Source organism: Agrobacterium larrymoorei (assembly GCF_013322225.1).
GTDB lineage: Bacteria > Pseudomonadota > Alphaproteobacteria > Rhizobiales > Rhizobiaceae > Agrobacterium > Agrobacterium larrymoorei_A.
The window spans coordinates 57,672-113,852 of record NZ_JAAMFB010000023.1 but is presented as its reverse complement, the minus strand read 5'-3'; the positions used below and the strand labels follow the sequence as shown (position 1 = coordinate 113,852).

Sequence of the window (56,181 nt, the reverse complement as noted above, 5' to 3'; positions counted from 1 at the left end):
TTCAGCCAGCTGTCCAGTACCTTTGGATTTTCCTTCAGCCATGTACCGGCGGCAGCCTTTGCGTCCTCACCACCGAGAATCGCGCCCATCAACTGATTTTCCATGCTGATGTTGAACTTGATGTTTTTGAACAGCGTTGCGGCATTCGGGCATTGCGCTGGCCAGCCGGTGCGGGCAAGCGTGTAGACTTCTGCACCACCGAAGTTCGGCCCGAAATAAGCGTCACCACCGGCAAGATACTCGATCTTGAATTTCTCGTTCATCGGATGCGGCGCCCAGGCAAGGAAGACGATGGCCTGCTTGTTCTTTTCAGCGCGCTCTACCTGAGACAGCATTGCCTGCTCGCCCGACTCGACAACCTGCCAGTCTTTGAGGCCGAAATCGTTGGCAGTGATCATTTTCTGGATGTTTTGATTGGCAGGTGCGCCGGGTTCGATGCCGTAAATCTTGCTGTCGAACTCCTCGGCATGCTTTTGCAAGTCGGCGAAATTCTTGATGCCCTTTTCGGCCACATAGGTCGGCACGGCCAGCGTGAACTTTGCGCCTTCAAGGTTCTTGCCTAAGACTTCCACAGCCTTGGCAGAGTTCAGATCATCGATGAAGGCTTTCTGTGCGGGCATCCAGTTACCGAGAAAGACGTCGATCTCGCCGTTTTTCATGGCCTGATAGCCGATCGGCACCGATAGCGTCTTGACGTTGGGCGTGTAGCCCAGCGCTTCCAGAATGTAGGAAGCGGTGCCATTTGTTGCGGTGATGTCGGTCCAGCCAGGGTCGCTGAGGCGGATGGTCTTGCACGCGGCATCATCATTTGCATGCGCCGTGTTGGCAAAACATGCCACAGACAGGAGAAACCCTGCAGAGAGATGAAGCAGTCGGGAAATTGATTTCATGGTCGTCCTCCTGTTCGCGCGCTTTCATTTGAAAACGAAACGCTTAATCTAGTATTTTAATAAACTACACATATCTTCCCGGCGTGAAGGCCGTATTTTTGATGGTAGATCAAAGGATTTTTTATGGCTGAGCGGCCTGTCGACCTGGGATGGATGCGCGTATTGCTGGAAAGCGGGCGAAGAGGCAGTCTGTCAGCCGCAGCGCAGGAACTTGGGCTAACCCAGCCAGCGGTCAGCTATCAAATCCGGCGGCTTGAGGAGCAACTCGGCGTCGCTGTGCTTCATCGCCAGCATCGAGGTGTGGAACTGACACCCGAAGGACAAAAGCTTTACCGGATGGTGACGCAGCAGGTCGCGGAACTTGATCAGTTGGTAGGCGAGTTCCGTCAATCCAGACAGAAAGCTGTCATCCGGCTTCACACGGATTATGCCTTTTCGAGCCTGTGGCTTATCCCGCGCATGCAACGTTTTCGAGAACGTCACCCTGACATCAATATCCAGATTGTCGCCAATCAAAACCCGGCAGGGCATTCGCCGGGAAAGGACGACGTGCTGGTTGCCTTCGGTGAAAGGCCGGATGTCGAGGCCAATCCGGTGCTGTTGCTTTCGGAAAAGGTAGTTCCCGTTTGTGCGCCGGGCTTCCTGCACTCTCCCTCGCTGGATTGTGCTGCAGAACCAATCGGCCAATCGAAGCTTATCCACCTCGACAGTATGCTTTCATCACAGTGGTTCGATTGGTCGGGCTATCTTAAAAGAATCGGTGTTTCTCGTGGTCCAGCCAGCGGGCATGGCGACATCAGCTTTAATACCTATACGATGGTGATCGAAGCGGCGCTGAAGAGCCAGGGGATCGCGCTCGGCTGGAGCGGCCTGGTCGACAGCCTGGTTGCGGACGGCTCGCTGGTGCAAATCGGTGAAATGCTGGAGGAGCCGACCCGCGGCTACTGGCTATCAGGTGGCGCGGACAAGGGCAGTGCCGCGTCCAAACTCACGCGTTGGCTCATGGAAGAAGCGGGCCGGAGGTAATGGTAAAGTCGGGCTCCTCCATCGCTGGAGAAACCCTCGACATGCTAGGCATTCCGGGCAGACGGCATCGGCTTCAGCGTGCTCATCAGTGCACCGTAGGGCAGCAACATGAATAGGCCGACGAGAATCTTCACCGAGAGATCACCAAGCGCCCATGAAATCCAGCGCGGTGCTTCCAGTGACAGGACACCCAAAATAGGCGCTGCCTCAATTGCGAACGAATCGTTCGGGCCGATGAAGGCGAAGCTTGCGGCAAAGGCTATCGAGAAGAAGAGCACTGTATCCAGCAATGACCCCAGCATTGTTCCAGCCAGCGGCGCCTGCCACCAGCTCTGACGGCGAAGGCGGTTGAATACCGAGATATCCAGCAACTGACCGATGAGATAGGCCGTGCCGGAGGCAACCGCAATGCGCGGGATTGATGTCCAGAACGACAGGGTCACGCCAACCACAAAACCGGCTAGAACGACCTTGCGGGCGATCGACGGGCCAAACTGCCGGTTTGTCAGATCGGTGATGAGGAAGGCGATGGGGTAGGTGAAAGCCCCCCAGGTCAGAAGGTCGCCAAGGTTGATGCCGAACAGAGTGCCGGAAAGCGGATACTGTACGAGAATGTTCGATGCGACGACAACAAGCGTCATCAGCACGACGTAGACGAATATAGAGCGCAGGTAAGGCATTTTTTTATCCTGGGTGATGCCACCAGTTGGAGCCGAAGGAAGCAGGGAACGAACCCCGTGAGGTTTAAAATGTTCCGATGCGCGAGTAAGACGGACGTGACGAAAACGAATGTTTCTTTATCGCCCAAACAGAGAAAAGGCTTGAGCGGCAGAGCCAGTCAAGCCTTTTGCAGATTTTCGAAGTGCTGGAATCCGCTATTAAGCAGCTTCAGCGGTCTTCTTTGCGATCTGGCGGCGCAGCAGACGAGCGCGCATCGACAGGTCGTTTTCGGCAGACTTCAGAAGGAAAGCATCGAGGCCGCCACGATGTTCGACAGAGCGCAGAGCGGCTGCGGAAACACGCAGGCGGAAACGCTGGCCGAGAGAATCGGAAATCAGAGTAACCTGGCAAAGGTTCGGGAGGAACCGGCGCTTGGTTCTGTTGTTGGCGTGGCTGACGTTATTGCCCGTCTGGACGCCCTTGCCGGTCAATTCGCATACACGGGACATGGGTACACCTATTCGTTGTCACTGTATGGCTGCTATCCTGCTTCCCGGCAAAACCCGGTTTGCAATCCAACAGCCGATGATTGGAAAGTTGCGGTTCTATAGTCAGAGCCGTTCGCCCAGTCAAGCCGCCCGCACCTTTTTGTGCGTGATTTCACCTGTTTCCCGCGGCATCCTGCTTTTTTATTGCCACAAGTAGCGGTATATGATCGCCTCAAAGGGTGGCTTTTGCTCATCCGCCGAGGTTTTTATCCGATGATCGCCACCGCACAAAGACTGTTTATGGCCGCTGCCTTCACTTTGGCAGGCATTTTACCCTCGTTTGCCGAAGAATCACGGCACGACAGCGAGTATTCCATCGCGCTCGGTGTGCTGCCCATCGCCCGCGCCAGCTTTTCGACCAAGATCGAAGGTACGTCCTATTCCATATCCGGTTCGTTCAGCTCTGCTGGGATAGCCAGTGTTCTCAAGGATATCTCCGGTCGCACCACGGTTTCCGGCGCAAAGCGCGGGAATCGGATGCAGGCCAGCGAGTATTCGCTGGTCTATAAGGACGGAAAGCGGAGCCGCACTTACGATGTTCGGTACCGCAACGGAAACGTTACGTCGACAACCGTAAAGCCGGAGCCCAGATCAAAGCCAGACAATTGGGTAGACGTCAAAGATCGCGATCTTCGCGCGGTTCTCGATCCTATTTCCGGTCTGCTTTTTCCCGTCGGTGGACGTATCTGCCCCAGCCGTCTGCCCATCTACGATGGTGAGTCGCGGTTGGACCTTGTCCTCAGTTCTGGTGGGACAAAGCCCTTTAAAACCGATGGCTTCAGCGGTGATGCCATTGTCTGCAACGTGCGCTATGTGCCCAAATCCGGCTTCCGGAAGGGACGCAAGGATATCGAATATCTGAAATCCATCTCTATGGAGATATGGTTCGCCAAGGCGAATAATATGGACGTTTACGCACCAGTTTACGCGCGTATCCCAACGAAGGTGGGGCAAGTGTACATCACCGCCACGAAGTATGGCGGCTGACTGAATTGCGGACGTGGTAGTGAATGCTTCGCAAAACTGTGCAGCAGTTTGCGATAAGGACGTGCGAAAATAAAGAGCTAACGCAAATCGCGTGAACTCGTTCTTGCGGGGATATCGATTTAGCGCGGCTGCCAACCGGGCTCTGCCATCACAAAACTCTCGAATACGAACCCGGGCGAAACCGTGCAGCCCACAAGCGAAAATTCGCCAAGGCTCTCTGCCGCCTGCCAACAATTGGCCGGGACGATGGCTTGGGGAAGTTCACCTTCCAGCACGGCCGGTCCGAGGCGGACAGTGGTTACGGTTTTGCCGTCTTCAGAAAGGTGGAGCGAAAGCGGGGCACCTGCGTAATGGTGCCAAACCTCCACCGCGTCCGTAACCTTGTGCCAATGAGAGCGCTGGCCCTTTTGCAGCAAGTAATAGATCGCAGTGGAATGGCCGCGCTCACCGCCGTCTTCATCGCGAAAGGTCTGGCGGTAGAAGCCTCCTTCGGGGTGCGCCTCAAGGTTAAGTGCGCGGATGATTGCTTCTGCCGAATTGTCTCTTTCCATCAGAATTTGTCCTTGCGGGTTCTGATTTCGGCAAAAACTTCCGCGTCTGTGGCGCCTTTCAGGCCCAGATGGTCGCGGATGCCGGGTTCTGCAACGCGCATGTAAGGGTTCGTCTGCTTCTCCATGCCGATAGTCGTGGGGATGGTGAAGCGGTTTTCATTGCGCAGCGCCTCTACTTCGCTGAGGCGACGCGAAAGGACCGCGTTTTCAGGATCGACGGTGACGGCGAATCGGGCGTTTGAAAGCGTATACTCGTGGCCGAAGTACACCTGCGTTTCATCCGGCAGCGCCATCAACTTCTGGAAGGAATGCCACATATCGGCAGCGGGGCGCTCGAATAGACGTCCGCAGCCCATGGCAAACAAGGTATCTGCCGCAAAAAGCAATCCATCGTCTGGGAGGTAGTAGCAGATATGGCCTGCGGTATGCCCAGGCGTCGCGATGCTCTGCACACGTCGTCCCGCCCATTCGAACTCATCGCCATCGGCTGCGGATATATCGAGACCGGGGATTGCCACCGCCTCATCGTGAGGACCGCGGATTTCGCAAGCGAACTTTTCCTTGAGCGCCAGATTGGCGTCCACGTGATCCTGATGGTGGTGAGTGGTGAATATGTGGGTGAGCTTCCAGCCTCTACGATCAAGTGCATTCAGGATGGGCGCTTCCTCTGGTGCATCGATGGAAACGGTCGCTCCGCTTTCGCTATCATGCAGCAGAACCCCGAAATTGTCGCTGCGGCAAAGAAAGACCTCGATTTCCAGCGGCTTCATGTTTCCCTCCATCATCTGCATCGAAAAGCTGTAAGTCTTATGTAGGCCACTACCGCTTGAAGTCCAACCGGGTACTGCTACATTCCAGTCCATGAATACCGATATTGTCGATCTGCGCGAATTCTATCATTCCCCACTTGGCCGTTCCGCTGAGCAGGCCATCACCATGGCGCTATCGACGCTCTGGCCACCGCTACCGGATGAACGGCTGGTGGGGTTGGGATATGCCGTCCCGTTTCTCGACCGCTTTCGCCACGATACCGAACGCACCTTTGCTTTCATGCCAGCAGGGCAGGGCGCGGTGAACTGGCCGGCAGGCGAGCTCTCCTCTACCGCACTTGTGTTCGACGAGGAATTGCCGCTGCCCGATTCGTCCATAGACAGGGTGCTAATGGTGCATTCTCTCGAGTTCGTTGAAAATCCTCGGGAAGCGCTGAAAGAGCTGTGGCGTGTCCTCGCTCCCGGCGGGCGGCTCGTCATCGTAGTGCCAAACCGTCGCGGTGTCTGGGCGCGGATGGAGCATACACCCTTCGGCTCTGGCCGACCCTACTCACGCAGCCAGCTGACGGCGCTACTGCGGGAGACCAACTTTACGCCCGGCGCGACCGCGGAAGCATTGTTTTTCCCACCATCGAAAGTGCGCTCCGTGCTGAAATTCCGACGTTATCTCGAAATCATGGGTCGCAGGCTCTGGCCGGTTTTTTCCGGGATTATCATCGTGGAAGCGCAGAAGCGGCTTTATCAGGGCTTGCCGGTGACGCAGCGCGCCTCGCGACGCGTTTTCGTTCCGGTTCTCGCACCGCAGGGCGTGCCGAGTACACGTACGAAACTGGACAATCAAAAGAAGCGCTGATACTCGACAAAGACCTTCTTCCAGTCTAATGCCTTCGGCATTGTCAGGCCGGGTTTTCCGGCGCTTTTCCGAAGGTCAATAAAAATGAGTGCAGAGCTTAACCAACCTGTTCCGCGTCCAGGCATTCTGGATATCGCCGCTTATGTTCCGGGCAAAGAACATGTGGACGGCGTTGCGAAGGTTTATAAGCTCTCGTCCAACGAGACGCCGCTCGGCGCAAGCCCCAAGGCCATAGAAGCTTTCAAGGCCGCCGCCTCCAATCTGGAAATCTATCCGGACGGACAGGCCGTTGCGTTGCGCCAAGCCATTGCCGATGTGCATGGCCTGAATATTGCCAACATCATTTGCGGCAACGGTTCGGATGAACTGCTGGGCCTGCTCTGCCACGTCTATCTGGGTGCGGGCGATGAAGCGATCATCACCGAGCACGGCTTCCTCGTCTACAAGATCCAGATCATGGGTGCAGGTGCTACACCTGTTACCGTGAAGGAAACGGATTGCACGGTGGATGTGGATGCCATCCTCGCTGCCGTCACGGAAAAGACGAAGATGGTGTTCATCGCCAACCCCGGCAACCCGACGGGCACATATGTTCCGGTTGCGGAAATTCGCCGCCTTCAGGCCGGTTTGCCGAAAAATGTCATTATCGTTCTGGATGCAGCCTATGCGGAATATGTTCGCAAGAACGACTATGAGGCTGGGCTGGAACTGGTTTCCGGCAACGCCAATGTCGTGATGACGCGTACCTTCTCCAAGGTCTATGGTCTGGCCGCACTTCGCGTCGGCTGGATGTATGGTCCGGCTGCCATCATCGATGCGCTGAACCGCGTGCGGGGACCGTTCAACATGAACGCACCCGCAATCGCCGCCGGTGCCGCCGCCATCCGCGATCAGGCATTTATGCAGCAGTCCGTTGCACATAATCTTTTATGGCTCGATAAGCTAACCGCAGCCTTTACTGAAATCAGCCTGACGGTGACGCCGTCGGTGACGAATTTCGTCCTGATCCACTTCCCGGATGTGGATGGCAAACGGGCAGCCGATGCCGATGAGTTCTTGAGTCGCCGTGGTTACATCCTACGTGCAGTTCGCGGCTATGGCTTTGCCAACGCGCTTCGTATGACAGTGGGTTCTGAAGAGGCCAATCTCGGCGTCATCGCTTCTCTCAAAGAGTTCATGGGGAAGGCGTGATGGCGGATTTCATGTTTGAACGGATAACGCTGATCGGCATCGGCCTGATCGGCTCGTCTATCGCGCGGGATATCAAGGAGCTAGGCCTTGCCCGCGAGGTGGTCATCTCTACCCGCAGCGAAGAAACGCTGAGGCGCGCCGAAGAGTTGGCGCTCGGCACCTCCTACACCGCCTCTGTTGCCGATTCGGTCAAGGACGCTGATCTCGTCATCGTTTCGGTTCCCGTCGGCGCATCAGAAGCTGTGGCACAGCAGATTGCACCGCATTTGAAAGCGGGTGCCATCGTCACCGACGTCGGCTCCACCAAGGCATCCGTCATCGCGCAAATGGCGCCCCACATGCCGCAGAATGTGCACTTCATTCCCGGCCACCCGCTGGCGGGAACAGAAAAATCAGGTCCCGATTCCGGGTTCGCGGGGCTGTTCAGAGATCGCTGGTGCATCTTTACACCGCTGCCGGGAACGGATGCGGATGCGCTGGAGCGCCTGAAAGGCTTCTGGATCGCGCTCGGCTCTCGCGTGGATGAGATGGATGCGGAGCATCACGACAAGGTGCTGGCCATCGTGTCTCACCTACCGCACATCATCGCTTACAACATCGTCGGCACGGCGGATGACCTGGAAACGGTGACGGAATCGGAAGTTATCAAATATTCGGCTTCCGGCTTCCGCGATTTTACCCGTCTTGCCGCATCCGATCCCACCATGTGGCGGGATGTGTGCCTGCACAACAAAGATGCGATCCTTGAAATGCTGGCGCGTTTTTCGGAAGATCTGGCCTCGTTGCAGCGCGCCATACGCTGGGGTGAAGGTGACAAGCTGTTCGAGCTTTTCTCCCGCACCCGCGCCATCCGTCGCTCCATCGTGCAGGCAGGCCAAGATGTGGACGCGCCGGACTTCGGGCGACACTCGCTGGACCAGAAAAAGTAGCAGCTATGGACCACGCCCGTTGCATGGGGCGTGGCGCTGACGAAGTGGCGACGTTTCAACGTCACTCATGTCTATTAACGCGGCAAGGTACGCGTCAGCTTCTCCCATTAATAAGTAATGAACATAAGACAGGGCCTGAGCGTCGCGCAGCCCCGGCTTGGCCCTTAAGTTGTTCGACGGGTCTGGCTGGTACGCGTGCCTCGGTCTGGCTGTGGCCTTGGCAGAAGGCCGCTGGTGATTTCCTGCATCGGAACGGCATTTGCCGTTGCAATGCCCAATGCAACTAGAGGAAGCTTTCTCGCAATCGAGGGTTCCTCCCCGGAGACAAAATGACAATACTGGTTCTTGGTCCTTCGAATGCCGGCAAATCGACCTTTATGGAGCTATTGAAGCCGCATGGTCTGCCATCGACATTCGGTTCGCAGATAAAGTCTCCATCGGATGTGCCTACGGAAGGTTTGCTCCACTACAATTTGCTGCACAAGTGTCTGGAACTGAAAAATCAGGGTCTTCCATGCCGCGAATGGAACCTGCTGGACGAGAAAATCCTCTCCGACATCATGGCTTCCGGAAAGATACAGCAGGCAGTTGTCATCGTCACTTCCATTGGTGAACTCGCGCATCGTGCCAGCTCCCGTAGTCACGTGGAGCAATCTCTCGGGACATCTGGCTACAATCCCTCCGTCTGGCTCGACATCATGAAGGATGTCGACTTCTTCACGCTTTACGAAAAGACTTTCGATCTGCTCGAAAGCAAGGGCATCTCTTATGACGTGCTCTATTCTTCCAATCAGTTCGGAGCAATCAACGGGCAATTGTTCGTGCCGACCGACAGAACCTTCGTGCATCATAACCTGCGCGGTCGCTACATTTCCACGCCGAGCCCGGCGGAAATCGATGCGGTGATGAACCTGCCCGGACGCGACTACCAACGCGTTCTGCTACCACGCAACATCACCACTGACAGCAAGGACTTCGATCATGTGGCCGGTGGCCGGTCGCAGACCTTCCACAATTTTCGCGACCGCAGCTTTGTAGGTCGAAGTGTTCTCGATATCGGTTGCGCGTTGGGCGACTTCCTGTTCCGCGCCGAGCGTTATGGCGCAACGACGCTGACTGGCATCGAACTGCACCCGCCGCGTTGGGAAGCAGCTGTTGCGGTCGCAGCGGTTACGCATTCCAAGGCGGTGATCCACCGGGCAAACTTCATGAACGTCGATCTGCACAATCAGTTCGATGACGTTCTGGCACTCAATGTTTTGCACCACGTACCAGATTTCAAGGGCTTTCTGGAAAAGGCCGTCAAGCTTACGAAGCAGCGCCTCATTATCGAATATCCGACACTCAAAGATCCCAAGTTCCAGGCGCTTGGACAGTTCTCTGGCTCTTTCGAGGATTTGCCGGTGATCGGCGTGAGCAGCAAGGCAGCCGACCAGACATTCGTTTACACGCAGGCCGCGCTGACAAGGCTTGTCGCGGACTATGGTGATTTCCGTGCGACAAGCTATCCGTCGCCCATCGAAGCCCGTAAGATCGTTGTTTTCGAGCGGGTGAAGTAAGCTCCGCCAGAATATCTATCAAACTTGAAACAGCGCGCTCCGGAAAGCCTCAAAACGCTTCGGAGCGCGCTTTTTGTTCGCTTGAGAGACGTTTCGAGGCCGAAGGCTGGAGGCGATAGCTCAAGAAAGACTTGCCTAAGGGTGAGGAGAGCGTTTCGCCCTCCTGTCAGATCGGGGGTATTCTTCCTAACGGAATAAAGCCGCTGATCGTGGCACGACCTCGATCGACCACGAGATCGACCGACGCACGGTCTCCGCCGCCAGCCAGTGCGCCAAGCAATTTGCGGCCTGTGTCGATGGTTGATTGCAGTTGCGGGAAGGCCTGCTTGGCGTTGCTCGCCCAGTCGCCCAATTTTTCGATTTCCAGCTTGAACTGACCGGATAGATAGCCCTGATCATCAAATGAGAACGGTCCGGTGATCCGAATGGTGCGACCTTCGCCGGTATTCAGCATCAGGCGGCGCAGTTCGCCGCTCGTTCCATAAAGGCCCGTGCGGTCGCTGCCGTCGATCATGCCAGCCTTGCCCGCAAGTGTTACATCTGCAATCGCGTTGCCACGCGGCAAGAGTTGCGGAAAGTCGGTTATGACGGTCGCTGCGTCTTCCAGAGTGATTGCTCCATCAAGATCGGCGCCGTTCTGGCGAAGGTGAATCTCGGTTTTGGCAGCGTCAAAATTGACGGTCTGCGAGGTCACCGAGGACTGGGCCGTGGCCTTCAGTCCCTCGATAACCAGCGAGGTGCGGTCGATGCCCCGCAGTTTCGTGACGAGGCTCGATTGCAGGTCGGCCCATTCTGCGGAAACATTCAGACCGTGTGCGGTGGTGATTTTGGCAGGCGAATCCAGCTCCCAGACGATATGGCCGGGAGCATAAATCTGAGCTGCCGAACGAAGAGCACCGAAGGAGGCGTTGACGCCGTTGGTTGCGTCCTCGATATCCACCTTCGAGCAGAAGAGGCCTATACGGAACGGGTAACCACGGAAGGCCATGTCTTCGCACTGTCCGGTGACGTTGCTCGTACCGCCGGGTGCGATGGCCTTGATAACGGTTTCCTGTAGCTTTTGAGCTGCGTAAAACCAGCCTGCCGTGTAGATCACGATGACGAGAACGATGCCTAGTCCGAGAAACAGGAATTTTCTGCTCGTTCGGGATTGGCTTGACGCTGCCATGATGATCTCCAATGGTGGGACAAGGAATGATTTTTGATTTGGCTTGCGATATGGACGATTTTTGGGTCTTTGGCTACGGTTCGTTGATGTGGAATCCGGGTTTCCCCTTTGAGGAGCGGCAGCGGGCACGGCTGCATGGATATCGCAGGGCGCTCTGCATCAGTTCCAACCATTATCGGGGGACCGATGAAAATCCGGGATTGGTGCTCGGGTTGGAACGGGGCGGTTCATGCCATGGTGTGGCGTTTCGCGTAGCCGCCGAAAACCACAATCAGGTCATGAGTTATTTACGTGAGCGTGAACTCATATCCAATGTCTACAAGGAACGCATCGTAACCGTCAGCCTTCTGGATGGCAGGCGGGCGAATGCCGTTACCTATGTGGCCGACCCCATGCATGTTCAATATGCCAGCGGCCTGACGGTGGACGAATCAGCGCGAATTATTTGCAGCGCCGTCGGTTCCGCGGGCAGAAATGTAGATTATGTCTTCAACACCGTTCAGCATTTGCAGGATATGGGCATTAGTGATGCCCTTCTGGAGAAAGTTGCGACCTGTGTGAGGGGGACGCTGGAAAGCCAGTCGGCGGTATAAGTGGTAAGCTGATGAAACAGGCTGCAAGAGCCGGACCTTCTGTTGTGTCCGGCCCGCATAAAACAAACGCGCCGTGAGGCGCATTTGGGTTTCAGGACGTGTGGATTACGCGACCTGCCTGCGTTCTTCAGTTTCAGTCGCCTTGATGTAATCTACCAAGTCCTTGATCGTTACAAGCAACAGGCCATGACCCTCTGCGAAGATTTCCAGATCGGGGAGCCGCGCCATGGTGCCATCGTCGTTCGCCACTTCGCAAATGGTGCCCGAGGGGGATTTACCTGCCAGGCGGCAGAGATCTACGGCGGCCTCTGTGTGGCCTGTGCGGCCCAAGACGCCATTCGGGTTGGCACGTAGTGGGAAGATGTGGCCCGGGCGGGCGAAATCATCCGGTTTCGTGCCCTTCGTCACCAAGGCCTGCACTGTTTTTGCGCGGTCATGAGCGGAAATGCCGGTTGTTGTGCCAGGAATATAGTCCACGGAAACCGTGAACGCGGTCTTGTGAAATTCGGTATTGCGAGGGACCATGAGAGGTAGTTCCAGCTCATCCAGCCGCTCGCCTTCCATGGCAACACAGATAAGGCCTCGGGCATGGTTCATCATGAAGGCTATCTGGCCGGGGGTGATGGTTTCGGAGGCGGCGATGATATCGCCTTCATTCTCGCGATCTTCGTCATCCACCACGATGACCATTTCACCGCGGGAGATAGCTGCAATCGCATCTTCAATTTTCGAAATCGTCATGTCTTGCCTTTCAAGGGTTATGCCGTTTCCAGCACTTTTGCGTTTTTAGAAAACGCAGAACTTCCCTTGGGCGAACAACGCAGCATTTCCGCTGGGTGCGGATTTTACCACCTTGCTCTCTTCCATCCGGACTATACCGTCGGCTCCGGCATCTCACCGGATCTGCTGACCTTCCGGTTTAGCCAGAAGCGCTCGCGGGCTCCGGGATAAATCCTGATACCGCCGGTGGGGAATTGCACCCCGCCCTGAGAACAAGAGCTACAATAAGTCACGAACGGCGCATGAATCAAGGTAAAATATTGCAACGCGATAACGTCAAAAAACCAGAATAACCATAAACTTGGCGCGAATAGAACAATGGTTTATCGACGGCGCAATCCGTAAAGAAAAACGCCGCAAAACATGTTCGCGGCGTTCATTATTTTCCTGATGATATTTTAGTTGGACGGCGCTGGAGGCGGTGTTTCCGGCGTCGTCGGCGTCTCGTCATGGTGCGCTTCTGGCCGCTTCGTACGCATCAGTTTCAGCACGAACACGAAGAATGCCGGAACGAAGAAGATAGCGAGAATCGTTGCCGAGATCATGCCGCCAAGAACGCCGGTACCAAGCGCGTTCTGGCTTGCTGCGCTAGGCCCGGTCGCAATCGCCAGCGGCACAACGCCGAGCGTGAAGGCGAGCGATGTCATGATGATCGGGCGGAAGCGCACGCGGGCGGCTTCTACGGCGGAATCCAGCAAGGATCTGCCTTCGGCATAGTAATCCTTCGCAAATTCCACGATCAGGATCGCGTTCTTGGCGGAAAGGCCGATGATGGCGATCAATCCCACCTTGAAGTAGATATCGTTCGGCATGTCCCGCAGGATGACCGCCAGTACAGAACCGATGATGCCGAGCGGAACGACGAGCATCACCGCAATCGGGATCGACCAGCTTTCGTACAGACCGGCAAGAAGCAGGAAGACGAAAAGGATACTGAGGCCGAACAGGAATGGTGCCTGTGAGCCGGACTTGATTTCTTCAAGTGCCTGTCCTGTCCACTCATAACCGATGCCATTGGGAAGTTCGGAAGCGATCCGCTCGATCTCGGCAATGGCGACGCCCGTGGAATTGCCAGGTGTTGGAGAACCCGCGATACGGACGGTCGGATAACCGTTGTAACCCACGACCTGCGGCGAGCCCTTCTGCCACTGGGCAATCGCAAATGAGCTCAACGGCACCATGCCGCCATTGGCGTTTCGGACGTTCAGCTTGAGAATATCTTCGACTTGGAGACGATCCCGATCCTGCGCCTGAACGACCACACGCTGCATACGGCCCGAGTTGGGGAAGTCATTGATGTAAGACGAACCAAGGTTAGCGGTAATGGTATTGTTGATGTCGCCGAAAGTCACACCGAAGGTATTCGCCTTTTCACGATCGATGACCAGCAGAACTTGTGCGGCATCCGGCAGGCCTTCAATACGCATGCCTGCGAGAAGCGGGCTCTGGCTTGCCTTCTGCATCAATTCGGCAGCGGCGGCGGACAACGCTGCCTGCCCGATGCCATTACGATCCTGAAGACGGAACGAGAAGCCGCCAGACGTGCCGAAGCCTTCGATAGGTGGTGGCGACAGAGCGAAGGTCGACGCATCCTTCAGGCCAAACATCTGCATATTGGCGCGGTTTGCGACGTCCTGCGCCGAACTGCCCTCTCCACGCTCGCTCCAGTCTTTCAGGATGACGAAGGCAAGTCCTGCGTTCGCACCGTTGCCGGAGAAGCTGAAGCCCTGGATCGCAAAGACGTCCTTGACTGCGGAATCCGATTTGAAGATTCGCTCGATCTGTTTGATCGATTCCAGGGTGCGATTGGCGCTTGCCTCTGGTGGTCCCTGAATATCAACGATCAGGTAGCCTTGGTCTTCATCGGGAACGAACGCGCTCGGAAGGCTGACGAAAAGATATCCAAGACCGGCAATGAGTGCCAGATAGACGACCATCATTCGGCCTGCGCGGCGCGCAGCTCCCGTCGTCGTTTTCGTATAGCCGTGGGTCAGGCTGTCGAATTTGCGGTTAAACCAGCCGCCGATGCCTTTCTTTTCGTGATGCCCCTTCTTGATGGGCTTCAGGAACGTCGCGCAGAGCGCAGGCGTCAGAGAAAGGGCGAGGAAGGCCGAAAACAGGATGGAAACAACCATGGTCAAACTGAACTGACGATAGATGATGCCTGTCGAGCCGGGGAAGAACGCCATGGGAATGAACACGCTGGCGAGAACCAGAGTGATGCCCAGAATGGCGCCTGTAATCTGCCCCATTGCTTTTTGTGTTGCCGCTTTTGGCGAAAGACCTTCTTCCGCCATGATGCGTTCGACGTTTTCGACCACCACGATGGCGTCATCCACCAGAATACCGATGGCGAGCACCATGGCGAACATGGTCAAAACGTTGATCGAGAAGCCGGTGGCATACATCACGGCACACGTGCCCAGCAATGCGACGGGAACAACGAGTGTCGGAATGACTGTGTAGCGGAAGTTCTGGAGGAAGACGAACATAACCACGAAAACGAGGATGACGGCTTCGATCAGCGTCATGACCACTTTTTCGATCGAGGCCGACACGAACGGACTTGTATCGTATGGTATGGCGTATTCGACCCCTTCAGGGAAGTAACGCGAAAGCTCTTCCATCTTGAGCTGGATGGCCTTCGAGGTCGCAACAGCATTACCCGTCGAAGACAACTGGATGCCGACGCCGGCTGTCGGCTGGCCGTTCAGGCGAGTGGAGACGTTATAGGTTTCCGCGCCGAGTTCGAGACGGGCAACATCCTTCAGTCGAACGCTACTACCATCTGCGTTGGCGCGCAGCACGATGTTGCCAAACTCTGCAGGGTCCGTCAGTTGGCCCTTGACCAGAACTGTTGCTGTTAGATCCTGGGAGACGGGGTTAGGTGCTGCACCAATCTGGCCGGCGGCAACCTGCGCATTCTGAGCGGTGATCGCGCTGTTGATATCCGCTGCGGTAAGGTTGAGGCCGACCAGCTTGTCCGGATCGATCCAGACGCGCATGGCACGCGCGGCGGCAAACATCTGCGCACGGCCCACGCCTTCGACGCGACGAAGCTCGCCGAGAACGTTGCGGTTCAGATAGTCACCCAACGCGACGTCGTCCATGCGTCCATCGGTAGACGACAACGCAACAAACAATAGGAAGCCGGAAGAGGCTTCCTCAACGGTTACGCCCTGTGCCGCGACGGCAGAGGGAAGGCGGGCTTCCACACGGCGGATGGCATTCTGCACATCCACGGAGGCCTGGTTGATATTGATGCCGGGTGTGAAAGTGGCGTTGATCGAGACTTGGCCGGAGGTATCCGACGTCGACTCGAAATACATTAGTCCTTCGACGCCGTTCAACTCATCTTCTATGAGACGGGTAACGCCCTGATAAATGTCCTGAGGCGATGCGCCGGGGTATGTGGTGGAAATCGTCAGCTGCGGCGGCGCGACCTTGGGGTACTGCGCAATCGGCAGGAACGGGATTGCCAGAACGCCTGCAATGCAGATGAACAGCGCGAAAACCCAGGCGAGGATGGGCCGCTTGATGAATAATTGTGCCATGGGATAACCTTACTGCTTTGGCGTTTCTGCGGCCGCCGGAGCCGTGGCTTCTGGCTTCCACGGCTCAGGAGCGACCTTGCCACCGGGCTTAGCCTTCTGCACGCCGTCCACGATGACTTTTTCCCCAGCCGCAAGGCCGGTCTCGACGACCCACTCACTGTCGAGAGCCTGCCCGAGTACGACGGGGCGTGCTTCGGCAGTGCTATCGTCCTTAACGACATAGACCTGCGGCTTGCCATCGGCAGTACGAATGATCGAACGCTGGGGAACGGTAATGGCATTCTCACGCACGGCCTGCTCCACCCGCACGCGGACATACATGCCGGGTAGCAAATCGCGGTCGGCGTTAGGAAACTCTGCGCGCAGGGTTACCTGCCCGGTGGTGGAATCCACGCTGGCGCTGGCAAACAGCAGGCGGCCAGCTTCAGCGTAAACGGTGCCGTCATCGAACACCAGGCGGACGCTTGCCTGGTCCGGCGCAGGGCTTGCCAGCTTGCCATCGGCAACCGCGCGGCGCAGCGACATCATTTCCTGTGCAGACTGGGTGAAATCGGCATAGATCGGATCGATCTGCTGTATCAGCGCCAGATTCTGCGTGCCGTCCGCCGTCACGAGCGCACCTTCTGTCACAAGCGCTGCGCCAATGATGCCGGTAATGGGCGCTCGGACTTCGGTATATTCAAGATTGATGCGAGCTTCTTCGACCGCTGCTTCCTGCAAGGCGACATCGGCGTCCGCCTGCGCGAGGTTGACGGAAGCGGTGTCGAAATCGATACCGCTGGCGACATTGCGTTCACGCAAGTTTTTCTGTCGCTCGAATTGCTGGCGTGCATTCTGCTGCGTCGCCTGCGCGCGCTGCAAAGAGGCCTCAGCACTTTCAACGCGGACTTTGAACAGTCGCGGGTCAATGCGATATAGAACGTCATCCTTTTTTACCAGCGTCCCCTGTTCGAACACACGCTCCTGCAAGATGCCGGAAACGCGGGGGCGTACCTCCGAAATGCGCGTGGCCGCGATACGGCCGGGCAGCTCATTGACCACCGGGACGGCATGGGCCTGCAGTTCGACGACGCCTACGGCTGGTGGTGGCATCTGCGCGCCCTGTTGCGCAACGGCTGTATTCGTGCCTGCCATCAGGACGCCAGCGGCCAGCAGCTTCGTCAAAAGGGGCAGAGATTTTCTGCTGTGCATTATCAAATCCTCATAAAATCGCAACGCGATCATCATTTTTCATCCGGGAGAGAAGTATAGATTTCACGAATTCCATCGAGAATTTCCAAGCGTTGCTTGGGTTCCCACTCGTGAAAATTAAATAGCTCAGTACAGTAGAAGCCAGTAAGGGCGAGGTAAGCAAGTAAAGCGGCCTTCGGTCTTGCTCCGCTATTCATGTCCTTCACATCATCACTGGTCCATTGGCGCATCCTGTCGTGGATTTTTTCTTCAGAGGACATTGCCGCACTGATCGCCAGGCATACGGCTTTATCGGTATCGTCAGGCGCTTTTTCAGCCACTGCGATGCGTCCGAAAAGCTCCGGATGCGGTGCGTCGGAGTTTTGTCCGACAGAAACGCGGATTCGCTCTGCATCTACATTCAGGCGCCGTTCGATCAATGCTTCCAAGAGAGCGCTCTTCGATTTGTGATCGTACACGACGCGCGATTTGCTGACGCCGGCTTCTTGCGCAACGGCATCGATGGAAAAACCGGCAGCGCCTAGCTTCAGCACAACACGCTCCGCCGCGTCGAGTATGTCATCCGGGCTGATTTTTCTTGTTCTCGCCATGCGCTCCATCCAAACTTCCGCGATTTAAATACGAACGTTCGTTTTTAAAATCAAGCATCATGTCTCTGTACGGATGTAAAATTTTCGATTGAAGGATATGTGACGTTGATCTCCATCGATTGGGTCTAATGTATCAAGTATGAAAATTGTCGTGACCAAACTTTTAGTGACGGCTAAAAAATATTTAAAAACATATACAGCGGACACAAACTAGAGATTCTTTAAATGCGGGCTAAAGTAATAAATTCGAATATATTACTTAATTTATAAGTAATGGTAAAGCAATTGATAATTTTCCATTGTAAAATCAGAAAATATCTACATCATTTGGTTGAAGAGTTGTGGGTTTGGGCTGCGTCAGTGCTGTCGGAAAACCGACTGTAATCGCGGGATTGGAAATGCGGAGATGCGTGAATGAACCGTATCGATAACAATGATTGCTTCAACCGTATCGGGTCGGAAGACTTGGACTTCTCAAAGTCTCTTTCGGACATCAAGAAAAATTTCGAAAAGCTGATAGAGCTTTTTTCTGGCAACGATGTCCCACGCCGCGAGTCGCCTTTTGAGAATGGTCCGTCTCAGATCAAGAAGTTCGATCCTGAGCAGGAAGGTCCATCCCCGAACCTTTCCCGTCTCCCCGAAACGAGAGCTGGAGATGCAAACACAACACCTGATCTTTCCGGGCGTGGTTCGATCAATGTGGTGAACAAGTCGATCATAGTCGATGGCGGCGTGTTCGACGGTAAAGGTGCAACATTTACCGCTTCTTCGGCATTGGGAGACGGAGGGCAATCAGAATCGCAGCAGCCGATTTTCATTCTGAAAAACGGAGCGACGCTCAAGAACGTCGATCTCGGTGAGAATGGCGCTGACGGTATTCATGTCTACAATGGCGCGACCCTGCAGAACGTCAACTGGCAGGATGTTGGCGAAGACGCGCTGACGGTGAAATCTCCTGGTGACGTGTTCATTGAGGGCGGCTCGGCGCGCGGCGCCTCCGACAAGGTCTTCCAGCTGAATGCCGACACGAAATTTCATGTTTCAAACTTCACGGCGGATGGTTTCCAAACGCTCATCCGCACGAATGGCGGCAAGGAAATCGATGCCGATGTGAGCATTGATGGCGGAAGCTTCGCAAACGGAAACGTTCTCTTCAGGACAGACAGTTCAATTGCTAACGTGCAACTGTCTTCAAACATTTCCAGTGTCAATGTGAAGAACAGCGTTCGGAATGGCGATGACGTTACTCCGCTGTGACCAACTTTTGTCAGGCTGTAATCACGCTCAGATGAAACTTCGTAACCTGTTCTGCTGTCTGGTCTTGTTATTGACGATTCTATCAGGTGCCAGCAGTGCGGCGGCGCGAATGATATCCTATGAGGTGAAAAGCCAGCCGTTGAGTGATGTGCTCGATATCCTGTCAGATCTTTCGGGCATCGCGGTAGCGAAGGTAGGTGTTATTCCCGGTCGGCTCGAAAACTGGAAGGTAAGGGAGGAGGGCATCGGTGTTTTCGAAAAGCTTGCCAAAGATGCCAGCCTATTCATGGCCTATGACGGTTCCAAGGTCATCGTCGCTTCACGCGCGGATGTGCGCACGACTGTAGTGCCGGGTCAGGACTGGGAAACATTTCGAAGCCTGTCTCAATCGCTTTATCCAGTCATGCCTGACGATGCCCTCAGCTACGACGCCAAGACAATGGTCATACTGGTGCGTGGACCACCGTCCTTCACAGGCGCGCTTACTGGCCTTGCGCCGCGCCCGGCGTCCGGGTTGGTGCGCGTCATAAAGGGTGGCAGCATTGAGGACGTGAATACGCAGCCCACTCGCTGAAAAGGTTTCGACCTGCGGTCTATGGTTCAGGGAAGAGTGTATGGATAAGGCAAAAGTAGATTTAGGGATATTGCTGAAAATCCGACAATTGCGGGAGAGCAAGGCTGCACGCAGCCTTTCCACTGCCGATGTGGCGATGAAGAAAGCGCTGCAAGAAGAATTGTCTGCCAAGAATGATGTGACGGCGGCGACGCGGAACCTAAGCGAGGCTCGGCAACGTCACACGCCTGCGGAAGACGTTTACATAACGGGCGTGACGCTGAAAGCGGCAGCAGAAAATCTAGGGTCTTACAAGGCTGCTTTGGTCGATAAGCGGGCGCATCACGAAGATGCGCGGATCGCGGCATCTGAAGCGAAAAAAGCTTACACGGAACGCCTCGAGGAGTTCCGAAAGTGCCAAGTCGCCGTGATAAAAACAGAAGCGACGGCAGAAGCGCTAACGAGGTTTGTCTCGTAGTGTATATTTTTAAGTACATGTAGATTTCTAGATTTATAAAATATTATTTTCGTTTTTATAATTTAACAAATTCGAAAAAATTTATTTTTAGATCATTATTAATTAGTTTTATTTTGAAAATAACGTAATTAACTATTCTTAAACTATGAAGTTGATCTTACTGATTTTTTTAATACATTAAATCTCGTGGTTGAATTCCGTAATCAAAAGGAGAGTTACCATGGCAGTAAGCCCTAGCACCGGTGGCACCGGCTCTTCCGGCGGCATTGATGGCGCAATTGCGTCCTTCAAGGCTGCGCAGGACGAGGCGACAGCCAAGAGCTTGAAGGTGGCGACCGATATCACCAAGATCAACGGTGAAGCGAACGCCATCAAGAAGATCAGCCCAGGCTGATTTTTTGAAAGAGGAAACGGCCTTTGTCGGGCCGTTTCCTACCCTTCTTTATTTCAAGGTACTATGGCGCCGCGATGGGTTTGAATCTCAGAATTTCCGACTATTTCTTCAGGTCAGCCCTTGGAAGCAGGTCGCGTTCTTCAAAGTCAGCCACGCGCCATGCCGTATTGGCCATGTCGAGGGCAGGCAATGTCACTCGCATTGCATTGCAAGATGGGCGGCAAATAATAGGGGGCGGGGCGCAGTGCGATATCGTGGCACTGGGCATGTCGTCCGAGCCCGCGTTCGCTGTCGAAATTTTTCAGAAATCCTCCAGGCGGGCGGCGCGGCTGAATGTTTTGCGCGAGGATGTCTTCCTGCAAAAGATGCCCCTGCCTCATGGACATATAACGTCGCTTTGTTCCGAGCAGATCGTGTCGGTGGATAATATTGAGTTCTGGGTGGAGGGGGTCGACAAACCGTCACCTAAAATCAACCGTCGTAAATCTGCCGCCGCCTGTCTTCTCGCCGTATCGCTGCTGTTGTTGCTGGCGGGGTTGAGCGGAGGTGCCGGAGACGGAGACATGGCGTCCACCCAAAATGGGCAGCGCCTTTTCCGTTCCAGCGATGCGACATCACCTGCCGTTCTCATCGATGAATTGAGAGCGGCGCTACGGATGTCGGGTCTCGCAGTTGGCGTTTCGTGGAACGATCTGGATGGCGCGATCGATATCGGCCAGCCGGGGCAGGGCCTTGCCGTTGGCGCTAAAAGCCAGTTGAGCAATCTCATCGAAGCCTTTTCGCGCCGAAGCGAAGCACCATTGCGGGACAGAACCAGGCTTACATCCGGTGTAGAGCATCTTGTTGCTTCTGTTGCGCTGGAGCCCGTGAAATTCATCGTTGGCACTGATGGGAAACGGTACAGGGAAGGCGATGCAATCGGTGGCGACTGGAAAGTCGAAAGCATCTCCACTGACGTTATTTCCGTCGCACGCGCGGGGCAGCGAGATGATTTCAGCTTGTTCCCTTCTTCGGAGACCAGTTCCATGAGGCTTGCTTCCAACGGGGGCGGGGCTCAGCAATGAGGGCGCTCGGGACGATTGTCGATCTTTTGGCGAAAAGAACGGATCTGCTGTTTGCGGTTTTCTTCCTCGTCGTTGTCTCGATGATGATACTGCCTCTGCCGACCGTGTTGATCGATATGCTCATCGGCTTCAACCTGGCATTTTCTCTCATCATTATTGTAACAGCGATCTATCTGCGGTCATCGCTTGAGCTATCGACTTTTCCGGCCATCATTCTGGTGGGAACGGTATTCAGGCTGGCTTTGACCATCTCGACGACACGTTTGGTACTGGCGGAGGGGGATGCGGGCGCAATCATCAGCGCCTTTGGTTCTTTCGTCGTCGCCGGGAACGTCGTCGTCGGCCTGGTCGTCTTTCTCATCGTCGCTCTGGTTCAGTTTCTCGTGGTGACAAAAGGGGCGGAGCGCGTTGCAGAAGTTGGCGCGCGCTTCACGCTGGATGCGATGCCAGGCAAGCAACTTGCCATCGACAGCGACCTGCGAAACGGTCACATCACAGCCGAGCAGGCGTTGAAGCGGCGTTCGACACTTGAAAAGGAAAGCCAGTTCTTTGGCGCAATGGATGGCGCGATGCGCTTCGTAAAGGGGGATGCCATTGCCGCCCTCGTCGTGGTCGCCGTCAATCTCATCGGCGGTCTTGCGATTGGTATTTTCCAGCGCGGACTAAGTTTTTCCGAAGCGATCCATATCTATTCCCTGCTCTCCATTGGTGATGGGTTGGTCTCGCAAATCCCTTCGATGTTGATGGCAATTGCTGCGGGAACGGTCGTGACGCGCGTTTCCTCGGAGGATTCGCAAAGCCTCGGCGCGGATATAGGTCGGCAGCTTTCGCGTGACCCGCGCGCGCTCGGCATCGCAGGCGCGATGACGGTTGCAATGGGTTTCGTTCCGGGTTTTCCGGGTGGCGTGCTATGGCCACTGGGTATCGGGCTTGGACTTACGGCTTTCATGTTGGCCCGTCCGTTTCTACAAGAAGGTTCTGCTGCCTCACGCGATGCGCAACGCGCAACCCCAGAAGTCGTTTCTTTAGGCACTGCGCTGGATCGTGCGAAGTTTGGCGATCCGATTGTCGCCACCGTGTCCGAAACGACACTTGCCTCCCTTGAACGGGGCGGCTTTGCCTCAATCCTCGAAGGGCAGATCAGATCACTGGCGCGGGTTGTCGGTGTGGCCGTTACCGTTCCCACCTTCAACGCAGATGCCCGGATGGCCGATAATTTGATGCACGTACAGATCGAAAACGTACCTGCGGGAATGATACCGATCCGCGAAGGAGAAGGATTGGAGATGGTCGCGGGAATGCTTCGTCGGCTTGTTCGGCGTCATGTCGGGCCCACTTTCAGCGTCGAGGATGTCACGCAATGGCTGTCCGGGCTTGAAACGAGGTTGGGTGGACTGGCGCGAGATGTTGCCGAAGGCGTTCCTCGCATGTTGATGGTCAATGTAACGAGACGTCTTCTCGATGAAGGTGTGACGCTGTCACAACCACGTGGATTTCTGGAAGTCATGCTGGATTACCAGAAATTTGGCGGTGATGTAGACCTGCTTGCGCAGGAAGCGCGAAAAGCCCTTGGCTCTCAAGTCGCCTACGGTCTTCTCGACCAGCGCGGCGTTGTCTCCAGCATCCCCTTGGGTAGCAACTGGGAAACGGCGGTCGAGGCATTCTTGGACCCCGCTTCCAACACTCAGCGCAAGGATGCCGAAAAACAGATCGCGATGATGGCCAGATCGTTCAATGCGCGTCTGCTCGAGGCAAACGAGCGGGATTATGACCCCGTCGGGCTGGTTGATCCTGATCTTCGGCAACAGTCGCAGCTATTGCTGATCAAACATGGCTGTCGATTGCCTCTTTTGGCACATGACGAGATTCCGCCTGACATTACCTGTCAGATTCTCCAGCAAACCGCTCCTGTCGTTTCAGCGCGAAAGGAGATGGAAACGACGTGAGGATGATCAAGAGGAGGGCCGGTTTCAGGGCGCTGGCGGATTGATCACGCCTTCCGGCTACGGGGTCGGCGTCGGATTATATTTAAACTGACCAATTATGTTTCACAAAGAAGGGCAAGGCATATGGAAAGAGTTGGAGCAGGCAATTTCATCGGTTCTGCGGCAGGAAACCTGTCGCTGGATGATACGAACGGAGCCGGTAGCAAAACGACAGGCAGTATAACAAGCCTCCGGGGGCGTCAGGAATCTCCTTTTGACGGTGGTCCGAAAAGCTTTCTTTCCTCTACTCATCTACGTTCGGTAGACAACACCGGCGAAACCAAGGGGAGCGATAAGGCGCTGCTCGGTGAGGTTCTGGATCTTTTGAAGCAGGTTGTCTCTCTGGTCGAGCAGCTGTTCGCCAACAGGGCGGAAGGCAGTTCCTCCGGTAGTGCAAAACCGGAGGAAGCTGCCGCTGCGCCAACCGAGACGGCTGCAAAACCCGAAGCGTCCAGCACTGCGCCTTCGGGAAGCAATTCCTCAGAAATGCTCGGTGAGGTGCTTGATCTGCTGCAGGCGCTGATCGAGCTACTGGAGAAGAAGTTTGGCGCTGGCAATGATGCCAAGCCGAGCGAAAGCACCAGCAGAGCCGAAGACAGCACCGATCCTTCTTCGTCCAGTGAGGGGGATGTGGTGTCGCAAGTGCTGGAGCTGGTCTCACAGCTCATCGAACTTCTTCAGCAGCGGCTTGGGCCCGGTGATGCTGACCAAGGTTCGGCGGCAGCAACCCAAGAAGACACCGCCGCACAAGCTATTGCCGACATCAAGGACAAGCTCGACGCAATTTCCCAGCAGACCGGAAAGGATAATCAAGTATCCGAAGCGACGTCATCTCAGTCATCTCAGACTGTAGAACCAACAGACGACGCTCCCAAGTCAGGCTCTGTGGACAGCGAAATAATGGCTGAAATCATCAGCATTCTCAGTCGGCTGGTAAGTCTTTTACAGCAGGTCTCCGGCGTACAGACCGAGGCCGCTGAATAAGGCAGAGCATCAGTGAATTTATTCACATAATGGGCCCTGTCACTTGATGCCGTTTCAAACAGCATTGTCCTTGGCGATTACAAGTGATGCCCTGGAACAGATATCTTCTTGAAACATGACGAGGAGCGTGGTGGCACGCTCCTCTATTCTCATAGGGTATAATGCGCTCCAGCTCTTTCTCTCCATTCGAGGAGAAGATTTTCAGAGCCTCGTTCTGAAGCGCAACGGAGTTTAATTGTTGCTTTAACGCATTTCGAAATGCGAACCACTTGGCGATTTCGCTGGAAATCCTTAGTTTGCCGGGCAATTTGTTCCGTTTGCGTTGGTGTTCGCAGTGCCCTGGGTTCCGCCAGGAGGGCAATTGGTGTTGTTTGTATCGCCATTCGGCTGAGCGGGATCGGCACCGTTGGTACCTTGTGTTGTTCCACTTGCGCCTGGCGTTGCCGTGCCGGATCCGCCAGTCCCAGTCCCAGTCCCAGTCCCAGTCCCAGTCCCAGTCCCAGTCCCAGCCCCAGTCTCAGAACTCGCGCCTGCTCCAGAACCACTCGTGCCGCCGCTACCGGAGCCTGATCCACCACTGGAACCCTGCGCTACCGCAAGCGACACAAAGCTCAATGCGAACACTGTACCGAGAAGATACTTTTTCATCTGCTTTCCTCCAAAAGATATTGTTGTTACGAAGCCCGAACAACGGAGGGGCAGGACTGTTCCAATACAGGTTTTAATGAAGGCGAAACGATAGGCATTACCGCCGACACAAGCCTTGGCAGTAGTATGTCACGTATCGTCCGAACATGGAGAATATTGGCTATTTCAGTGTGAGAAGCGAGGTCAGCTCTTTTTGCTTGAATACAACGCCAATGCGCTAACCTCTCCGTTCAGAGCATATTTAAACCGGCGCTTCTAAAGAAAAGGCGCAGCGGGTGCTGCGCCTTTCCCGATGTTCGATAGAACACTGATCAAGCAAGATCGAAGCGATCGGCGTTCATCACCTTGTTCCAGGCGGCCACGAAGTCCTTCAGGAATTTCGCCTTGGCGTCTGAAGCGGCATAGACCTCAGCGAAAGCGCGCAGCTGCGAATGCGAGCCGAAGATCAGATCGACGCGTGTGCCGGTCCACTTCGGTTCGTTCGTCTTGCGGTCGCTGCCCTGATAAACGCCTTGCTGGCCAGCCACCGGCGCCCATACTGTGCCCATGTCGAGCAGGTTGACGAAGAAATCGTTCGTCAGCACCTCCGGGCGCGTGGTGAAGACACCGTGTTCCGGATTACCCACGTTGAGAACACGAAGACCGCCGATAAGGACGGTCATTTCGGGACCGGTAAGCGTCAACAGTTGGGCGCGGTCAACCAAAGCTTCTTCGGCTTTCATGAATTGATGGCGCTTAGTGTTCACGTAGTTGCGGAAACCGTCGGCACGAGGTTCCAGCGGGCCGAAGGAGGCAACGTCCGTCTGCTCCTGGGACGCATCCGCACGGCCAGGCGTGAATGGCACCTTGATATCGTGTCCACCATCCTTTGCGGCTTTCTCGATGCCTGCGGCACCGGCCAGAACGATGAGGTCTGCAAGCGAAATCTTCTTGCCTCCAGTCTGGGCTGTGTTGAACCTCCTCTGTATGTCCTCAAGAGCACTGAGAACTTTCGCAAGCTGTTCCGGCTGGTTTGCTTCCCAGTTTTTCTGTGGCTCGAGGCGGATACGTGCACCGTTGGCACCGCCGCGCTTGTCGGACCCACGGAAGCTTGAGGCAGAAGCCCATGCGGTGGAAACCAGTTCCTGGACGCTCAGACCACTTGCGAGCACTTTCGATTTCAGTTCGGCAATATCCTGATCGTCGATCAAAGGATGATCGACAGCCGGAATGACATCCTGCCAGATCAGGTTTTCAGCGGGAACCTCGGCGCCAAGATAACGGGCTTTCGGACCCATGTCACGGTGCGTCAGCTTGAACCAGGCGCGCGCGAACGCATCCGCGAACTGGTCGGGGTTTTCAAGGAAGCGGCGGGAAATCTTCTCATATTCCGGGTCGAAGCGCAGCGACAGGTCAGTTGTCAGCATGGTCGGCAGCTTCTTTTTTGAAGGGTCGAACGCGTCCGGGATGGAGGCCTCTGCGTTCTTCGCCACCCACTGCTTCGCGCCCGCCGGGCTCGTCGTCAGCTCCCATTCGAAGTTGAAGAGGTTTTCGAAGAAGAAGTTACTCCACTGGGTTGGGGTCTGCGTCCAGGTGACTTCAGGTCCGCCGGTCGTTGCATCCTTGCCGATGCCGGTGCCAAACTTGTTACGCCAACCGAGACCCTGATCCTCCAGTTCGCTTGCTTCCGGGTCGACACCGACCATGGAGGGGTCGCCCGCGCCATGGGTCTTGCCGAAGGTATGGCCACCGGCGATCAGCGCGACCGTCTCTTCGTCGTTCATCGCCATGCGGGCAAAGGTTTCGCGAATATCGCGGGCGGCGGCAACAGGATCGGGATTGCCGTTCGGGCCTTCAGGGTTGACGTAGATGAGACCCATCTGAACCGCGCCCAGCGGCTCGGCAAGCTGGCGTTCGCCGCTGTAGCGTTCATCACCCAGCCAAGTGCCTTCCGGTCCCCAGAACAGTTCTTCTGGCTCCCACACATCGGCTCTACCACCAGCAAAGCCGAAGGTCTTGAACCCCATGGATTCCAGAGCGACATTGCCTGTAAGGATCATCAGATCCGCCCAGGAAATCTTGTTGCCGTATTTCTGCTTGATGGGCCACAACAGGCGGCGTGCCTTGTCCAGATTGGCGTTATCCGGCCAGCTGTTTAGCGGAGCGAAACGCTGCTGGCCCGCACCTGCGCCACCACGACCATCGGTCACGCGATAGGTACCGGCGCTATGCCATGCCATGCGGATGAAGAGGCCGCCGTAATGGCCGAAGTCTGCAGGCCACCATTCCTGACTGTCCGTCATCAGTGCGTGAAGATCGTTCTTGATCGCCTGCAGATCGAGAGTCTTGAATTCTTCAGCGTAATCGAATTCCTTGCCCAGCGGGTCGGAAAGGCCGGAATGCTGGTGAAGCATCTGGATATCCAGCTGGTTTGGCCACCAGTCGCGGTTGGATCGCCCACGGGGCGACGTATGGGCGACAGGACACTTGCTCTCGCTAACATTTGGATTATCCATAACTTTCTCCTCTATACTTCTTGCCTGAAAATTCGCAGGAAACCTGTCAGTCGGAAACGTATTCCAGCATGCTACCACGCGCACATCCTGGCGAAAGGCCAGGAAATCGTGGAGCGCCTGTCTCCTTCCGCACGAGTCATAGCGGAAGCATGTGATAGTTTTAAGTTCGATTTATCGATTGCGCCGATAGGAAAAAGCTATTGATTAGACTTTGAAATCCAACACAGAAAATGAGCAAAATATTCTTTTCAAACGCATCTTTTTGTAAGTTTCTGCCGTTTAAATCGTCAGACTTTATGAGAAGAGAAGTCATCAGAAATACGGAAAGGAAATTCAATGAGCTGGCTCAAGATAATCGCAACCGCCACAGCGCTGCATGCCGTCATGATCGCTCCATCTTTCGCAGGCGAAAACCTTGACCAGATCAAGTCCGCGGGCGTGATAAAAATCGGCACCGAAGGCACGTATGCGCCGTTTACCTTCCACGATGCCGCCAACAAGTTGGTTGGCTTCGATGTGGAAATCGGTGAGGCGGTTGCTGCGAAGCTCGGTGTCAAAGCCGAATTCATCGAAGGCAAGTGGGATGGGCTGATTGCCGGTCTAGACTCCAAGCGATACGATGCGGTTATCAACCAGGTTGGCATTACAGAAGCCCGCAAGCAGAAATACGACTTCTCGGAACCCTATATTGCTTCTAAAGCCGTTCTGATCGTCAGCGAAAAGAACGCTGATATTAAAGGGTTTGAAGACCTCAAAGGCAAAAAGTCGGCACAGTCTCTGACGAGCAATTTTGGCAAGCTGGCGACGGAAGCGCGTGCGGAACTCGTGGGCACGGATGGCTTCGATCAGTCCATCCAGCTCGTCCTGACTGGCCGCGCCGATGCAACGATCAACGACAGCCTGTCCTTCCTTGACTTCAAGAAGAAGCAGCCACAGGCGCCGGTGAAGATCGTCGCTGAAAAACCTGACGCAGATTACTCCGGCATCATCGTGCGCAAGGGCGATGCCGAGCTGGTCGAAGCGATCAACAAGGCTCTGGCCGATATCAAGGTCGATGGAACCTACAAGACGATTTCCGACAAGTATTTCGGCCAGGACGTCTCCAAGTAAGCCATCTTGGCTGTCTATTATCTTTTTGGGAAGTAGGCCATTATAGAACCAGATCGAAAGTCCGGCGGCGACGCCGGGCTTGCTTTTTTATTGAGGGACCGCCGTGCCGCACTGGCTTCAATTGATGATCGACTCGCTACCTACTTTGCTTTGGGCAGGTGTGAAGTTCACCATTCCGCTTACTTTGATGTCCTTCGCATTCGGGTTGATCCTTGGACTGGCAACAGCGGTGGCGAGGCTTTTCGGTCCCACGCCGCTTTCGCTCATTGCGCGCTTCTACGTCTGGGTCATTCGTGGCACGCCATTGCTGGTACAGCTGTTCGTCATCTTCTACGGTCTTCCGAGCATCGGCGTCCTTCTCGATGCTTTTCCGGCAGCTTTGATCGGCTTCACGCTTAATGTGGGAGCCTACACTTCTGAAATCATCCGCGCTGCTATCTCGTCCGTTCCCAAAGGCCAGTGGGAAGCAGCGTTTTCGACCGGCATGAGCTGGAATCAGGCCATGCGACGTACAATCTTGCCTCAGGCGGGAAGAGTGGCTGTGCCGCCGCTCTCCAATACGTTCATCTCGCTGGTGAAGGATACGTCGCTTGCAGCGGCGATTACGGTGCCGGAGTTGTTTCAGTCCGCGCAGCGCATCGTTGCAACCACTTACGAGCCGCTCATACTCTATATCCTCGCAGCGCTCGTCTACCTCGTACTGAGTTCTGTTCTGTCAGCGCTTCAGTCCCGGCTTGAAGTTCGTTTCGCAAGATATGGTGGCATGCTGGAGAACAGCCGATGATCGAATTGTCCAACATCGAAAAGCGTTTCGGCGATGCCGTCATTCTCAAAGACATTTCGCTCACGTTTTCCGAAGGTAGTGTTACCGCGCTGGTCGGCCCTTCTGGCGGCGGGAAAAGTACCCTTCTTCGCTGCATCAACCTTTTGGAGTTGCCCACTGAAGGGACCGTTCGTATTGGAAGCGATGCATTGACCTTCAGGGCCGGGCAAAAGGTATCATGGCAGTCGATTCAAAAAATACGGCGTCAGACGGGCATGGTGTTTCAGAACTTTCAGCTGTTTCCTCACCGCACTGCAATTGAGAACGTGATGGAAGGCCTGTTGGTGGTGCAAAAGTGGTCACGCGAGAAAGCCCGCGAGAGGGCGATGGAACTCTTGACCAAGGTCGGCATGGAGCACAAGGCGGACGCATGGCCTGCGAATCTTTCCGGAGGACAGCAGCAACGTGTCGCAATTGCCCGGGCGCTGGCGCCGTCGCCTAAAGTTCTTTTATGCGACGAGCCAACCTCGGCACTTGACCCGGAACTGTCGGCAGAAGTGGTGGAGGTGTTGGGGCAATTGGCGCGGGAAGGCACCACAATGGTCATGGCAACCCACGATTTGAGGCTTGCATCGCGAATTGCCAATCTGGTTGTTTTTCTGGAAGCTGGAAAACTCGTTGAAACGGGCAGTGCGGAAAACATCTTCCGCGCCCCAGCAAATGAGCGGACCCGCCGCTTCGTATCTTCAATCAACGCGGCACAAACACTTTGATGCATGGAGCCTGAGATAGGTGTCATGCGACGTGCCTCAAACCTTGGCTTTGGTTTGAGGCACGAGAAGCCAGTTAGCTGTTCAGAACTTTTTCGCGGAGATAAACTCCGTAGGCGCTTTTACCGTACTCTTCACCAAGACGGCGCAGCTCGTCGGCATCTATGAACGCCATGCGATATGCGACCTCTTCCGGGCAGGCGATCTTGAAGCCCTGACGCCGCTCGAGCGTGGCAACGAATTCGGATGCTTCGAGGAGGCTGTCCGGCATTCCGGTGTCCAGCCATGCATAGCCGCGACCCATCATCTCTACGCTCAGTTTCCCGCGCTCAAGATAGATGCTGTTGACATCTGTGATCTCAAGCTCACCCCTGGCGGAGGGCTTGAGATTGGCAGCGATATCGACGACGTCCTTGTCGTAGAAATAAAGACCGGTAACCGCCCAGTTCGAGCGCGGCTTTTGAGGTTTCTCTTCGATGGAGATCGCTTTTTGCGTCTTGTCGAACTCCACCACGCCGTAACGCTCGGGGTCGTTGACATGATACGCGAAAACCGTTGCTCCATTCGGGCGCTCTATCGCGCTCTTGAACAGGTCGGTGATGCCGTGGCCGTAGAAGATATTGTCACCCAGGATGAGGCAGGACGAGTCACCCGCCACAAAATCCGCACCGATGATGTACGCCTGTGCCAGGCCATCTGGAGAAGGCTGTTCGGCGTAGGAAAGAGATATTCCCCATTTTGAACCATCACCGAGCAATGCCTGAAAACTTGGAAGATCGCGCGGCGTAGAGATGATCAGGATGTCGCGAATTCCGGCCAGCATCAGCGTTGACAGCGGATAATAGATCATCGGCTTGTCGTATATAGGAAGAAGCTGTTTCGATGTTACCAGTGTCAGGGGGTGCAGACGTGTTCCGCTTCCGCCAGCAAGTATGATGCCCTTCATGACCGTTAATCCTGTGCAAAATGTTTGTCTGAAAGCTCTGCGACCACAGCTGCGGTAGACGTTTTCCAGTCTGGTAGCGCGACGTTATGAATGGTTTTGAGCAGTCCGCAGTCGAGCCTCGAGTTTTCCGGACGCTTTGCTGGTGTAGGATAGGCGCTCAATGGAATTTTTTCCACGGTTGCGTTCGGTCCGCCAAGCCTCTTTGAAACCGAAAAGATTTCCGATGCGAAATCCGCCCAGCTTGCCTCTCCCGTTCCAGTCATGTGGAACGTACCGCGAAGCTTGGGATCGGCGCTATCAACAAGATTGGCAGCAACGGTAAGAATTCCGTCTGCAATATCGTCGGCAGAGGTCGGGTTGCCGAATTGATCGGCTACAACATTGATCGTTTCCCGCGTCCCGGCGAGTCTGATCATCGTCTTGAGGAAATTCTTGCCAACAGAACTGTAGACCCATGCCGTCCGCAATATCACATGGTTCGGGTTGTTTTCAGCGACTGTGCGCTCGCCGGCTAGCTTCGAGCGGCCATACGCGCCCAGCGGGGAAACGGTGTCGGCTTCAACATAGGGTGAAGTCTTGCTGCCATCGAACACATAGTCGGTGGAAATATGGATGACGGGTATTCCCAATGACTGCGCAGTCTTGGCAATGATGCCCGCCGCAGTCCCGTTCACCAACGTTGCCTCTGTTTCGTCGGTTTCAGCCTGATCGACGGCAGTGTAGGCCGCTGCCGAAACGATGATATCCGGCTGAGCAGCAGCGATAGCCGACGCTATGGTCTCAGGTCGGGACAGGTCGAGTTCGGGTCGACCAAGCGCGCTGACGGAAAAGCGGTCATTCGATCCAGCCCGCTTGATCAAGGACGAGACGACCTGTCCATGCCTGCCGGTCACGACCATCCGTAATTTCGTGGTGGATGAGGGGTTGCTGCTCATTTGCCGCCAGTTTTCGCGTCGATAAGGCCCAGACGGTTGCCAGCATAGCCCGCTCGAAGTGGCGCCCACCACCACTCATTGTCCAGATACCAGCGCACGGTCTTTTCTATGCCGCTTTCGAAATTCTCGCTTGCACGCCAGCCGAGTTCACTCTCCAGCTTGCTGGCGTCGATCGCATATCGAGCGTCATGACCTGGGCGATCCGCAACATGGGTAATGAGATTGGAGTAAGGAACATCGCGCGGTTTGAAACCGTCCATCAGCTCACAGATCCTCAAGACCACATCGATGTTTCGGCGCTCGTTACGACCGCCGACATTGTAGGTTTCGCCGATGCGTCCGCGCTCTGCAATGATGTCGAGCGCGCAAGCGTGATCCTCGACATAGAGCCAGTCACGTATGTTCGCGCCATTTCCATAAACCGGCAGTGGCTTGCCTTCCAGGGCGCTGAGGATCATCAGCGGTATCAGCTTCTCGGGAAAGTGATATGGACCGTAATTGTTGGAGCAGTTTGAGACGATGACCGGCAGGCCATAGGTGCGCATCCACGCCTTGGCCAAGTGGTCCGATGCCGCCTTCGAGGCAGAGTAGGGGGAGCTTGGATCGTACGGCGTTTCCTCGGAAAACAGGCCCTCATCGCCAAGCGATCCGTACACCTCATCGGTTGAAACATGGAGAAAGCGGAAAGCGTCTTTCTCGGACGCTGGAAGATCAGCCCAGTAACTCCGCGCCGCTTCCAGCATCGTAAACGTGCCGATGATGTTGGTGTCGATAAAATCCTGCGCGCCTGTGATCGAGCGATCTACATGGCTTTCAGCGGCCAGATGCATGATCCGATCCGGACGGAATGAGGTGATCGCCTCGGTCACTGCAGCGCGGTCGCAAATATCTGCCCGGAGGAAGCGATATCCTGAATGAGCTTCCACAGCCTTCAGCGAGGTTTCAGTGGCGGCATAGGTCAGCTTATCGATGTTGAGAACTTCGTAGCCCTTGACCGATATGAGGTGACGCACGACTGCGGAACCTATGAACCCGGCTCCGCCGGTTACGAGTATGCGCATTCCAGTCAGCTCCGAAGCAATGGCTTGGCGTTGTCGTTCACAGCATCGGGAGATGACTTCTTCCCGGCCGAAACGACTCAACGTTCATCATTTACGATATGTGAAGGAGTCGGGCATCGCGTCAAGGGCAGGTTGTTTCCTGTCCTTGTCCGACAGGATCGCCGAAGCGCTATCCACCGGCCACTTTATGCCGAGCACCGGGTCGTCCCATTTCAGCCCGCGATCTTCCGCAGCGCTGTAATATTCCGTAACCTTGTAGTTGATGACGGTGTTTGGGCTAAGGGTGCAGAAGCCATGGGCAAAGCCCGGTGGAATCCATAGCTGGTGATTGTTCTCTTCAGTCAGTTCGACAGCAACGTGATGGCCAAAGGTCGGCGATCCTTTTCTGATGTCCACCGCCACATCCAGCAGCGCGCCTGCCACGCATCGAACCAGTTTACCCTGCGCTTTCGGCTCCAACTGAAAGTGGAGGCCGCGAATGGTGCCTTTTTCGGCAGAAAAGGATTGATTGTCCTGAATGAAAGAATGTGGACCGACTGCAGCTTCGAAATAATCCTGCCGGAAAGTCTCCATGAAGTAGCCACGGGCATCGCCATGCCTCTTAGGCACGACAAGAAAGACGTCCAGAATTGCTGTTTCTTCGAAGCGCATATTTTCTCTTGTTTACTAAAACTGACGTTAATCTTCCTTACGGCGAAGGTGCCAGTATTACAAGGCGTTGCGCGGGACGATTGCGCTGTCCTGAATGCCGGATGAGCATTTCCAGGCAACGCTTGAAGTTACCCTAGTCTCAGCGAACAGCTCTGATCCAGCCTGCCACTGGCCGTCAAAGTATTCTGCCTCAGGCGTTTGTCAGGCTGCTTTGTTCCGTTCCGACGGTCATGACGTTACCGCGCCATGAAACGGAAGCGCCGACGAAGCTTTTGATCCAGATCGCTGGCAGCATGAGGTCCCTGATCATCATGGCGGGCAGGCTGCGCCAAGAGAGGCTCCATCCCATGAAAGCGGCGAGCAGGATTTCCGGGACGTACATCATGAAAAGGACGCCAAGAGCAGCGGCAAGAGCGCTCGCAGCACCAAGTTCGCTCACCACGATGGCGACTGTTGCCAGCAGGAGTGGCGGCATCGCCCCCACGAAAATTTCAGGAAGGAAATAGCTGGGAAAAGTGACGCGCCGCAGCCGCGCCCAGCGTGTCTGGCGCGACCAGATTTCGTTGAGGCGACGAGAGCCGAGAGGCTGTTCGAAAGGCGTGGAGACGAGATGAACGTGAAGACCGCTTGCGCGCACCAATTTGGTCGCGGCAGCATCCTCGGCAATCTCCGCGCCGAGAGCTTCTATGCCGCCTCTCTGGTCAAGAAAGGGCTTGTTCCAGAGCATGGTCTTGCCCTGGGCAAAGCCGCTTCCCAATGCTTCGGCAACATATTGATAGCGCGCCTGAAAGCTGTTGAGGAATGCGCACTCCACCGCAGACCACATATCCACGGCGCGCGAGCCGATTGGCGGAGAACAGACCAGCCCTGAATCATCCCGCCAAGCACCCATCAGGCTCACTATATAATCACCCGGCATGAGGACATTGGAATCCGCCAAAATGACCCAGTCATGGGTGGCGGAACGCCAGCCTTTAACGCAATTGTTGAGCTTAGGATTGGCGCTGACGCAATCATCCCCTACCAGAATTCTCGCTGAAATATCTGGGTTGGCTGCCATCTGTGCCTTGGCCTGATCGATCACTGGATCTGCACTGTCAGCAACGCAAAAGATGATTTCGTAGCTCGGCCATTCCAGCTGAAACGCACGAGACAATGTCAAGGACGTGAAATTCTCGACACCGCGAAGCGGTACGACAATCGAAACCGGAGGCTTTTCCCGCTGGAGAGCGTTGTCACGTGTCGGTCGCTTCAGCCTGTTTGCTGCAAGCAGAATACTACACCAATGAACGACGATAAGGAGAAGCGCAGAAAGGACGAGGACAGTTTCCATGCAATACCAACTCCGCGCTGGTGGTCAGCGATTCGCTGGCCCGGCTGCTGTTGGTCAAGCAACTATAGCCCGTTTATGACAGGCGAGTGTCATTTACGACAGTCCGTTGTAGTTGGGCTTCAACCGGCAAGGAAAGCGATGGTCAACGTAATCGATCACCGCGTTTCATCATGCCGATTATCAGCCGCTACTTGATCAAGGGCAGCAAACCGTCAATCGACTTCTTTGCGTCACCGTAGAACATCCGCGTATTGTCCTTGTAGAATAGCGGATTTTCGATGCCAGAATAGCCTGTGCCCTGACCGCGCTTGGATACGAAAACCTGGCGGGCCTTCCACACTTCCAGAACCGGCATGCCTGCGATGGGTGAGTTGGGGTCTTCCTGCGCCGCGGGGTTAACGATATCGTTGGAGCCGATGACGATGACGACATCGGTTTCCGGAAAGTCGTCATTGATTTCGTCCATTTCGAGAACGATGTCGTAAGGCACTTTGGCCTCGGCCAGAAGCACGTTCATATGACCGGGCAGGCGGCCCGCAACGGGGTGGATGGCGAAGCGAACAGTCTTGCCCGCTGCCCGCAGCTTGCGCGTCAGTTCTGAAACGGATTGCTGGGCTTGCGCCACCGCCATGCCGTAGCCGGGAACGATGACGACACTATCCGCATCGTTGAGCGCTGAGGCCACGCCATCGGCATCGATGGCAATCTGCTCACCGGAAATCTCCATCGCAGGGCCCGTCGTGCCGCCAAAGCCGCCGAGAATAACCGAGATGAAGGAGCGGTTCATCGCCTTGCACATGATGTAGGACAGGATCGCACCGGACGAGCCGACCAGTGCGCCGGTGACGATGAGGAGATCGTTACCGAGCGTAAAGCCGATGGCTGCTGCGGCCCAGCCGGAATAGCTGTTGAGCATCGACACCACCACCGGCATATCCGCGCCGCCAATGCCCATGATCAGATGGTATCCGATGAAGAGCGCCAGCAGCGTCATCAGCAGAAGCGTCCAGACACCAGCGCCATTGACGTACATCAGAAGCAGGGTAAGTGAGAGAATTGCCGCTCCGGCATTGAGGAAGTGTCCGCCCGGAAGCTTTGTCGCCTTGCCATCCAGCTTTCCGGCAACTTTGCCAAAGGCGACGACGGAGCCCGTGAAAGTCACCGCACCAATAAAGACGCCGAGGAAAACTTCGACCTTCATAATAGCGAGTTCAACCGGCGTCTTGTGGGCGAGGATTGCTGCAAAGCCGGAAAGAGCAGCCTTTGCCGTCTCGTCCATGGTTGCCACGTCCGCCGCTTCGATATGTGCATTGAAGCCGATGAAGACGGCGGCAAGGCCGACGAAGGAGTGCAGGGCTGCCACGAGCTGCGGCATTTCCGTCATCTGCACGCGGTTTGCAACATAATAGCCAAGGACGGATCCACCCGCGATCATCAAGAAGACGATGAAGCCGACGCCGACGCCTGGACCGAACACAGTTGCGATGACGGCGAGTGCCATGCCGACGATGCCGTACCACACGGCGCGCTTTGCGCTTTCCTGACCCGAAAGGCCACCGAGCGAGAGGATGAAAAGAACAGCGGCAGAGATGTAGGCTGCCGAAACGATACCAATTGTCATAGTGAACATCCCACCCGATCAGGACTTCTGGAACATGGCGAGCATGCGACGTGTGACAAGAAAGCCGCCGACGATGTTGATCGTAGCGAGCAGAACCGACAGCGCGGCTAACACGACGACGAGCCAGTTACCTGAGCCGATCTGAAGTAGCGCGCCAAGAATAACGATGCCTGAAATGGCGTTCGTCACGGCCATGAGCGGGGTGTGCAGTGAGTGAGAAACATTCCAGATGACCTGGAAACCGATGAAGCACGCCAGCACGAAGACCACAAAGTGGCTCATGAAGCTAGCCGGCGCCCACGCGCCGATGAGCAGCAGAAGTGCCGTGCCTACGGCAAGCAATATGCCCTGGTTCTTGGTTTGGGCTTTGAATGCTGCGATCTCCTGAGCACGCCTTTCCTCCGCGGTCAATTCCTTGATCTTTTCCTTTGGCTTTGCAGCGGCAATGGCCTGTATCTTCGGCGCTGGAGGTGGATAAGTGATTTCGCCTTGATAGGAAACTGTCGCGCCACGAATGACATCGTCTTCCATGTTATGGGCGATCACACCGTCCTTGGCGGGTGTCAGGTCACTGACCATGTGGCGTATGTTGGTGGCATAAAGGGTCGACGCCTGCGCGGCCATCCGACTGGGGAAATCCGTGTAGCCGATGACGACGACGCCGTTATCTGAAACGACGCGCTGATCTGCGACCGTCAGATCGCAGTTGCCGCCACGCTCTGCGGCGAGATCGATGATCACCGAGCCTGGCTTCATCATCTCAACCATATCGGCAAGCCAAAGCTTGGGAGCATCGCGACCCGGGATAAGTGCCGTTGTAATGACGATGTCGATCTCAGGTGCAAGCTCGCGGAACTTCGCCAATTGCTTTTCACGGAACTCCGGCGATGACGGTGCGGCGTAACCACCCGTTGCGGCTCCGTCTTGGCTCTGATCGGCAAAATCGAGGAATACGAATTCCGCACCCATGGACTCGATCTGCTCGGCCACTTCCGGGCGGACGTCGAAAGCATAGGTGATGGCACCAAGCGAGGTTGCCGTGCCGATCGCGGCAAGACCGGCCACACCTGCACCAATGACCAACACTTTGGCGGGCGGCACCTTGCCCGCAGCCGTGACCTGTCCGGTAAAGAAACGGCCGAAGTTGTTGCCAGCCTCGATGACTGCGCGATACCCGGCAATATTGGCCATGGACGACAAGGCATCCATCTTCTGCGCGCGCGAAATACGCGGCACCATATCCATGGCGATGACATTGGTTCCGAGCGCTTTTGCCTGCTCCAGCAGAGCCGCGTTCTGAGCAGGATAGAAAAAGGAAATCAGCGTCTTGGTAGTCGGCAACTGTGCAAGTTCCGATGGTTCGGGCGGACGCACTTTCGCGACGACGTCTGCCTCGGCGTAAAGCTGAGCGGCGTTCTCCACCACAGAAACACCTGCCGCACGATATGCATCGTCGGAGAATCCGGCTGCACGACCTGCCCCTGTTTCGATAAGACAAGCGTGACCAAGTTTTTGCAGTTGTGACGCGCTGTCCGGCGTCAGAGCGACACGTGCCTCTCCCGCGTAAATTTCTTTCGGCGATCCAATCTTCATCATTGAGCCTTATAATGATCGCGCATTCGCCGCTCCTCCGACCTGCGATGCGCTAGTGTCCCTCGAAGCAATCAAACAGCAGAACAACACGCCGCAATTGCCTTCGCCAAGAACTAACGTGCGATCTATTTCAGAATCAAGTGCAGAAGATCTTCAAAAAGAAGCAATGTCGCTCCGCGACCGGCAGGCAAATCCCGCGAACTCGAATTGTGTTTCGGTTTCCGAACTTGGGCTCAGCTTCTCCCAAGCTTGCCTAGCCTACCGACCGATGACATTTCCTGTTTGAAATGGGAGATTTTCGGTCCTCGAATGGTGCGGTAGCGGGCAGCGATGAGGTTATAGGCACCAAACGCTGCGAGGCCTATCGCGACGATGGTGTAGAGTGCCGAGCCGAAGGGAAGCTGGTGCAGCCATTCGAGTGCATCTGCCATGCTGCCAGCCTGCTGCGGGTCGACACGATAACCTGCATAGGTAAAAAGCACGCCGGTAATACCAAATACGACGCCGCGCGCGACGAGACCATACATGCAAAGGTAAGTCAGAAAACTATTACCCTGGGGAACCGTCACATACTTTTCGAATTTTCTTTTTACCCCTTTCATTGCGGTGACGCCGCCGCCCACGATGAAGCCAAGCCCCACCATGATCGCCAGATAGGAGCCAAACGGCTGAGACATGATCCAGCCAGCCAGTCCTTTTTCGCCCGAACCGCTTTCACCGCCGCTCTGGTGGAAGGCTAGTCCCAATGCATAACTAGCGAGACCGACATAGGTTATCGCGCTGCCCAAAAGGGCGCTGCGGATAAGTATTGCTTTTCCGTCACGGCCATGTCCATCGGCATCCGCGAGCGATTGTGCGATGCGCCAGGCGACAAACCCGAGAAGGCCGAAACCGATCAGCCCCACCCATACGCGTCCGAGTGGCTGATCAAGGAGGTAGGAAACGGCAGATTTTGTCTCCGGCGTGCTACCTGATACCCCGGAAAACAAGGCCAACCCTGCTATCAGCACGAACACTACGCCTCTCGCAGCATAGCCCGCCTTGGCCAACAATTCGAACCTGAATCTCGTAGGCATCGTGCCCCCTCTCATACGCAAAAAACTGTCTTGATTAACGGCTCAGACCCCAAAGATATCCAACAAGGGCAGCAAGACCGACTGCAGGCAGCGGGTGTTTCCTGACACGATAAGCGAGATTATGCCGTACCGATCGAATTTCCGTTCGGGCAATTTGCCCGGATGCGGACGCCAACTCCTGAGCGGAGGTAAGCAGCGACTTGACTTCGGCGCGCATGGCCTTGATCTCATCTATCGAATATTCTTTCTCGTCCGTCGCGTGCCTGGCTCTTACCGCTTCCAGAGCCTCATCAACCTTCGGCATTGGCGCATCTTCGCTCTGCACGTCGTGATTAGTAGTAGTTGTTGCGGTTGTGGTAGACGCCTGCGAAACTGGGTCAGACGCCGGGAAGGTGTCCTTCAAGGCTTCTTCGAGAGGAGCGTCATCGGTTCGCTGGCGCGCCTGCTCATGATGCAGCGAGGAGACAGCAGGCGAGGGGGATTGCGATGCAGACATGTTCGTAACTCCGTCTTGTTCGTTCGTCCGGTAAACAAGCCAACGTGGTCGGAGTTCCGGACCCCTACCGATAACCGAAACTATCTTTGATAGATCAGATCTGTGTTGATTTTATCGTATCGGGCGGAATGGAGCCGGAGATCACTCCCCGTCGCAAACCTGTACGACCATGCTCTACTTCCACAACTGTGTAGGCTTTCTCATCCCGAAACATGCTGGCGAACGTCGTGGAGACGTCCTCGGCGGGCAGTGCATCAACGTCAGTAAAGTCCACCTCGGCGCCTGCTGCCACTATCCGCGCGTCACCTGTCGTCCGCGCCGCGACAATGACTTCTTGCCACAAAGGCGATTTATCCCGGCGCGGATCATCTTCTCGAGCGACGGGGATCAAGCGATAGATGTTGAGTATCTCTCCAGGCTCCGTTGCGGTTGCGATGGCGTCCGCATCTTCCCGCTGTGCCCGGCTTTCCACCGAGTTATTTCCCGTGACGAGACCGAGATCCGTTCTCACAGGCATATTGTCGGCAATAGTCTTGTCGTTCTGCATGATGTTTCCAACCTCTCTAAAGAAAGAGGAACCGCTGGTCTCAACAAGCGGTTCCATCGGCTAACGAGATCAGATCATCAATTCGCCGCCAGTGACGGGAACGACTGCCCCGGTCATGTAGCTGCCAAGATCCGACGCCAGCAGAACGTAGGCACCTGCGAGCTCTGCCGGTTGACCTGCTCGTCCTATCAATGTCTGCTTGCCGAAATTCTTCGTCTTTTCGGCAGGCATGGTCGAAGGGATGAGGGGCGTCCATATCGGCCCCGGCGCGACCGCGTTGACCCTGATGCCCTTGTCCGCCAACATTTCCGCAAGACCGGCCGTAAAGTTCAAGATCGCGCCCTTGGTGGAAGCATACGCCAACAATTGCGGTGAAGGCTTTCGAGACTGGATGGACGCTGTGTTGATGATAGAGCTGCCGGCGCTCATATGCGGCACCGCAGCTTTCGAAATGAAAAACGGCGCATAGATATTTGTTTTGAAAGTCTCGTTCCATTCTTGCGAAGAAATGTCTCCGATGTCGGCATAGGTCCGCTGGAAAGCAGCATTATTCACTAGCACATCGATCCGCCCGAAAGCCTGTACCGTTTGCTCCACCAGTGCCTTACAGTGATCTTCTGATGTGATGTCTCCGGAAACCGCGATCGCCTTGCGCCCGGCATCCTCCACCCATTTGACCGTATCCTTGGCGTCCTCGTCTTCGTTGAGGTAAGAAATAACGACATCCGCACCTTCGCGCGCAAAGGCAATTGCGACAGCTTTGCCAATTCCAGAATCGGCACCGGTAATAAGCGCAACCTTTCCCTCAAGTCTGCCCGCTCCCTTATAGGAGCCCTCACCATGGTCGGGCCTTGGCTGCATCTGTGCAGTGGTGCCCGGTGGCGGAAACTTTTCGTCTGAGTAAGGCGGCGCGGGGCGGCGAACGTCATCGGTCATCTTCAGCTCCTGTTGTGGTTGTTAGACGTCCAACAGCGCTGACTGACGAGAGTTCCTCATTTTATTGCAAAAGGGGTCGATCCGGCATATGGCAAGATCGACCCTATATCCGTCTTATCGCGATTTTTTGTACAGCTTTTCAGCAATCTCGAACATCTCTTCCGGTGAGTAGTCCGGCGTGAAAGCGGAAGGCACACCGACGAGCTGATGAATTTTTCCGCCCTCCGGCATTCCCTCTACCACTTCGAGATTACCCGGAGGATCACCCGGCAGAGCGACTTCGTCGTTGCTCCAGATGCCTGCCATTTCCTTGTAGTCCTTCGGGCTCCAGGTTTAGAGGCGGCGGTGGGAGCCTTCATCGAGATATTGCTGACACTCCGGAATATTCGCGAGTGGAATGTTGGGGCAGGGCAGAAACTTCTCGATTTCTACGCCTGTGATTTTCTTTAGGGCCAGGGCATATGCATGTGCATGGACGGAGCCCCGGACGAGTAAATAACCGCAAACGGCACGTCCGGTCGGATCTGTCCGTTTCATAGACACGAAGCTTGTGCAGGCGCGCGCCACATTCCAGGTGGAAATTGTGCAGGAGATCGAGCACAACATTTCCCGTCGTGGTGATGAAATCATCGTTCGAGGATGCGCCATTGCTGTTGACTGGCATCGCGCCACCAGCACCTGACAGGAAGCTTGCTGCAAGTCGAATGTCTTTCATGTCCTCAAAAGGACCACCGGAGATATCGCCGCCATCTCCAACGTCGCCGTCTGGCTGATCGGGTCCGTTTGCGAGCATGGCGACGCCGTTACTTACGAGTTCGACATGGCCAAGCTCTTCCGCCGTTATGCTGGCAACCAAGGCTGTAGAAAGGGCGAAGTTTGGATTTGGAGCGAAAATTGAAGCTTTGAAACATGTAATTTCCAAGCGTGGACATTTCACCGTACTTCCCGCCGAGCAATTCTTGCAGCGCTGCCGCGGCGTTGGGGTCGGCGGCTTTCGGCGGGGGAAGTTCGGCCTGCAGCTGATCGATACGCATGAACATGAGACGCTCCTGTTTGTTGGGGAGCAAGTCCGAACAAGCGATGTGCGGCTAAGTTCCGCATCTGCTGCAATGGTGTGAGGATCGGGCCTAAATCTGGCCGCTCATGATCCGCTGATATTCCGCTTCGGGGCGTCCATATGCATCACGGGCGAAGTTGATAAGCGCCGCTCGATCCCGAACCACCACCTTGCCTCTTAGTGACCTGATCAGCCCCTCTCCTTCGAGAACATGGAGCGCTGTCGTGACGCTCGGGCGCCGGACGCCGAGCAGGACGGCCATCAACTCGTGAGTCATGGCCATTTCTTCCGTTCTGGAGCGATCCTGGCACATGAGTAGCCAGCGAGCCAGACGAACGCTGATATCGTGCAGCGCATTCGACACGGCCGTGTGCGCCAGTTGAACCGAAAAGCATTCCATGGACCTGTTCATGATGACGCTGAAGGGCTTGCTCTGGTCCAGCAAAGTCCGAAATGCGTCAAAGCTGATTTGGTAGCCCTCTGCGTCAAGCTGTACCGCGACATCATGGGAACTAATGCGCGATCCTGTGATTGCAGATGTTGGGATATAGCCGTCAAAACCGAAAATACCCGCTTCAGCACGTCGGCCCTGAGGCGTCGTTATGACCACCGAGCCAATGCCCGATGTGAGAAAATATACCGCATCGATAGGTTGGTCCCGGTTGGCGAGCACCGTGCCTTTCGGCAGCACGACATATTCCAGATGGGGCGCGATCAAGGCAAAATCGGAGCCTGAAAGCATCCGAAGCAGATTGTTTGCAGGAGGTGAATTAAGTTTGCCATGCATAGATGTTTCTCCATCGCAATCTGGTAGCTGCATCGTCGTGGTCTTGCGCCAATTAGGCTTTTGCTGTGACATTTCAATACGTGGAAGAGCGGAAATTCGTTCCATTCGGCCGTGTCATAATGCTGAATGGTTCACTGGAATCTGTTCGAGAGGATGTCTTTTCAACTCACCAAATCGTCCTGTGGCGAAGAGTACTGTTATCAATTTAACATACAGCGAAACAGGTAAGCGCTGAACCGACGATCCTCACAATCTGGTACGGAATGTCGGTCTGTCTTCTGTGATTGGCTCGCGAGTTCCTGCGACGAAGCGCTAGGGGCAAGCAGATCCACAATCGCGCGCGATTGTTCCGAAAAGGTTGAAGCGGGATGTGTCGAAGAGTTCGCGCTTATAACGAAGTGTTATCCCTTCAAACGAAAGTTCGAACTCGCGGCCTTCCGCTAGTGTTGCGTCCATCTGGCGGATCGGTGTCTGCTCACCCACAAGCATGTAAACGAGGTTGGCGGCGCGTTTTCCAAGAACTTGTCGGGATAATAGTGATCCGAAATTCAGTTTTAATCTGAAGTTTTTCCATTGCCCTGGTTCGAAGCCACGTATCTGGATAAAAAGCGACGGTGCATGTCCCGTTTCAGGATATTCGAGCAAATAGGTGCACTCCCACTCGCCATTGTCCTTGGAGCTGAAACTTGGAAGGCTTTTTGACGAGAGGTCGGCTATTGCTCGGCAACGCGTGGCGTCGAATTTGTGCGCATTCGAAAGCGTGGAAGTTGTAGGCCCGTTGGCACTAGGCTGCGCATTGCCGCTCGTCGGCGCGACGATGATCGTTCCCATAAGCGTCAGAATAAAAAGATAAACAACGGACATGATGGCGGCAGCTACCTGATTTCAAGGCGACATTACCGACACTGAATTCAATCGCAAGATTATTCGTCCGGGCGGAAGCGCTTTGCAAGTGTAGGGCCAATTTACAGACATGATGAGATAGGTCATCCTGCATGGCATCAAGGCTTGGTGAGGCTTTGCCTTGATCGCCGCCATGGGAGGTCTCGATGTCGTTTTTTGACGAAGAGAAAAGCGTGCAAACCTATCCATCACGCATGCGCATATTGCATTGGCTTATTGCATTACTGGTTCTTGCAACATGGCCCCTTGGTCTGATGATTGGTTTTGCAAAAGACGACGTGAAACTGGATTTTTATCTTGTGCACGAAAGTCTCGGCTTTCTGGTTCTGTGGCTGATGCTGCTTCGCGTCGGAGTGCGCCTGACGGCTTCCGTGCCGATTATCGATGGCTCGCCTGCTGAGCGTCTTGCTGCGGGGATCGTTCACGGCCTTCTATACATGTTTCTTATCCTCATGCCTGTTACGGGGTTTCTCGCGACGAACGCGCATGGCTTCCCGCTACAGTGGTTCGGTTTGGTCCCGGTTTGGAGCCCAATCGGAAAGTCGCCAGATTTTGCGCCGCTTCTGTCTGCGATACACGGTTGGAGCGCATGGATCGTTTTGGGATTATTCGCGTTACATATCGCGGCGGTACTATTTCATCACGTCATTCGTCGAGACCGCACACTTTTTCGAATGCTGTAAGCTGTGACAGGGACGTCGATGCGTAACATTCACATGAGCGAGACGCTCTGGACAAGACTGCTTTCGGTCCGCAACGGACAAAAGCTCCAAGAGAATGAAACAGACTCCGCCATCTTGCTTTATGGGCCGATTGCGTCAGCCCGGAAAAGTTTCGTTCTGGCTCAGGTTGGCCAGTCGCTCGATGGGAGGGTTGCCACTCCAGCGGGGGATGCGCGGGATATCTCAGGGCCGGATGGCATTGCTCACCTTCATCGCTGCCGAGCATTGGTCGATGCCGTCATCGTAGGAGTGGGTACCGTCAAGAACGATGATCCCCGTCTCTCCGTGCGCGAGGTTGCCGGACCTAGCCCGGTTCGCGTCGTGATCGACTGTCGTGGCGAATTGACGGGTACCGAAAGCCTTTTCCACGACAACGGAATGCCGGTGATCGTCATTCAAGGGAATGATGCTCCCGTCAGGCAATACAATGCAGAGACTGTGAGGCTTTGCCGTGGTGAAAGCGGAATAGACCCGAAAGATATCTTAGCGTGTTTGGAGGAGCGTGGGCTGGCCAAGCTGCTCGTGGAGGGAGGCGCTAGAACCATTTCGAGATTTATAGAGGCTGATCTGGTCGATCATCTTCATGTTGCAATCGCCCCACTCATTATCGGCTCTGGTCCCTCTGGTATAACATTGCCGCCAATCTCCGAACTATGCAACGCGCACCGTCCAGCGGCGGAAGTGTACACGCTTGGGACGGACATTCTATTCGATTGTCGATTGAAAGCAGAAACTGCTTCAACGGCGCGGAAGGGAGAGCAGGTCCGTGTGACCGACAGTGCAGATGCTGCTTTCCACGCCTATGTGTGAAAGCCTGAAATCAAGCCACCCTTCGAAATCTTTGTCTGAGAGGCGCCCCACTTCTTTCAACGGTGTTCTCAGCCCGTTCAGGAACGCGGATTGCAACTCTCTTGTGCCGCCATCCATTCTCCAGGGACTGTCTCCGGTGAAGCACTCAAACCCATTGGCCTTGCAGGTCTCCACAAGATAGTCGGTGGCTTTTGGTCCCAACGCCGGGCCAAAGCCCTTGTTGGAGACTTGATGCTGGTTGAAGTCCTTTACAACCTCTTCGTCAAGCGGATGCGAAATCGTCCACTCCATGGTGCCGTTGTAATTTAGCGCCGCGTATAGGGCATTTCCGTTCCGTGCCAATGTCTTCACAAAGGCGGCGCAAAATTCGGCTGAACACAGGTCGAAGAGAGCAGATGCCGTTACGGCGCTCACCCGATCCAATAGACGGTCATCGAAATCGTTGAGGTCCTGTTGATGAAACTCGACAAGTGCAGACGGGTTGATACGGCGGCGGGCCTCTTCCAATAATACCGCATCGTAATCGACAAGCCGCCAGCGAGTGTCTGGCGAGAGGCGCGTTGAAAGTGTCCGGTAAGTAGAGCCCGTTCCACTACCGATATCAAGAACGGTGTTTGGCACGTCCGCGCTTTCCAGAAACGATACGAATTCGCCCGCAACCGTTTCTGATCGCGCCGCACGATCCACCGGCTCTCGTAGCGCCAGCCAATTTTTGTCGAAACCACTCATGACAAATTGCTCAATGCTTGTGAAATGATGAGGGAAGTGTCTTCCCAGTCTGGTAGGCGCGCTCCGGCTGCCCGGGATGCCTGCGAACACTTATGGCGATAATCCCTGTCTGTAAGAAGTTTGCGGAGTGCCGAGGCAAACGCATCGACATCGTCAACGGCTACAAGCATCCCGGCTCCAGCTGGAACCACATCAGGTACAGCGCCCGCGCGACAGGCTACGATCGGCAGGCCGTGGACAAGCGCTTCGGCAAAAACCATTCCGTAGCCCTCATACCTGCTGGCCAGCGCAAAAACATCCGCTTTGGCAAAGAATTGACCAACGTCACTAATCTCACCTGCAAGCGTCAATCTGGTGCCGAGCCCAAGGTCACAAATCTGCTGCTTTAGCTCGTTGGCAGTCGTCGGGTCCAGGTCTGGGCTTCCTACTATCGTCGCCTGCCATTCCAGATCTGCTATCGTCGCCAGTGCCGCGATCAGTATGTCGTGGCCTTTGCGTTTGGTAAGCGAACCTACGGAAAGAATCTGTGGAGTTGCTGTGGTGCTATTTCTGGCACCTGTTGTCTTACTCGTACCGGGAGGCGCAACCGTCACATCCGCTTCGTTGAGCTGGTAATGGGCGAGAAGCTCGGCGGCGGTCGATGCCGAGGTGACGATAGTGTGTCTGACAGATTTGAGGGCACTGATCTCGCTTCTTCTTAAGCGCGCCTGCTCCGCCTCAGACAGCCCGGTCTCAAGTGCAAGCGGATGATGGACCAGAGCGATGATCCTGAGACGATCCGCCTCTGTTTGCGCCCATTCATCCATGACACCAAACGCGAGGCCGTCGATGATGACGAGGCTGCGGTCAGGCAGAGCGGATAACAGTTCACCTGCCTTTTGCAGAACATTGGCATCGGGTAAAGGAAAGCCGTCTCCGAGCGGAATGAGGGTTACGTTCCATCCAAGACTTCTCAAGCCCTCGATGATCTTTCGATCATAGCCATATCCACCCGTCTTGAGGTCGAGGTCGCCAGGGTAGGCGAAGAAAAGATCGCCACTCAAAGATCGGCCTCATACCATCCGCGCGCGGCGTGGGACTCGTGCAACATGACTTTCAATCTGCAGATCCGGTGTCCGCCTTCACCGAGTTTTCCTGCCAAAACCGCTCCAGCCAGCTCATCGAAGATATGTTTGGCTATAACTTCAGTCGTACTGACTTTGCCCTTGAAGGCGTCCACCTCGTCCAAATTCTTGTAGTTGAGTGGCTTTAGAACCTCGGACAAAACCGAGGTCGCCGCGCCGATATCGACAGCAAGACCGTTCTCATCCACCTCTTTCGTAAAAAAAGCCGCATCGACGACAAAGGTTGCGCCGTGCATGCCCTGTGCGGGACCGAAAACCGGGCGAGGAAGACTGTGGGCGATCATGATGTGGTCTCTCACCTCGACTGCAAACATTGGCTCTCCTTCACGGGTAGTAGACACGATGACAAAGCGTATCCTGATCATTCAAAATACGTGGATAGTCTTCCGGCAGATCAGTGAATTTCGTTTCGCCTGATATGAGATTATCGAGCCTTGGATCGAGCAGAAGCTCCAGCGCCTTCGACATGCGCCGTCGAAAACTCCAGCGATGCGACCGATCGGCGGGAACCGAGCCGACTTGCGAACTGACGATGGATAGTCGCCGGGAGTGGAACGCGCCGCCGAGTGGTATGGTAGCGTTCCGATCACCGTACCAGCTTGCTTCCACGATTTTCGCCTCAAAAGCCGCGCATGAAATCGCCGTGGTCAATGCTTCGGGAGAGGCGGACGCATTGATGAGGATATCGAATTCTCCGCCAAGGTCGTTGGGCTCTGCAAATGAAAGACCTAATGCTTCGACATGCCGTCGCCGCCTCGGATTGTTGTCCACGATAACCGTATCCGTGCCTGCAATTCTGCTGGAGATATTGGCAACAAGACTACCGACGACGCCAGCGCCGAACACCGCCACCTTATCGCCGGGCTGTATGTTGGCGTCCCATACGATGTTCAGTGCAGTCTCCATATTCGCTGCCAAAACCGCTCTCTCTGGAGGCAGTTCGGAAGGGAGCGGATGGACCTGTTCCGCACCGACGACGAAGCGATCCTGATGGGGATGGAGACAAAAGACCTTCCTGCCTTTGATATCGTCAGGCCCGCTCTCAACGGTTCCTACCGATGCGTAGCCGTATTTTACCGGGAAGGGAAAATCGCCCTCCATATTTGGCCCACGCATACGGGCATATTCGCTCGCTGGCACGCGCCCCTGCAGGACGGTTGCTTCAGTGCCTCGGCTGATCCCGCTATACTCGTTGCGCACCAGAACCTCGCCGTTACGGGGTGCAGCCAGCTCGCCGCTTCTGATTGCGCATGCGTTCTCACGCTCGATCCACAGTGCTGCCGATGAAAGGGATGATGGGCTGCCGGAAGGGTGTGACAAAGTCGATCCTATTAAATGCGCGTTCAATGGAGCGTATTGCCTTCAAGAGCGTTTTGTTCCGTAGAAGTAATGAAAACATTTCTTCTTCGAAGGAAATCCGTCTGGACATTTCTTCGTAAAAACAAAAACAATAAGGGAGAGTATGTCAGATGTCGCTTGCAAGCCAGTCGTCCTTCCAGTTTACAACACCAGAAATCGAAGTTGAGCGCGCCGTCTCAGAACTCCGCTACGGACGGCCTGTTTTGGTTTGTGAGCAGTTCCGTAAATATGCATTCATCGCATTGGATGCGGTTACGCCCTCAATTTACGATCAGTTTGCTGCGGTAACGAACAATCGGCATTCGCTTCTATTGACTGCACCCCGTGCTACCCGCCTTGGTATTGCTGGTGAAAAGGACATCCTTGTCCCGCTGCGGGATGTGTCCTTCGATCAAGCCTCGAGATGGTCATATGTTCTCGGCGCGAGCACTCCAGCCGAATGGTCACAGGCAGACGATCTGGCCGCCAGCACTGCCGAGCTCGCGCGAATTGCACTTTTGTTACCTGCGACCGTTATTGCAGACGTATCCGAAGTCGCCTCCCGGTTCAGCGGGTGCTGCGAAATCTCAGCGTCGAGGCTTAAAGGTGCAGACGTGGCCCGGCAGCATTTCGAAAAGATCGTCAGTACCAAGGTCCCACTCAAGGATCTTGGTAACGCGCAGTTCGCGGTATTTCGCGGCGGCCTTGCCCAAAAAGACCAGGTTGCCATCATAGTAGGTGAGCCGGATTTTTCCCGCACCGTGCCTATTCGTATCCATTCCTCCTGTCTGACCGGCGATCTTTGTGGGTCCCTGAAATGCGATTGTGGTGATCAGCTACGAAACGGTCTGGCATTGTTGAAACAGGCAGGTGGTGGCGTTCTTCTTTATCTGGACCAGGAAGGACGCGGCACCGGAATCGGTGCGAAGATGCGTGCCTACGGCTATCAGCATCAAGGACTGGACACGATTGATGCCGATGCGGAGCTTGGGCTTACGGAAGATCACAGGCGATACGAGGCGGCTGTGGCACTGTTGCGGATGCTGAACATATCAAAGGTCGCAGTCTACACCAATAATCCAACAAAAATCGCAGCTCTTCGAAAAGGCGGCATCGAAGTCGATGCGCGCAGCCCGGTCACTGGCACTGTTACGGTGGAGAACCAGAATTACCTGCGAACGAAAACGCTTCGAGCCGGTCACATGATGGATATGAGTACTTTGGTCGCTGCGGAATAACGGAGCGATTGCGATGGCAATTATCAATGGTGAAACGACCGATCTGCAAGCGACCAGAGGGCTTTTGCTGAAAAATACCTTGCTGAGCTTGTGTAGCTTCATGGCGGGTACTTTTGTTGTCGCGCTTGCCATTCGCGTGGAAATGGAGTTGGGCTGGAGCTTCGTTGCATCTGCGGTCGCATCACTTGCCGCCATTTTCGCCTTCGTTCTCTACCTGCTTCCATTTCATCCGCACAGGAAGTTTGGCTATGCAAACATCGTTACGGCCTTCCGTGCATCGCTCGTAAGTCTTACAGCCGCCGCGGTCATTTCGTTTGAGAGCTTCCATCATGTGGATGCCGTACTTTGGGTCCTTGTTGGGGGAGTTGCAGTCGCGCTGGCGCTGGATGGTATCGATGGCTATCTCGCACGCAAATATCGTCAGGAATCCCAACTCGGCGCTCGCTTTGACATGGAGGTGGACGCTTACCTCATCCTTATTCTTTCGGTTGCCGCAGCGATGCTCGACAAGGCCGGTGCCTGGGTGCTGCTGGTTGGCTTGATGCGCTACGGCTTTGTGGCAATCGGCTGGCTTTTGCCAAGCCTGCAAGGAGAGCTCCCACCATCCATGCGCAGAAAGGTGATATGCGTCGTTCAAGGCGTGTCTTTATGCTTTATCCTCATGCCATGGATCGATCCTCCCTTATCCGAGATCGTCGCCGGCCTGGCTCTTGGGTCACTGATTTTCTCATTCTTGGTTGATGCGGCCTACCTTCTTACCAGCCGGGTGCAGGAATGAAGTGGACCGATAGGCTTGAAAGCGCCGTTGGTCTGACGCGCTCGCTTATCATTTACTACGGGCAACCATGGCGACGGGCCGCGCTCAGACGTTTTTATGGTTCTCTCATCGAGCCCGGCGATCTGGTTTTCGATATCGGTGCTCATGTCGGGAGCCGAAGCAGAACGCTGCTGGATATCGGAGCCCGGGTCGTTGCCGCAGAACCACAGCCCGTCTTCGCCAATCTGCTCGAATACTGGCAAGGTGGGCAGCTTCAGGGTTTGGAGAGGGTGGCCGTCGGGGGGTCTGTTGGGGAAGTCGAGCTCTATGTTTCCCGCCTTCATCCAACCGTAACCAGCGTTTCGAGCGAATTCGTACAGTCAGTGGGCAACACAAACGGATTTCGTTCGGTTTCATGGGATCAGAAATTGCGCGTGCCTATGACGACACTCGATGTCCTCATCACCAAATACGGACGACCGGCTTTCTGTAAGATCGATGTGGAAGGAGCCGAAGGTGAAGTGCTCGCAGGGTTGTCGAGCACCATTCCACTTGTCGCTTTCGAATATATTCCTGCGATGCAGTCCGTCACGCGAGCCAGCATAGACATGTTGCTTGCGCTTGGTGACTACGAGTTCAATCGCGTCAGCGGCGAAACCCATCTTTTTGCTTCTGAGCAATGGATGTCGGGTCAGGAGATGATATCGGAGTTGGCTCTAATGTCGCTCGACGACCCATCAGGAGATATCTACGCACGGCTAAAGCAGGTCATATGAAAAAGGATTTATCTATCTGTTTTCGAGTGCCTTTATTGCGAGACAGCTGCATTTTACCAGGCATTTTTTAGAAACGATGGCTGATTTCTCAAACCGCCCGTGTTTTCCTCCTAAGTGCGTCAAAGGCGAGTATCACCAGGCCCGGTGACGCGCCCACCAGAGAAAGCCAGCCATAGGTTATACTGGCGGCCAAACCCTCCGCAGCCGTCGCGCCCAGCATGGGCCAAAGCGCCATCGCTGCTGCCTCTCTCGTCCCCCAGCCTCCGAAACCAACGGGTATCAAGATGGCTGTCAGGCAGAAGGGAATGATTGTGATCATCGCAACCAATGGCAGTTGGGAACCAGTGGCATTTGCGGCGATGAAGAAAACGCCGATGTAGCACGCAAGAATAGATGCGCTCAGGCACAACTGAACGATCCAGGCTTTGCGGCTGATAAAGGCATCAAATATCTCACCTGATAGCACGGCCCAAGCTTTAAATTTTCGAGACAGCACGACGAAGAACAAGATTGTCAGAGCAGAAAAAACGACGCCGACAACTAATAGGATCGCGATTGAAGTGATGGGTGAGGATGCGACCATACTGGGGTAGATAAACAACCCGATGATTGACACGAGGAAGAATGCGATCTGGCCAGATGCACGCTCGAAAACGATGGCTTTTGTCGGTTGCTTCCAGCCCCCGCTGTCTACGGAGCGCATTCTCCATGCGCGTATGACATCGCCACCGATGCCTCCGGGGAGGGTTTGGTTGAGAATACTGGCCACATAATATTCGCGGATAGTCGTTCCCACCGCGATATTTGTGCCCAATCTACCTGATGTAAAACGCCAGCGAATGGCCGACAGGATGATTTGTACCTGCACCAGTACAAGCGACAGAACTATCGCCGGTAAGGATATGTTTGTCAGGGATTGAAACAGGTTGGCGTGATCAGTGTGCCACAGCAGCCAGACGAGAAAAGTCAGGCATAAGAAGGATAAAAATATTCGGAGTGCTGACGAAGACCGAATTTCCATTATGATGTGCTTTACGTAATCGGCAGATCGCCACGGCGGAAAATTATCTGTTTTCGAGAGCGTAGTTTGTGTCAACGAGTTGGGTAGGGGAAGGTTGCCTACCGACGCGTCGAATGGGCATGGTTCGATAATATTACATCACATGAAGATATATTTTGTGAGGTTGATTCCGACTTGGCAACCTGAAGTATTACTAGTGTTTTCAAAAATTCATGAAATCGTCCGAAAGAGCTAGTTCGTAAGGGTTATTTTTCTGCGGTTGGCATTTAATCATTAGACGGTAAATCCAGCTGTTCTTAGCTATAAGTAATTATGTATTTATTTCTTCGCTCTTGTAAATTTACCTTAAAGTTATTTTGGATTAGATACACCCTGTCTAGATTGTAGAAGGTTAAATCCGGTATTATTGTCTCCTAATATTTGTGGGGGAGACAATTTCATGGCTGTTTCAGTTGCTTTTGTCGATGATCATCCGATTCTGCTTGATGGTCTCGTTAGTCTTTACTCTAGCAAGCAGGACCTCTCCATTGTCGGCAAGGGTCATAATGCCGTCGACGCGATAAAGATCGCGGAAGAATTCGCACCTGACGTTATCGTCGTCGATTTAAGTATGCCGGGTGACTCGTTGGCTGCCGTTGAAGTCATCACGCGCACCATGTCAAACACGCGCGTCGTTATCTTCACTGCCACCTCGAGCATAGAGACAGCCGTGAAGGCACTGAATTGCGGGGTTTCGGGATATGTGCTGAAGGGTAGCTCGGCACTTGATTTGTACGAGGCCATTATCGCTGCCCATAACGGCGAAACCTATATGACGCCCGGATTTGCAACCAAGGTCATCATGTCGATGAAGACTGCGGAACTACAACAAAAAGCGCTGCAGACAAAGCGGTTGAGTGCGCGAGAGGAGCAGATCGTCTATCACCTCATGCGCGGTCTTACGAACCGTGAAATTGCCGAAAGTTTGAATATCAGCGAGAAGACCGTCAAGCATTACATGACCATCCTCATGCAGAAGCTCGATGTACGAAATCGTGTTGAGGCTGTCCTAGCAGCACAGAAAATCCACGCTCCGCGTGAGCTTTACAACTAATTCCGTCCGAATTTGCGAGGTGCATGGATTTGAATATCATCTGACGTATTACTCGGCGCAGAGCTGGTTTACGGGCATGATCGCAACAACAACGGTGCCTCTCTTGCGTTTGATGCTCCGCATGCGCCCTCCGAAGGAACTGATGCGGCGTTTCTGGCTGATTTTCCCGAGTTTTATCCGCGCGGCTTCTCTGGCATCCGGCAAGGTTACGTATCCTCCAATGTCTGCAACGAGTATTGTCAGTTTTCCTTTGGAAACTCTGTATCTCACCTTTTGCAAATTTCCGGTGGCATGCCGGAATGAATTCATCAAACCTTCCTGAATGAAGCGATATACGCAGACATTGAGGTGCGGCATGTATATTTTTTCTTTTACATTTCCGTCCATTTCAACCGTGTTCGCGGTCAGATCGCTATAGCGCGCTACGGCGAAATGGATTGTCTCTTCGAGACTCATGTCGTCAAGTTCAGGCAGTGCGAGGCCCGATGATATCTTTCTCAAATCAGAGAGGACGGTCGACACGAAGCCGAGAAGCTTTTCGAGATCGGCGTTTTCCTGATCGCTTCTGCCGTGCCGCTGCGCCAGCATGTCGCTCAGTCTGAGATTGATGAGCGTCAGAACCTGTACGGGTCCGTCGTGAAGATCGTTTCCAATCTGGTCGAGAACCTTCTCGTTGAGTTTTCCTGCCTCAAGACGTGCGAAATCCGCTGCCTTTCGCAAATTGCTGTTTTGCGCCCACAGATCCATGGCATTGCGGAGATTGGTTTCGATTGAGCGTCGTTGTCGGTCGATGAGCTTACTTGCCATCAATATGATGAGGTAAAGCATCACCAGCAACGGCACTGTGATTCCGACGATGATCAGTACCGTGCCGCGCCGGACTGATCGCAACTCCCCGACGAGATAATCCGGTTCCTGGTAAAACTCACCAACGAGAATGACCTTGCCAGCACTGTCGCGTAACAGCGGTGCGTAGACTTCAATCAGCTGGTCCTCTTGCTCCCTGTCGCTGTAACGATGTTTATCGTCTTCGGCGCGAGATACGACGATCTCTCCGGCGAGTGCAGCGTTCAGTTCTTCGAATACCTTTGGCTCGCCGATATCCGGTGCGTCGGTCGAATAAAACAGACTGCCATCAGGACGCCAGATTTTGATCGTGCGGACGTGCTGACCTAAAGGGCCTGTGCCGAGCAAGCCGTTGAGACGGGATGCGAGTGGAAGGCTGATCGTGCCGCTTTGGACCTCAGCCTCATCAATGAGCGGCGATACGAATGTTTGCAGGTATAGCGCTCCAACCCCTCCGGCGCCTTCCAATACCGCTTTTTCTACGCGTGCGGTTGTCCAAAACGTCAGCAGTGACATCAGCAACACAACAATAACCGACATGGCGGCCATGAATTGTGTTGTGAGATGAAGTTGGAGGAACCAGCTTTTCAAACCGCCCCAGGAAAATTCCATCTCGAAACATTGTCTCCTATGAACGACGGCATTTCGGTTTGAGTACTTAAGGTAAAGGCGTGAGGTATTCGAGCGAAATCAACCTCAAGACGTGGCGCTGGAATGGTAACGATCTACCTCAAAAGTAGCACGTCTTCGCAGTACACGCAATTTATTGGCTAGACAGGCTTTCGAAAGTGTTTCCAGATTCCGTAGCAAGTAAACGAAACAGCCAGACTGAAAGAGTCGGGCCTGACCAATGGCGGAAGTCATATAGGACCAAGGTCTGAATCTCCATTGCGACCAAGGGGCAGAAAATCACCGGACTATCTGAAGTGTGATTTTGCCAGCCATTACAGCACTCTGTGATCATGAGGGCTTGGGGTATCTCCGACAGAATGAACGATGGGAGATAGGGTTGCGCGCAGAGCCAGCCAAACGTTCAAAGCCTCCATCCATGTCACTTGAGTAACAGCGCCCTGGCGCTTCGGAGGGGAAAATGGCTGCTTTCACACTTAATCAGGCTGATCTTGCCTTTGTTCTATATCAGATCAAGGTTGCGGAGGTTCACGCTTCCGGCGTGCCTCTGACTGAAATTCGCGTGAACCCAGACGGTACGGTTGTTTCCGATCGAGCCCAGTACGATGCTTCGACTGGTGTCTATCTCGGAAATCCGAACACCCCACGCGCCATTCCCGACCCGCACGTCCCGGTCGGCCTGCGAACAGTCGATGGCAGCTACAACAACATCGTCCCCGGCAGAGAGCATTGGGGATCTGCCGATCAGGCCATGCCACGTGCACTCGACCCGAATTTCATCAATGATGCCGATGGCGACAGGATGCCGCTTGGT

General features: G+C 54.9%; 55 protein-coding genes, 1 pseudogene and 1 riboswitch (2 of these 57 running past the window's edge). Of the genes and pseudogenes, 24 read left to right on the top strand and 32 right to left on the bottom strand.

The annotated features are described in order from the left end of the window. Positions 1 to 890, bottom strand: the 5' portion of a protein-coding gene (locus G6L28_RS15265; RefSeq protein WP_174064681.1) for a choline ABC transporter substrate-binding protein. It extends 64 nt beyond the left edge of the window; 890 of the gene's 954 nt are visible here — the first part of the coding sequence; it begins with the start codon at positions 888 to 890; its stop codon lies off the left edge, out of view. 123 nt (positions 891 to 1,013) lie between these two features. Between G6L28_RS15265 and G6L28_RS15260 the strand changes: the two genes are divergently transcribed. Continuing rightward, the gene (locus tag G6L28_RS15260) at positions 1,014 to 1,916 is read left to right on the top strand and encodes a choline sulfate utilization transcriptional regulator (RefSeq protein ID WP_174064680.1); all 903 of its coding nucleotides are present in this window, start codon (positions 1,014 to 1,016) and stop codon (positions 1,914 to 1,916) included. A 44-nt stretch (positions 1,917 to 1,960) separates the two neighbouring features. Here the strand turns inward: G6L28_RS15260 and G6L28_RS15255 are convergent, their stop codons facing one another. Beyond that, positions 1,961 to 2,596, bottom strand: coding sequence for a queuosine precursor transporter (locus tag G6L28_RS15255; protein WP_174064679.1), 636 nt, complete (start codon positions 2,594 to 2,596; stop codon positions 1,961 to 1,963). A gap of 198 nt (positions 2,597 to 2,794) precedes the next feature. Beyond that, positions 2,795 to 3,085, bottom strand: a complete 291-nt coding sequence (gene rpmB / locus G6L28_RS15250) for a 50S ribosomal protein L28 (protein ID WP_174064678.1) — start codon at positions 3,083 to 3,085, stop codon at positions 2,795 to 2,797. 252 nt (positions 3,086 to 3,337) lie between these two features. On the opposite strand from rpmB, the gene G6L28_RS15245 reads away from it, so the two are divergent. Beyond that, positions 3,338 to 4,111: a DUF3108 domain-containing protein gene (locus tag G6L28_RS15245; RefSeq protein WP_174064677.1), complete on the top strand. Its 774-nt coding sequence runs from the start codon at positions 3,338 to 3,340 to the stop codon at positions 4,109 to 4,111. Positions 4,112 to 4,230: 119 nt separating this feature from the next. On the opposite strand, the gene G6L28_RS15240 is transcribed toward G6L28_RS15245, so the two are convergent. Continuing rightward, entirely contained in the window at positions 4,231 to 4,662 is a 432-nt protein-coding gene (locus G6L28_RS15240; RefSeq protein WP_174064676.1) for a cupin domain-containing protein, read from the bottom strand. Beyond that, positions 4,662 to 5,432, bottom strand: a complete 771-nt coding sequence (gene gloB, locus G6L28_RS15235) for a hydroxyacylglutathione hydrolase (protein WP_174064675.1) — start codon at positions 5,430 to 5,432, stop codon at positions 4,662 to 4,664. The genes G6L28_RS15240 and gloB overlap by 1 nt, the downstream gene beginning before the upstream one ends. Before the next feature lie 91 nt (positions 5,433 to 5,523). Here gloB and G6L28_RS15230 point away from each other — a divergent pair, with 91 nt between their 5' ends. From G6L28_RS15230 to G6L28_RS15215, 4 genes are all read left to right on the top strand, one after another. Then, entirely contained in the window at positions 5,524 to 6,285 is a 762-nt protein-coding gene (locus G6L28_RS15230) for a class I SAM-dependent methyltransferase (protein ID WP_174064674.1), read from the top strand. Between the two features lie 84 nt (positions 6,286 to 6,369). After that, positions 6,370 to 7,476 carry a histidinol-phosphate transaminase gene (hisC, locus tag G6L28_RS15225; protein ID WP_174064673.1) on the top strand — a complete coding sequence of 369 codons (1,107 nt, stop codon included), beginning with the start codon at positions 6,370 to 6,372 and terminating at the stop codon, positions 7,474 to 7,476. Next, a complete protein-coding gene (locus G6L28_RS15220) occupies positions 7,476 to 8,405 on the top strand; it encodes a prephenate/arogenate dehydrogenase family protein (protein WP_174064672.1) in 930 nt (309 codons plus the stop codon). Before hisC ends, G6L28_RS15220 begins: the two co-directional genes overlap by 1 nt. 329 nt (positions 8,406 to 8,734) lie before the next feature. Continuing rightward, a complete protein-coding gene (locus tag G6L28_RS15215) occupies positions 8,735 to 9,964 on the top strand; it encodes a class I SAM-dependent methyltransferase (protein WP_174064671.1) in 1,230 nt (409 codons plus the stop codon). A gap of 166 nt (positions 9,965 to 10,130) precedes the next feature. On the opposite strand, the gene G6L28_RS15210 is transcribed toward G6L28_RS15215, so the two are convergent. Then, a complete protein-coding gene (locus G6L28_RS15210; protein ID WP_174064670.1) occupies positions 10,131 to 11,132 on the bottom strand; it encodes a DUF2125 domain-containing protein in 1,002 nt (333 codons plus the stop codon). A 50-nt stretch (positions 11,133 to 11,182) separates the two neighbouring features. On the opposite strand from G6L28_RS15210, the gene G6L28_RS15205 reads away from it, so the two are divergent. Continuing rightward, the gene (locus tag G6L28_RS15205; RefSeq protein ID WP_174064695.1) at positions 11,183 to 11,725 is read left to right on the top strand and encodes a gamma-glutamylcyclotransferase; all 543 of its coding nucleotides are present in this window, start codon (positions 11,183 to 11,185) and stop codon (positions 11,723 to 11,725) included. Between the two features lie 105 nt (positions 11,726 to 11,830). Here G6L28_RS15205 and ribB read toward each other — a convergent pair whose 3' ends face one another. From ribB to G6L28_RS15185, 4 genes are all read right to left on the bottom strand, one after another. Continuing rightward, a complete protein-coding gene (ribB, locus tag G6L28_RS15200; RefSeq protein ID WP_174064669.1) occupies positions 11,831 to 12,466 on the bottom strand; it encodes a 3,4-dihydroxy-2-butanone-4-phosphate synthase in 636 nt (211 codons plus the stop codon). A gap of 110 nt (positions 12,467 to 12,576) precedes the next feature. Next, a riboswitch (FMN riboswitch) is annotated at positions 12,577 to 12,723 on the bottom strand. A 180-nt stretch (positions 12,724 to 12,903) separates the two neighbouring features. Then, the gene (locus G6L28_RS15195; RefSeq protein WP_174064668.1) at positions 12,904 to 16,059 is read right to left on the bottom strand and encodes an efflux RND transporter permease subunit; all 3,156 of its coding nucleotides are present in this window, start codon (positions 16,057 to 16,059) and stop codon (positions 12,904 to 12,906) included. 9 nt (positions 16,060 to 16,068) lie between these two features. Further along, positions 16,069 to 17,193 carry an efflux RND transporter periplasmic adaptor subunit gene (locus G6L28_RS15190; protein WP_234902596.1) on the bottom strand — a complete coding sequence of 375 codons (1,125 nt, stop codon included), beginning with the start codon at positions 17,191 to 17,193 and terminating at the stop codon, positions 16,069 to 16,071. Positions 17,194 to 17,282: 89 nt separating this feature from the next. Beyond that, a complete protein-coding gene (locus G6L28_RS15185) occupies positions 17,283 to 17,849 on the bottom strand; it encodes a TetR/AcrR family transcriptional regulator (RefSeq protein WP_234902593.1) in 567 nt (188 codons plus the stop codon). 405 nt (positions 17,850 to 18,254) lie between these two features. Here G6L28_RS15185 and G6L28_RS15180 point away from each other — a divergent pair, with 405 nt between their 5' ends. The 4 genes from G6L28_RS15180 to G6L28_RS15165 all read left to right on the top strand — a co-directional run bounded on the left by G6L28_RS15180 (position 18,255) and on the right by G6L28_RS15165 (position 20,522). Continuing rightward, complete coding sequence (locus tag G6L28_RS15180) at positions 18,255 to 19,097, top strand: pectate lyase (RefSeq protein ID WP_174064666.1); 843 nt, start codon at positions 18,255 to 18,257, stop codon at positions 19,095 to 19,097. A gap of 109 nt (positions 19,098 to 19,206) precedes the next feature. Further along, positions 19,207 to 19,671 (top strand): hypothetical protein, encoded by a 465-nt coding sequence (locus G6L28_RS15175; protein ID WP_174064665.1) that lies wholly within the window; start codon positions 19,207 to 19,209, stop codon positions 19,669 to 19,671. Positions 19,672 to 19,711: 40 nt separating this feature from the next. Then, positions 19,712 to 20,128, top strand: coding sequence for a hypothetical protein (locus tag G6L28_RS15170; protein ID WP_174064664.1), 417 nt, complete (start codon positions 19,712 to 19,714; stop codon positions 20,126 to 20,128). Between the two features lie 220 nt (positions 20,129 to 20,348). Next, a complete protein-coding gene (locus G6L28_RS15165; protein WP_174064663.1) occupies positions 20,349 to 20,522 on the top strand; it encodes a hypothetical protein in 174 nt (57 codons plus the stop codon). A 146-nt stretch (positions 20,523 to 20,668) separates the two neighbouring features. On the opposite strand, the gene G6L28_RS15160 is transcribed toward G6L28_RS15165, so the two are convergent. After that, on the bottom strand, positions 20,669 to 20,908 hold the full coding sequence (locus G6L28_RS15160) for a hypothetical protein (RefSeq protein WP_174064662.1): 240 nt from the start codon (positions 20,906 to 20,908) through the stop codon (positions 20,669 to 20,671). A 33-nt stretch (positions 20,909 to 20,941) separates the two neighbouring features. Between G6L28_RS15160 and G6L28_RS15155 the strand changes: the two genes are divergently transcribed. From G6L28_RS15155 to G6L28_RS15145, 3 genes are all read left to right on the top strand, one after another. Next, the gene (locus G6L28_RS15155; RefSeq protein WP_210265776.1) at positions 20,942 to 21,586 is read left to right on the top strand and encodes a hypothetical protein; all 645 of its coding nucleotides are present in this window, start codon (positions 20,942 to 20,944) and stop codon (positions 21,584 to 21,586) included. Further along, positions 21,583 to 23,532 (top strand): flagellar biosynthesis protein FlhA, encoded by a 1,950-nt coding sequence (locus G6L28_RS15150; protein WP_174064660.1) that lies wholly within the window; start codon positions 21,583 to 21,585, stop codon positions 23,530 to 23,532. Before G6L28_RS15155 ends, G6L28_RS15150 begins: the two co-directional genes overlap by 4 nt. Before the next feature lie 123 nt (positions 23,533 to 23,655). Then, positions 23,656 to 24,555: a hypothetical protein gene (locus G6L28_RS15145; protein ID WP_174064659.1), complete on the top strand. Its 900-nt coding sequence runs from the start codon at positions 23,656 to 23,658 to the stop codon at positions 24,553 to 24,555. 959 nt (positions 24,556 to 25,514) lie between these two features. On the opposite strand, the gene katG is transcribed toward G6L28_RS15145, so the two are convergent. Next, positions 25,515 to 27,698 (bottom strand): catalase/peroxidase HPI, encoded by a 2,184-nt coding sequence (gene katG, locus G6L28_RS15140; protein WP_174064658.1) that lies wholly within the window; start codon positions 27,696 to 27,698, stop codon positions 25,515 to 25,517. Positions 27,699 to 28,034: 336 nt separating this feature from the next. Here katG and G6L28_RS15135 point away from each other — a divergent pair, with 336 nt between their 5' ends. The 3 genes from G6L28_RS15135 (at position 28,035) to G6L28_RS15125 (ending at position 30,344) form a co-directional block, all read left to right on the top strand. Next, positions 28,035 to 28,808, top strand: coding sequence for an amino acid ABC transporter substrate-binding protein (locus G6L28_RS15135; RefSeq protein ID WP_174064657.1), 774 nt, complete (start codon positions 28,035 to 28,037; stop codon positions 28,806 to 28,808). A gap of 103 nt (positions 28,809 to 28,911) precedes the next feature. Continuing rightward, on the top strand, positions 28,912 to 29,592 hold the full coding sequence (locus G6L28_RS15130) for an ABC transporter permease subunit (RefSeq protein ID WP_174064656.1): 681 nt from the start codon (positions 28,912 to 28,914) through the stop codon (positions 29,590 to 29,592). Next, the gene (locus tag G6L28_RS15125) at positions 29,589 to 30,344 is read left to right on the top strand and encodes an amino acid ABC transporter ATP-binding protein (protein WP_174064655.1); all 756 of its coding nucleotides are present in this window, start codon (positions 29,589 to 29,591) and stop codon (positions 30,342 to 30,344) included. Before G6L28_RS15130 ends, G6L28_RS15125 begins: the two co-directional genes overlap by 4 nt. Before the next feature lie 73 nt (positions 30,345 to 30,417). Here the strand turns inward: G6L28_RS15125 and rfbA are convergent, their stop codons facing one another. From rfbA to G6L28_RS15055, 14 genes and pseudogenes are all read right to left on the bottom strand, one after another. Beyond that, positions 30,418 to 31,287, bottom strand: a complete 870-nt coding sequence (rfbA, locus tag G6L28_RS15120; RefSeq protein WP_174064654.1) for a glucose-1-phosphate thymidylyltransferase RfbA — start codon at positions 31,285 to 31,287, stop codon at positions 30,418 to 30,420. A 5-nt stretch (positions 31,288 to 31,292) separates the two neighbouring features. Then, complete coding sequence (rfbD, locus tag G6L28_RS15115) at positions 31,293 to 32,222, bottom strand: dTDP-4-dehydrorhamnose reductase (RefSeq protein WP_174064653.1); 930 nt, start codon at positions 32,220 to 32,222, stop codon at positions 31,293 to 31,295. After that, positions 32,219 to 33,283: a dTDP-glucose 4,6-dehydratase gene (rfbB, locus tag G6L28_RS15110; protein WP_174064652.1), complete on the bottom strand. Its 1,065-nt coding sequence runs from the start codon at positions 33,281 to 33,283 to the stop codon at positions 32,219 to 32,221. Before rfbB ends, rfbD begins: the two co-directional genes overlap by 4 nt. A gap of 87 nt (positions 33,284 to 33,370) precedes the next feature. Further along, positions 33,371 to 33,934: a dTDP-4-dehydrorhamnose 3,5-epimerase gene (gene rfbC, locus G6L28_RS15105; protein ID WP_174064651.1), complete on the bottom strand. Its 564-nt coding sequence runs from the start codon at positions 33,932 to 33,934 to the stop codon at positions 33,371 to 33,373. 190 nt (positions 33,935 to 34,124) lie between these two features. Further along, positions 34,125 to 35,267 (bottom strand): ceramide glucosyltransferase, encoded by a 1,143-nt coding sequence (locus G6L28_RS15100; protein ID WP_174064650.1) that lies wholly within the window; start codon positions 35,265 to 35,267, stop codon positions 34,125 to 34,127. Between the two features lie 187 nt (positions 35,268 to 35,454). Further along, entirely contained in the window at positions 35,455 to 36,888 is a 1,434-nt protein-coding gene (locus tag G6L28_RS15095; protein ID WP_174064649.1) for an NAD(P)(+) transhydrogenase (Re/Si-specific) subunit beta, read from the bottom strand. A gap of 18 nt (positions 36,889 to 36,906) precedes the next feature. Further along, positions 36,907 to 38,481, bottom strand: coding sequence for a Re/Si-specific NAD(P)(+) transhydrogenase subunit alpha (locus G6L28_RS15090; protein ID WP_174064693.1), 1,575 nt, complete (start codon positions 38,479 to 38,481; stop codon positions 36,907 to 36,909). 233 nt (positions 38,482 to 38,714) lie between these two features. Next, complete coding sequence (locus G6L28_RS15085; protein ID WP_174064648.1) at positions 38,715 to 39,557, bottom strand: DUF1206 domain-containing protein; 843 nt, start codon at positions 39,555 to 39,557, stop codon at positions 38,715 to 38,717. 34 nt (positions 39,558 to 39,591) lie between these two features. After that, complete coding sequence (locus G6L28_RS15080; protein ID WP_174064647.1) at positions 39,592 to 40,053, bottom strand: hypothetical protein; 462 nt, start codon at positions 40,051 to 40,053, stop codon at positions 39,592 to 39,594. Between the two features lie 94 nt (positions 40,054 to 40,147). Continuing rightward, the gene (locus tag G6L28_RS15075; protein WP_174064646.1) at positions 40,148 to 40,600 is read right to left on the bottom strand and encodes a hypothetical protein; all 453 of its coding nucleotides are present in this window, start codon (positions 40,598 to 40,600) and stop codon (positions 40,148 to 40,150) included. A gap of 69 nt (positions 40,601 to 40,669) precedes the next feature. Then, positions 40,670 to 41,536 carry a glucose 1-dehydrogenase gene (locus tag G6L28_RS15070; protein ID WP_174064645.1) on the bottom strand — a complete coding sequence of 289 codons (867 nt, stop codon included), beginning with the start codon at positions 41,534 to 41,536 and terminating at the stop codon, positions 40,670 to 40,672. A 114-nt stretch (positions 41,537 to 41,650) separates the two neighbouring features. Then, positions 41,651 to 42,576: pseudogene (locus tag G6L28_RS15065) on the bottom strand (manganese catalase family protein). A gap of 87 nt (positions 42,577 to 42,663) precedes the next feature. Continuing rightward, on the bottom strand, positions 42,664 to 43,380 hold the full coding sequence (locus G6L28_RS15060) for a Crp/Fnr family transcriptional regulator (RefSeq protein WP_174064692.1): 717 nt from the start codon (positions 43,378 to 43,380) through the stop codon (positions 42,664 to 42,666). 312 nt (positions 43,381 to 43,692) lie between these two features. Continuing rightward, positions 43,693 to 44,211 (bottom strand): DUF6030 family protein, encoded by a 519-nt coding sequence (locus G6L28_RS15055; RefSeq protein ID WP_174064644.1) that lies wholly within the window; start codon positions 44,209 to 44,211, stop codon positions 43,693 to 43,695. A gap of 218 nt (positions 44,212 to 44,429) precedes the next feature. Here G6L28_RS15055 and G6L28_RS15050 point away from each other — a divergent pair, with 218 nt between their 5' ends. After that, entirely contained in the window at positions 44,430 to 44,966 is a 537-nt protein-coding gene (locus G6L28_RS15050) for a cytochrome b (RefSeq protein ID WP_174064643.1), read from the top strand. 18 nt (positions 44,967 to 44,984) lie between these two features. Next, complete coding sequence (locus G6L28_RS15045; RefSeq protein ID WP_174064642.1) at positions 44,985 to 45,815, top strand: RibD family protein; 831 nt, start codon at positions 44,985 to 44,987, stop codon at positions 45,813 to 45,815. Here G6L28_RS15045 and G6L28_RS15040 read toward each other — a convergent pair. Genes G6L28_RS15040 through G6L28_RS15025 form a run of 4 tightly spaced genes read right to left on the bottom strand, consistent with a single transcriptional unit; the run spans position 45,744 to position 48,988 of the window. Continuing rightward, positions 45,744 to 46,544, bottom strand: coding sequence for a class I SAM-dependent methyltransferase (locus G6L28_RS15040; RefSeq protein ID WP_174064641.1), 801 nt, complete (start codon positions 46,542 to 46,544; stop codon positions 45,744 to 45,746). The genes G6L28_RS15045 and G6L28_RS15040 overlap by 72 nt on opposite strands. Beyond that, positions 46,541 to 47,587: a glycosyltransferase family 4 protein gene (locus tag G6L28_RS15035; protein ID WP_174064640.1), complete on the bottom strand. Its 1,047-nt coding sequence runs from the start codon at positions 47,585 to 47,587 to the stop codon at positions 46,541 to 46,543. Before G6L28_RS15035 ends, G6L28_RS15040 begins: the two co-directional genes overlap by 4 nt. After that, complete coding sequence (locus tag G6L28_RS15030) at positions 47,584 to 47,982, bottom strand: 6-pyruvoyl trahydropterin synthase family protein (RefSeq protein WP_174064639.1); 399 nt, start codon at positions 47,980 to 47,982, stop codon at positions 47,584 to 47,586. Before G6L28_RS15030 ends, G6L28_RS15035 begins: the two co-directional genes overlap by 4 nt. A gap of 10 nt (positions 47,983 to 47,992) precedes the next feature. Then, a complete protein-coding gene (locus G6L28_RS15025; RefSeq protein ID WP_234902592.1) occupies positions 47,993 to 48,988 on the bottom strand; it encodes a zinc-dependent alcohol dehydrogenase in 996 nt (331 codons plus the stop codon). A 149-nt stretch (positions 48,989 to 49,137) separates the two neighbouring features. Here G6L28_RS15025 and ribA point away from each other — a divergent pair, with 149 nt between their 5' ends. From ribA to G6L28_RS15010, 3 genes are read left to right on the top strand one after another with little or no spacing between them, the layout of a single operon-like run. Beyond that, complete coding sequence (ribA, locus tag G6L28_RS15020) at positions 49,138 to 50,244, top strand: GTP cyclohydrolase II RibA (protein WP_174064638.1); 1,107 nt, start codon at positions 49,138 to 49,140, stop codon at positions 50,242 to 50,244. A 13-nt stretch (positions 50,245 to 50,257) separates the two neighbouring features. After that, on the top strand, positions 50,258 to 51,022 hold the full coding sequence (locus tag G6L28_RS15015) for a CDP-alcohol phosphatidyltransferase family protein (RefSeq protein ID WP_174064637.1): 765 nt from the start codon (positions 50,258 to 50,260) through the stop codon (positions 51,020 to 51,022). After that, a complete protein-coding gene (locus tag G6L28_RS15010; protein ID WP_174064636.1) occupies positions 51,019 to 51,777 on the top strand; it encodes an FkbM family methyltransferase in 759 nt (252 codons plus the stop codon). The genes G6L28_RS15015 and G6L28_RS15010 overlap by 4 nt, the downstream gene beginning before the upstream one ends. An 88-nt stretch (positions 51,778 to 51,865) precedes the next feature. Here G6L28_RS15010 and G6L28_RS15005 read toward each other — a convergent pair whose 3' ends face one another. Continuing rightward, on the bottom strand, positions 51,866 to 52,798 hold the full coding sequence (locus tag G6L28_RS15005; protein ID WP_174064635.1) for a lysylphosphatidylglycerol synthase transmembrane domain-containing protein: 933 nt from the start codon (positions 52,796 to 52,798) through the stop codon (positions 51,866 to 51,868). Positions 52,799 to 53,237: 439 nt separating this feature from the next. Here G6L28_RS15005 and G6L28_RS15000 point away from each other — a divergent pair, with 439 nt between their 5' ends. Further along, a complete protein-coding gene (locus tag G6L28_RS15000; RefSeq protein ID WP_174064634.1) occupies positions 53,238 to 53,891 on the top strand; it encodes a LuxR C-terminal-related transcriptional regulator in 654 nt (217 codons plus the stop codon). 48 nt (positions 53,892 to 53,939) lie between these two features. Here the strand turns inward: G6L28_RS15000 and G6L28_RS14995 are convergent, their stop codons facing one another. Beyond that, positions 53,940 to 55,349, bottom strand: a complete 1,410-nt coding sequence (locus G6L28_RS14995; protein ID WP_174064633.1) for a sensor histidine kinase — start codon at positions 55,347 to 55,349, stop codon at positions 53,940 to 53,942. A gap of 478 nt (positions 55,350 to 55,827) precedes the next feature. Here G6L28_RS14995 and G6L28_RS14990 point away from each other — a divergent pair, with 478 nt between their 5' ends. Then, positions 55,828 to 56,181 carry the 5' end (the start) of a peroxidase family protein gene (locus G6L28_RS14990; RefSeq protein ID WP_174064632.1) on the top strand. The gene runs 8,328 nt beyond the window's last position, so the window shows 354 of its 8,682 coding nt (coding positions 1-354); the start codon lies at positions 55,828 to 55,830; its stop codon lies beyond the right edge, outside the window.

Coding starts and splice junctions, on each gene's coding strand:
- G6L28_RS15135 (WP_174064657.1), top strand. CDS start 28,035: ATGAGCTGGCTCAAGATAATCGCAACCGCCACAGCGCTGCATGCCGTC.
- G6L28_RS15085 (WP_174064648.1), bottom strand. CDS start 39,557: ATGCCTACGAGATTCAGGTTCGAATTGTTGGCCAAGGCGGGCTATGCT.
- G6L28_RS15240 (WP_174064676.1), bottom strand. CDS start 4,662: ATGGAAAGAGACAATTCGGCAGAAGCAATCATCCGCGCACTTAACCTT.
- G6L28_RS15005 (WP_174064635.1), bottom strand. CDS start 52,798: ATGGAAATTCGGTCTTCGTCAGCACTCCGAATATTTTTATCCTTCTTA.
- G6L28_RS15055 (WP_174064644.1), bottom strand. CDS start 44,211: ATGGGAACGATCATCGTCGCGCCGACGAGCGGCAATGCGCAGCCTAGT.
- G6L28_RS15170 (WP_174064664.1), top strand. CDS start 19,712: ATGGATAAGGCAAAAGTAGATTTAGGGATATTGCTGAAAATCCGACAA.
- G6L28_RS15070 (WP_174064645.1), bottom strand. CDS start 41,536: ATGACCGATGACGTTCGCCGCCCCGCGCCGCCTTACTCAGACGAAAAG.
- hisC (WP_174064673.1), top strand. CDS start 6,370: ATGAGTGCAGAGCTTAACCAACCTGTTCCGCGTCCAGGCATTCTGGAT.
- rfbD (WP_174064653.1), bottom strand. CDS start 32,222: ATGAGCAGCAACCCCTCATCCACCACGAAATTACGGATGGTCGTGACC.
- G6L28_RS15010 (WP_174064636.1), top strand. CDS start 51,019: ATGAAGTGGACCGATAGGCTTGAAAGCGCCGTTGGTCTGACGCGCTCG.
- G6L28_RS15125 (WP_174064655.1), top strand. CDS start 29,589: ATGATCGAATTGTCCAACATCGAAAAGCGTTTCGGCGATGCCGTCATT.
- G6L28_RS15075 (WP_174064646.1), bottom strand. CDS start 40,600: ATGCAGAACGACAAGACTATTGCCGACAATATGCCTGTGAGAACGGAT.
- G6L28_RS15180 (WP_174064666.1), top strand. CDS start 18,255: ATGAACCGTATCGATAACAATGATTGCTTCAACCGTATCGGGTCGGAA.
- G6L28_RS15100 (WP_174064650.1), bottom strand. CDS start 35,267: ATGGAAACTGTCCTCGTCCTTTCTGCGCTTCTCCTTATCGTCGTTCAT.
- G6L28_RS15195 (WP_174064668.1), bottom strand. CDS start 16,059: ATGGCACAATTATTCATCAAGCGGCCCATCCTCGCCTGGGTTTTCGCG.
- G6L28_RS15040 (WP_174064641.1), bottom strand. CDS start 46,544: ATGAGTGGTTTCGACAAAAATTGGCTGGCGCTACGAGAGCCGGTGGAT.
- ribB (WP_174064669.1), bottom strand. CDS start 12,466: ATGACGATTTCGAAAATTGAAGATGCGATTGCAGCTATCTCCCGCGGT.
- G6L28_RS15050 (WP_174064643.1), top strand. CDS start 44,430: ATGTCGTTTTTTGACGAAGAGAAAAGCGTGCAAACCTATCCATCACGC.
- rpmB (WP_174064678.1), bottom strand. CDS start 3,085: ATGTCCCGTGTATGCGAATTGACCGGCAAGGGCGTCCAGACGGGCAAT.
- rfbA (WP_174064654.1), bottom strand. CDS start 31,287: ATGAAGGGCATCATACTTGCTGGCGGAAGCGGAACACGTCTGCACCCC.
- G6L28_RS15260 (WP_174064680.1), top strand. CDS start 1,014: ATGGCTGAGCGGCCTGTCGACCTGGGATGGATGCGCGTATTGCTGGAA.
- G6L28_RS15210 (WP_174064670.1), bottom strand. CDS start 11,132: ATGGCAGCGTCAAGCCAATCCCGAACGAGCAGAAAATTCCTGTTTCTC.
- ribA (WP_174064638.1), top strand. CDS start 49,138: ATGTCGCTTGCAAGCCAGTCGTCCTTCCAGTTTACAACACCAGAAATC.
- rfbB (WP_174064652.1), bottom strand. CDS start 33,283: ATGCGCATACTCGTAACCGGCGGAGCCGGGTTCATAGGTTCCGCAGTC.
- G6L28_RS15215 (WP_174064671.1), top strand. CDS start 8,735: ATGACAATACTGGTTCTTGGTCCTTCGAATGCCGGCAAATCGACCTTT.
- G6L28_RS14995 (WP_174064633.1), bottom strand. CDS start 55,349: ATGGAATTTTCCTGGGGCGGTTTGAAAAGCTGGTTCCTCCAACTTCAT.
- G6L28_RS15060 (WP_174064692.1), bottom strand. CDS start 43,380: ATGCATGGCAAACTTAATTCACCTCCTGCAAACAATCTGCTTCGGATG.
- G6L28_RS15045 (WP_174064642.1), top strand. CDS start 44,985: ATGCGTAACATTCACATGAGCGAGACGCTCTGGACAAGACTGCTTTCG.
- G6L28_RS15090 (WP_174064693.1), bottom strand. CDS start 38,481: ATGAAGATTGGATCGCCGAAAGAAATTTACGCGGGAGAGGCACGTGTC.
- G6L28_RS15165 (WP_174064663.1), top strand. CDS start 20,349: ATGGCAGTAAGCCCTAGCACCGGTGGCACCGGCTCTTCCGGCGGCATT.
- G6L28_RS15160 (WP_174064662.1), bottom strand. CDS start 20,908: ATGTCCATGAGGCAGGGGCATCTTTTGCAGGAAGACATCCTCGCGCAA.
- rfbC (WP_174064651.1), bottom strand. CDS start 33,934: ATGCGCTTCGAAGAAACAGCAATTCTGGACGTCTTTCTTGTCGTGCCT.
- G6L28_RS15245 (WP_174064677.1), top strand. CDS start 3,338: ATGATCGCCACCGCACAAAGACTGTTTATGGCCGCTGCCTTCACTTTG.
- gloB (WP_174064675.1), bottom strand. CDS start 5,432: ATGAAGCCGCTGGAAATCGAGGTCTTTCTTTGCCGCAGCGACAATTTC.
- G6L28_RS15185 (WP_234902593.1), bottom strand. CDS start 17,849: ATGGAGCGCATGGCGAGAACAAGAAAAATCAGCCCGGATGACATACTC.
- G6L28_RS15230 (WP_174064674.1), top strand. CDS start 5,524: ATGAATACCGATATTGTCGATCTGCGCGAATTCTATCATTCCCCACTT.
- katG (WP_174064658.1), bottom strand. CDS start 27,698: ATGGATAATCCAAATGTTAGCGAGAGCAAGTGTCCTGTCGCCCATACG.
- G6L28_RS15220 (WP_174064672.1), top strand. CDS start 7,476: ATGGCGGATTTCATGTTTGAACGGATAACGCTGATCGGCATCGGCCTG.
- G6L28_RS15255 (WP_174064679.1), bottom strand. CDS start 2,596: ATGCCTTACCTGCGCTCTATATTCGTCTACGTCGTGCTGATGACGCTT.
- G6L28_RS15030 (WP_174064639.1), bottom strand. CDS start 47,982: ATGTTTGCAGTCGAGGTGAGAGACCACATCATGATCGCCCACAGTCTT.
- G6L28_RS15015 (WP_174064637.1), top strand. CDS start 50,258: ATGGCAATTATCAATGGTGAAACGACCGATCTGCAAGCGACCAGAGGG.
- G6L28_RS15175 (WP_174064665.1), top strand. CDS start 19,207: ATGATATCCTATGAGGTGAAAAGCCAGCCGTTGAGTGATGTGCTCGAT.
- G6L28_RS15095 (WP_174064649.1), bottom strand. CDS start 36,888: ATGACAATTGGTATCGTTTCGGCAGCCTACATCTCTGCCGCTGTTCTT.
- G6L28_RS15080 (WP_174064647.1), bottom strand. CDS start 40,053: ATGTCTGCATCGCAATCCCCCTCGCCTGCTGTCTCCTCGCTGCATCAT.
- G6L28_RS15145 (WP_174064659.1), top strand. CDS start 23,656: ATGGAAAGAGTTGGAGCAGGCAATTTCATCGGTTCTGCGGCAGGAAAC.
- G6L28_RS15000 (WP_174064634.1), top strand. CDS start 53,238: ATGGCTGTTTCAGTTGCTTTTGTCGATGATCATCCGATTCTGCTTGAT.
- G6L28_RS15205 (WP_174064695.1), top strand. CDS start 11,183: ATGGACGATTTTTGGGTCTTTGGCTACGGTTCGTTGATGTGGAATCCG.
- G6L28_RS15190 (WP_234902596.1), bottom strand. CDS start 17,193: ATGGCAGGCACGAATACAGCCGTTGCGCAACAGGGCGCGCAGATGCCA.
- G6L28_RS15150 (WP_174064660.1), top strand. CDS start 21,583: ATGAGGGCGCTCGGGACGATTGTCGATCTTTTGGCGAAAAGAACGGAT.